At 71.8% G+C, this 55,671-nt stretch carries 51 protein-coding genes (1 of these 51 cut by a window edge); 21 read left to right on the top strand and 30 right to left on the bottom strand.

Features of this window, described 5'->3' with window-relative positions:
* From ACFYZA_RS14675 to ACFYZA_RS14655, 5 genes are all read left to right on the top strand, one after another.
* Nucleotides 1-2,905, top strand: partial view of an FAD-binding and (Fe-S)-binding domain-containing protein gene (locus tag ACFYZA_RS14675; RefSeq protein WP_388490473.1) — the 3' portion only. It extends 68 nt beyond the left edge of the window; 2,905 of the gene's 2,973 nt are visible here — the last part of the coding sequence; its start codon lies off the left edge, out of view; it ends in the stop codon at nucleotides 2,903-2,905.
* Nucleotides 2,906-2,995: 90 nt separating this feature from the next.
* The gene (locus ACFYZA_RS14670) at nucleotides 2,996-3,616 is read left to right on the top strand and encodes a TetR family transcriptional regulator (protein WP_382595318.1); all 621 of its coding nucleotides are present in this window, start codon (nucleotides 2,996-2,998) and stop codon (nucleotides 3,614-3,616) included.
* Between the two features lie 14 nt (nucleotides 3,617-3,630).
* On the top strand, nucleotides 3,631-4,398 hold the full coding sequence (locus ACFYZA_RS14665; protein ID WP_388490472.1) for an SDR family NAD(P)-dependent oxidoreductase: 768 nt from the start codon (nucleotides 3,631-3,633) through the stop codon (nucleotides 4,396-4,398).
* A 93-nt stretch (nucleotides 4,399-4,491) separates the two neighbouring features.
* Nucleotides 4,492-5,532, top strand: coding sequence for an NAD(P)-dependent alcohol dehydrogenase (locus tag ACFYZA_RS14660; RefSeq protein ID WP_388491007.1), 1,041 nt, complete (start codon nucleotides 4,492-4,494; stop codon nucleotides 5,530-5,532).
* Between the two features lie 200 nt (nucleotides 5,533-5,732).
* Nucleotides 5,733-6,713 carry an esterase/lipase family protein gene (locus ACFYZA_RS14655; RefSeq protein WP_388490470.1) on the top strand — a complete coding sequence of 327 codons (981 nt, stop codon included), beginning with the start codon at nucleotides 5,733-5,735 and terminating at the stop codon, nucleotides 6,711-6,713.
* Between the two features lie 26 nt (nucleotides 6,714-6,739).
* On the opposite strand, the gene ACFYZA_RS14650 is transcribed toward ACFYZA_RS14655, so the two are convergent.
* The 6 genes from ACFYZA_RS14650 to ACFYZA_RS14625 all read right to left on the bottom strand — a co-directional run bounded on the left by ACFYZA_RS14650 (nucleotide 6,740) and on the right by ACFYZA_RS14625 (nucleotide 14,148).
* Nucleotides 6,740-8,317 (bottom strand): diacylglycerol/lipid kinase family protein, encoded by a 1,578-nt coding sequence (locus ACFYZA_RS14650; RefSeq protein WP_388490469.1) that lies wholly within the window; start codon nucleotides 8,315-8,317, stop codon nucleotides 6,740-6,742.
* 58 nt (nucleotides 8,318-8,375) lie between these two features.
* The gene (locus tag ACFYZA_RS14645; RefSeq protein WP_388490467.1) at nucleotides 8,376-8,846 is read right to left on the bottom strand and encodes a MarR family winged helix-turn-helix transcriptional regulator; all 471 of its coding nucleotides are present in this window, start codon (nucleotides 8,844-8,846) and stop codon (nucleotides 8,376-8,378) included.
* A 59-nt stretch (nucleotides 8,847-8,905) separates the two neighbouring features.
* Nucleotides 8,906-9,337, bottom strand: coding sequence for an STAS domain-containing protein (locus tag ACFYZA_RS14640; protein ID WP_388490465.1), 432 nt, complete (start codon nucleotides 9,335-9,337; stop codon nucleotides 8,906-8,908).
* On the bottom strand, nucleotides 9,334-10,425 hold the full coding sequence (locus ACFYZA_RS14635) for a B12-binding domain-containing protein (RefSeq protein WP_388490463.1): 1,092 nt from the start codon (nucleotides 10,423-10,425) through the stop codon (nucleotides 9,334-9,336). The genes ACFYZA_RS14640 and ACFYZA_RS14635 overlap by 4 nt, the downstream gene beginning before the upstream one ends.
* Nucleotides 10,422-11,915, bottom strand: coding sequence for a PP2C family protein-serine/threonine phosphatase (locus ACFYZA_RS14630; protein ID WP_382595333.1), 1,494 nt, complete (start codon nucleotides 11,913-11,915; stop codon nucleotides 10,422-10,424). The genes ACFYZA_RS14635 and ACFYZA_RS14630 overlap by 4 nt, the downstream gene beginning before the upstream one ends.
* A gap of 457 nt (nucleotides 11,916-12,372) precedes the next feature.
* Nucleotides 12,373-14,148: a hypothetical protein gene (locus ACFYZA_RS14625; RefSeq protein ID WP_388490461.1), complete on the bottom strand. Its 1,776-nt coding sequence runs from the start codon at nucleotides 14,146-14,148 to the stop codon at nucleotides 12,373-12,375.
* Nucleotides 14,149-14,462: 314 nt separating this feature from the next.
* On the opposite strand from ACFYZA_RS14625, the gene ACFYZA_RS14620 reads away from it, so the two are divergent.
* Nucleotides 14,463-14,798, top strand: a complete 336-nt coding sequence (locus tag ACFYZA_RS14620) for a hypothetical protein (RefSeq protein WP_388490459.1) — start codon at nucleotides 14,463-14,465, stop codon at nucleotides 14,796-14,798.
* Nucleotides 14,799-15,075: 277 nt separating this feature from the next.
* On the opposite strand, the gene ACFYZA_RS14615 is transcribed toward ACFYZA_RS14620, so the two are convergent.
* Both ACFYZA_RS14615 and ACFYZA_RS14610 read right to left on the bottom strand, forming a co-directional pair.
* Nucleotides 15,076-16,131 carry an alpha/beta hydrolase gene (locus tag ACFYZA_RS14615; protein WP_388490458.1) on the bottom strand — a complete coding sequence of 352 codons (1,056 nt, stop codon included), beginning with the start codon at nucleotides 16,129-16,131 and terminating at the stop codon, nucleotides 15,076-15,078.
* 157 nt (nucleotides 16,132-16,288) lie between these two features.
* Nucleotides 16,289-16,999 (bottom strand): TetR/AcrR family transcriptional regulator, encoded by a 711-nt coding sequence (locus ACFYZA_RS14610; RefSeq protein WP_382595288.1) that lies wholly within the window; start codon nucleotides 16,997-16,999, stop codon nucleotides 16,289-16,291.
* A gap of 119 nt (nucleotides 17,000-17,118) precedes the next feature.
* Here ACFYZA_RS14610 and ACFYZA_RS14605 point away from each other — a divergent pair, with 119 nt between their 5' ends.
* On the top strand, nucleotides 17,119-18,249 hold the full coding sequence (locus tag ACFYZA_RS14605) for an FAD-dependent oxidoreductase (RefSeq protein ID WP_388490456.1): 1,131 nt from the start codon (nucleotides 17,119-17,121) through the stop codon (nucleotides 18,247-18,249).
* Between the two features lie 193 nt (nucleotides 18,250-18,442).
* Nucleotides 18,443-20,272, top strand: a complete 1,830-nt coding sequence (locus ACFYZA_RS14600; protein ID WP_388490453.1) for an RICIN domain-containing protein — start codon at nucleotides 18,443-18,445, stop codon at nucleotides 20,270-20,272.
* Nucleotides 20,273-20,356: 84 nt separating this feature from the next.
* On the opposite strand, the gene ACFYZA_RS14595 is transcribed toward ACFYZA_RS14600, so the two are convergent.
* From ACFYZA_RS14595 to ACFYZA_RS14570, 6 genes are all read right to left on the bottom strand, one after another.
* A complete protein-coding gene (locus ACFYZA_RS14595) occupies nucleotides 20,357-21,163 on the bottom strand; it encodes a VOC family protein (protein WP_382595279.1) in 807 nt (268 codons plus the stop codon).
* A 158-nt stretch (nucleotides 21,164-21,321) separates the two neighbouring features.
* Complete coding sequence (locus ACFYZA_RS14590) at nucleotides 21,322-22,584, bottom strand: MFS transporter (RefSeq protein WP_388491006.1); 1,263 nt, start codon at nucleotides 22,582-22,584, stop codon at nucleotides 21,322-21,324.
* A gap of 11 nt (nucleotides 22,585-22,595) precedes the next feature.
* Nucleotides 22,596-23,558, bottom strand: a complete 963-nt coding sequence (locus ACFYZA_RS14585) for a RimK family alpha-L-glutamate ligase (RefSeq protein WP_388490451.1) — start codon at nucleotides 23,556-23,558, stop codon at nucleotides 22,596-22,598.
* Between the two features lie 151 nt (nucleotides 23,559-23,709).
* Nucleotides 23,710-24,132, bottom strand: a complete 423-nt coding sequence (locus ACFYZA_RS14580; protein WP_388490449.1) for an acyl-CoA thioesterase — start codon at nucleotides 24,130-24,132, stop codon at nucleotides 23,710-23,712.
* 121 nt (nucleotides 24,133-24,253) lie between these two features.
* Complete coding sequence (locus ACFYZA_RS14575; protein WP_382595268.1) at nucleotides 24,254-24,733, bottom strand: hemerythrin domain-containing protein; 480 nt, start codon at nucleotides 24,731-24,733, stop codon at nucleotides 24,254-24,256.
* Between the two features lie 184 nt (nucleotides 24,734-24,917).
* On the bottom strand, nucleotides 24,918-25,349 hold the full coding sequence (locus ACFYZA_RS14570; RefSeq protein ID WP_388490447.1) for a cupin domain-containing protein: 432 nt from the start codon (nucleotides 25,347-25,349) through the stop codon (nucleotides 24,918-24,920).
* A 52-nt stretch (nucleotides 25,350-25,401) separates the two neighbouring features.
* Between ACFYZA_RS14570 and ACFYZA_RS14565 the strand changes: the two genes are divergently transcribed.
* Complete coding sequence (locus ACFYZA_RS14565) at nucleotides 25,402-26,400, top strand: GlxA family transcriptional regulator (RefSeq protein WP_388490445.1); 999 nt, start codon at nucleotides 25,402-25,404, stop codon at nucleotides 26,398-26,400.
* 182 nt (nucleotides 26,401-26,582) lie between these two features.
* Here ACFYZA_RS14565 and ACFYZA_RS14560 read toward each other — a convergent pair whose 3' ends face one another.
* Nucleotides 26,583-27,095, bottom strand: coding sequence for a DUF4232 domain-containing protein (locus ACFYZA_RS14560; protein WP_388490443.1), 513 nt, complete (start codon nucleotides 27,093-27,095; stop codon nucleotides 26,583-26,585).
* 388 nt (nucleotides 27,096-27,483) lie between these two features.
* Between ACFYZA_RS14560 and ACFYZA_RS14555 the strand changes: the two genes are divergently transcribed.
* Together ACFYZA_RS14555 and def are read left to right on the top strand one after the other, a co-directional pair.
* Entirely contained in the window at nucleotides 27,484-28,980 is a 1,497-nt protein-coding gene (locus ACFYZA_RS14555) for an IMP dehydrogenase (protein WP_388490441.1), read from the top strand.
* A gap of 132 nt (nucleotides 28,981-29,112) precedes the next feature.
* Nucleotides 29,113-29,784, top strand: a complete 672-nt coding sequence (gene def / locus ACFYZA_RS14550; RefSeq protein WP_382595253.1) for a peptide deformylase — start codon at nucleotides 29,113-29,115, stop codon at nucleotides 29,782-29,784.
* Nucleotides 29,785-29,918: 134 nt separating this feature from the next.
* Here def and ACFYZA_RS14545 read toward each other — a convergent pair whose 3' ends face one another.
* Both ACFYZA_RS14545 and ACFYZA_RS14540 read right to left on the bottom strand, forming a co-directional pair.
* Nucleotides 29,919-30,761, bottom strand: coding sequence for a class I SAM-dependent methyltransferase (locus ACFYZA_RS14545; RefSeq protein ID WP_388490439.1), 843 nt, complete (start codon nucleotides 30,759-30,761; stop codon nucleotides 29,919-29,921).
* 88 nt (nucleotides 30,762-30,849) lie between these two features.
* On the bottom strand, nucleotides 30,850-31,680 hold the full coding sequence (locus tag ACFYZA_RS14540; protein WP_388490437.1) for an SDR family oxidoreductase: 831 nt from the start codon (nucleotides 31,678-31,680) through the stop codon (nucleotides 30,850-30,852).
* 800 nt (nucleotides 31,681-32,480) lie between these two features.
* Here ACFYZA_RS14540 and ACFYZA_RS14535 point away from each other — a divergent pair.
* From ACFYZA_RS14535 to ACFYZA_RS14520, 4 genes are all read left to right on the top strand, one after another.
* Nucleotides 32,481-33,563, top strand: a complete 1,083-nt coding sequence (locus ACFYZA_RS14535; protein ID WP_388490434.1) for a hypothetical protein — start codon at nucleotides 32,481-32,483, stop codon at nucleotides 33,561-33,563.
* A gap of 147 nt (nucleotides 33,564-33,710) precedes the next feature.
* Nucleotides 33,711-34,649: a DUF4232 domain-containing protein gene (locus tag ACFYZA_RS14530; protein WP_388490432.1), complete on the top strand. Its 939-nt coding sequence runs from the start codon at nucleotides 33,711-33,713 to the stop codon at nucleotides 34,647-34,649.
* Nucleotides 34,650-34,701: 52 nt separating this feature from the next.
* Nucleotides 34,702-35,415, top strand: a complete 714-nt coding sequence (locus tag ACFYZA_RS14525) for a nucleotidyltransferase domain-containing protein (RefSeq protein ID WP_388490429.1) — start codon at nucleotides 34,702-34,704, stop codon at nucleotides 35,413-35,415.
* Between the two features lie 147 nt (nucleotides 35,416-35,562).
* Nucleotides 35,563-35,784 carry a hypothetical protein gene (locus tag ACFYZA_RS14520; RefSeq protein WP_382595236.1) on the top strand — a complete coding sequence of 74 codons (222 nt, stop codon included), beginning with the start codon at nucleotides 35,563-35,565 and terminating at the stop codon, nucleotides 35,782-35,784.
* Between the two features lie 33 nt (nucleotides 35,785-35,817).
* On the opposite strand, the gene ACFYZA_RS14515 is transcribed toward ACFYZA_RS14520, so the two are convergent.
* Both ACFYZA_RS14515 and ACFYZA_RS14510 read right to left on the bottom strand, forming a co-directional pair.
* Nucleotides 35,818-37,764, bottom strand: a complete 1,947-nt coding sequence (locus tag ACFYZA_RS14515) for a glycosyl hydrolase family 32 (RefSeq protein WP_388490426.1) — start codon at nucleotides 37,762-37,764, stop codon at nucleotides 35,818-35,820.
* Nucleotides 37,765-37,860: 96 nt separating this feature from the next.
* Nucleotides 37,861-39,405: a M23 family peptidase gene (locus tag ACFYZA_RS14510; RefSeq protein ID WP_388490424.1), complete on the bottom strand. Its 1,545-nt coding sequence runs from the start codon at nucleotides 39,403-39,405 to the stop codon at nucleotides 37,861-37,863.
* A gap of 182 nt (nucleotides 39,406-39,587) precedes the next feature.
* On the opposite strand from ACFYZA_RS14510, the gene ACFYZA_RS14505 reads away from it, so the two are divergent.
* Complete coding sequence (locus ACFYZA_RS14505) at nucleotides 39,588-40,040, top strand: RDD family protein (protein ID WP_388490422.1); 453 nt, start codon at nucleotides 39,588-39,590, stop codon at nucleotides 40,038-40,040.
* A gap of 71 nt (nucleotides 40,041-40,111) precedes the next feature.
* On the opposite strand, the gene ACFYZA_RS14500 is transcribed toward ACFYZA_RS14505, so the two are convergent.
* Genes ACFYZA_RS14500 through ACFYZA_RS14490 form a run of 3 tightly spaced genes read right to left on the bottom strand, consistent with a single transcriptional unit; the run spans nucleotide 40,112 to nucleotide 41,168 of the window.
* The gene (locus ACFYZA_RS14500; protein WP_382595225.1) at nucleotides 40,112-40,378 is read right to left on the bottom strand and encodes a DUF4235 domain-containing protein; all 267 of its coding nucleotides are present in this window, start codon (nucleotides 40,376-40,378) and stop codon (nucleotides 40,112-40,114) included.
* Nucleotides 40,375-40,752, bottom strand: coding sequence for a DUF3618 domain-containing protein (locus ACFYZA_RS14495; protein WP_382595217.1), 378 nt, complete (start codon nucleotides 40,750-40,752; stop codon nucleotides 40,375-40,377). The genes ACFYZA_RS14500 and ACFYZA_RS14495 overlap by 4 nt, the downstream gene beginning before the upstream one ends.
* On the bottom strand, nucleotides 40,749-41,168 hold the full coding sequence (locus ACFYZA_RS14490; protein ID WP_382595214.1) for a phage holin family protein: 420 nt from the start codon (nucleotides 41,166-41,168) through the stop codon (nucleotides 40,749-40,751). The genes ACFYZA_RS14495 and ACFYZA_RS14490 overlap by 4 nt, the downstream gene beginning before the upstream one ends.
* A gap of 201 nt (nucleotides 41,169-41,369) precedes the next feature.
* Here ACFYZA_RS14490 and ACFYZA_RS14485 point away from each other — a divergent pair, with 201 nt between their 5' ends.
* On the top strand, nucleotides 41,370-41,828 hold the full coding sequence (locus tag ACFYZA_RS14485; protein ID WP_382595211.1) for an SRPBCC family protein: 459 nt from the start codon (nucleotides 41,370-41,372) through the stop codon (nucleotides 41,826-41,828).
* A 104-nt stretch (nucleotides 41,829-41,932) separates the two neighbouring features.
* On the opposite strand, the gene ACFYZA_RS14480 is transcribed toward ACFYZA_RS14485, so the two are convergent.
* Nucleotides 41,933-42,790 carry an ANTAR domain-containing protein gene (locus ACFYZA_RS14480; protein WP_388490417.1) on the bottom strand — a complete coding sequence of 286 codons (858 nt, stop codon included), beginning with the start codon at nucleotides 42,788-42,790 and terminating at the stop codon, nucleotides 41,933-41,935.
* 110 nt (nucleotides 42,791-42,900) lie between these two features.
* A complete protein-coding gene (locus tag ACFYZA_RS14475) occupies nucleotides 42,901-43,137 on the bottom strand; it encodes a DUF5133 domain-containing protein (RefSeq protein ID WP_382595204.1) in 237 nt (78 codons plus the stop codon).
* A 288-nt stretch (nucleotides 43,138-43,425) separates the two neighbouring features.
* On the opposite strand from ACFYZA_RS14475, the gene ACFYZA_RS14470 reads away from it, so the two are divergent.
* From ACFYZA_RS14470 to ACFYZA_RS14455, 4 genes are all read left to right on the top strand, one after another.
* A complete protein-coding gene (locus ACFYZA_RS14470) occupies nucleotides 43,426-45,594 on the top strand; it encodes a M4 family metallopeptidase (RefSeq protein ID WP_388490415.1) in 2,169 nt (722 codons plus the stop codon).
* A gap of 262 nt (nucleotides 45,595-45,856) precedes the next feature.
* The gene (locus tag ACFYZA_RS14465; protein WP_388490413.1) at nucleotides 45,857-48,745 is read left to right on the top strand and encodes an AAA family ATPase; all 2,889 of its coding nucleotides are present in this window, start codon (nucleotides 45,857-45,859) and stop codon (nucleotides 48,743-48,745) included.
* A 135-nt stretch (nucleotides 48,746-48,880) separates the two neighbouring features.
* The gene (locus ACFYZA_RS14460) at nucleotides 48,881-49,969 is read left to right on the top strand and encodes a DUF5954 family protein (RefSeq protein WP_388490410.1); all 1,089 of its coding nucleotides are present in this window, start codon (nucleotides 48,881-48,883) and stop codon (nucleotides 49,967-49,969) included.
* Nucleotides 49,970-50,044: 75 nt separating this feature from the next.
* Nucleotides 50,045-50,560 (top strand): hypothetical protein, encoded by a 516-nt coding sequence (locus tag ACFYZA_RS14455; RefSeq protein WP_388490408.1) that lies wholly within the window; start codon nucleotides 50,045-50,047, stop codon nucleotides 50,558-50,560.
* A gap of 117 nt (nucleotides 50,561-50,677) precedes the next feature.
* Here ACFYZA_RS14455 and ACFYZA_RS14450 read toward each other — a convergent pair whose 3' ends face one another.
* The 6 genes from ACFYZA_RS14450 to ACFYZA_RS14425 form a co-directional block, all read right to left on the bottom strand.
* Complete coding sequence (locus tag ACFYZA_RS14450; RefSeq protein WP_388490405.1) at nucleotides 50,678-51,142, bottom strand: SRPBCC domain-containing protein; 465 nt, start codon at nucleotides 51,140-51,142, stop codon at nucleotides 50,678-50,680.
* Nucleotides 51,143-51,179: 37 nt separating this feature from the next.
* A complete protein-coding gene (locus ACFYZA_RS14445) occupies nucleotides 51,180-51,758 on the bottom strand; it encodes a cysteine hydrolase family protein (RefSeq protein ID WP_388490402.1) in 579 nt (192 codons plus the stop codon).
* Nucleotides 51,759-51,840: 82 nt separating this feature from the next.
* Complete coding sequence (locus tag ACFYZA_RS14440) at nucleotides 51,841-53,505, bottom strand: MFS transporter (RefSeq protein WP_388491004.1); 1,665 nt, start codon at nucleotides 53,503-53,505, stop codon at nucleotides 51,841-51,843.
* Nucleotides 53,506-53,582: 77 nt separating this feature from the next.
* Entirely contained in the window at nucleotides 53,583-54,032 is a 450-nt protein-coding gene (locus tag ACFYZA_RS14435; protein WP_382595180.1) for a MarR family winged helix-turn-helix transcriptional regulator, read from the bottom strand.
* A gap of 150 nt (nucleotides 54,033-54,182) precedes the next feature.
* The gene (locus ACFYZA_RS14430; protein ID WP_388490399.1) at nucleotides 54,183-54,548 is read right to left on the bottom strand and encodes a darcynin family protein; all 366 of its coding nucleotides are present in this window, start codon (nucleotides 54,546-54,548) and stop codon (nucleotides 54,183-54,185) included.
* A gap of 81 nt (nucleotides 54,549-54,629) precedes the next feature.
* Entirely contained in the window at nucleotides 54,630-55,523 is an 894-nt protein-coding gene (locus ACFYZA_RS14425) for an NAD(P)H-binding protein (protein ID WP_388490397.1), read from the bottom strand.
* Between the last annotated feature and the right edge of the window lie 148 nt (nucleotides 55,524-55,671).

The following is a 55,671-nucleotide window of genomic DNA, read 5'->3' as shown; positions in this document are numbered from 1 at the left end:
CGCGCTCGGCCCCGAACTGGAACACCGGCTGCGCAGCGCGCTCGACGGTGAGGTCCGCTTCGACCACTACACCCGGCAGCTCTTCTCGCGCGACGCGAGCATGTACGCCATCACCCCGCTCGGAGTCGCCTTTCCGCGCACCGCCGACGACGTGCAGGCGGCCGTCCACGTAGCCGGCGAGCTCGGCGTACCGCTCGTGGCACGTGGTGCGGGCACCAGCCTCGCCGGGCAGACGGTCGGGGCCGGGCTCGTGCTCGACCTGTCCCGGCACCTCGACTCGATCCTGGAGATCGACCCCGAGGCCCGCACCGCGCTGGTCGAACCCGGCGTCGTGCAGGACCGGTTGAACCGGGCCGCCGCACCGCACGGGCTCATGTTCGGCCCCGACACCTCCACCGGCGACCGCGCCACCATCGGCGGCATGATCGGCAACAACTCGGCGGGCAGCGGCTCCCTGCGGCACGGCATGACCATCGACCACGTACGCGGTCTCGATGTGGTCCTCTCCGACGCCGGCCGCACCCACTTCGCCCCGCTGGAGGAGTCCGAACGCCTGCACCGGGCGTCGTCGTCCACTCTCGATGGTCTGATACACCGTCAATTACCGCTGTTGGTAGCGGAATACGAGCAGGCGATCGGCGAGAACACGCCCAGCTTCTGGCGGCGGGCCTGCGGGTACCGCCTTGAGCGGCTCCTGGATCCGGCCGGGCGATTCGACCTCGCGCGCTTCGTGGTCGGCTCCGAGGGCACCCTCGCCATCGCCACGCGCGCGCTGGTCGACCTCGTGCCGCGCCCGGCCCACACGGTCATCGCCGTGGGCCACTTCACTTCGGTGGCCCATGCCGTGGCGGCCACCGAGGACGCGCTGGCGTGCGACCCGGCCGCGGTGGAACTCCTCGACCGCACGATCCTCGACCTGTCACGCCGCCGGATCGAGTACGCGTCCCTGGGTTCCCTGCTCACCGGCGAGCCCGGGGCGCTCCTGTTCGTCACGTTCAGCGGGGATGACGAGGGCCGGCTGTCCGGCAGCCTCCAGCGCCTCACATCACTGTGGCGCACGCACCACCACGGCTATCACACGCTGACCGCCGAGACGCCACGGGAGCAGCGCGCTCTGCTCACCGTGCGCAAGGCGGGCCTCGGGCTGCTCATGGCCGCGAGCGAGGGCAGCCGGCGCCCCCTCGCCTTCGTCGAGGACACCGCCGTCGACCCCGCCCATCTGGCGGACTACACCCGGCGCTTCCAGGCGGTCCTGGACCGGCACGGCCTCACGGCCGGGTTCTACGGACACTGCTCGGTCGGCTGTCTGCACATCCGCCCCTTCGTGGACCTCGCCGAGCCCGCACAGGTCGCCACCATGCGCGAAGTCGCCGAAGAGATAAGGGACTTGGTGACCGAGTACGGCGGCGTCAACTCCAGCGAACACGGCGACGGCCTCGCTCGCAGCGAGTTCAACCCCCTGGTCTTCGGGGCGGATCTGTACGAGGCGATGCGGCGCACCAAGCACCTCTTCGACCCGCGCGGCCTCCTCAACCCGGGCAAGATCGTGGACGCCCCGCCGATGACCGAGCATCTGCGTGACGCGTCCCTGCCGCCCGCCGTACCGGTGCGCACCCGCCTGGACTTCGAGGTCGTCGGCGGGATGCGCGGCGCGGCGGACCGGTGCATGAACATCGGGCAGTGCCGCAAAAGCGGCACCGGAGCCATGTGTCCCTCCTACATGGCCACGCACGACGAGGAGCACTCCACCCGAGGGCGGGCGAACGCCCTGGTCAGCGCGCTGTCCGAGCCGGACCCCCGGCGGGCGCTCGGGGACGAGCGGCTGCACGGGATCCTCGACCTGTGTCTGATGTGCAAGGCGTGCAAGAGCGAGTGCCCGCTCGGCGTCGACATGGCCGCCCTCAAGGCGGAGACCCTGTCCCACCACCACGACCTCCACGGCACTCCGTTCAGGAGCCGTCTGTTCGGCGCGATCCGGCTGCTCCAGCGCGTCGGTTCGGCGACGGCCCCGCTCTCCAACCTGCCGGGCCGCAGCCGCGCGGTGCGCCGTCTCCTCGAACGCCGGCCGGGCATCACCGCCGCCCGCCCACTGCCGACGTTCACCCGCGAGAACCTGGTCCGCTGGTACCGCCACCGCGCCACCGCTCCGGCCGGCGCATCCGGTGCCCCGATGGGCGAACTCACCTTTCTGGCCGACTCGTTCACCACCTACACGGAACCGGCCATCGGACAGGCCGCCATCGAACTCCTGGAACACAGCGGCTGGCGGGTGCACCTCGTGCACCAGGCCTGTTGTGGCCGCGCCGGCCTGTCCAAGGGGCTCCTCGACCAGGCGAAGCGCACCTCCGCCCGCCTGTCCGAGGCCCTCGCGGCGAGCGGAACACCGGATGCACCGATCACCGGCTGCGAACCGTCCTGCCTGATGACCCTGCGGGACGAACACCTCTCGCTCCATCCCGGTTCCGCGCGGGCACGCGAGGTGGCGGGCCGCGTCCGGCAGCTCGAAGAGCTCCTCACCGACGCCGTCGACAGCGGCCGCCTGCGGCTGCGCGACACCGCCTGGCCGGCCGGCCGGCGCCTGCTCTACCAGGCGCACTGCCACCAGAAGGCCGAAGTCGGCACGGCCGCGACCCTGGCGCTGCTCCGCCGGATCCCCGGCGCGGAGGTCGTCGAGCTCGACGCGGGATGCTGCGGAATGGCGGGCTCCTTCGGTTTCGAGGCGGAGCACTACGAACTGTCCATGAAGGTCGCCGCCGACCGCCTCCTGCCCGCCGTGCGCGCCGAACCCGCCGAGACCCTGATCGTCGCGAGCGGCGTCTCCTGCCGCCAGCAGATCCAGCACGGCACGGGGCGCCGGGCGTGGCACCCCGCGGAGCTGATCAGGGCGGCGGCCGAGGCGGTCTGAGGGGCGGATGCCACCGTGCTCCTGGCCTCCGGATCCTGTCCCGCCAGGACAAGTGTCCCATTGAGACATTTCAGGAGTACAGTCGACGGCATGAGCAGCACGGAGGGCCGACGGGTCCGCAAAGTCCAGGAGAGCCGCGAGGCCATGGCGGACGCCGCCGTGGACCTGGTTCTGGAGCACGGGTTCGACCAGGTCACCGTCGAGGCCATCAGCGAACGGGTGGACGTCTCCCGGCGCACGTTCTCGCGCTACTTCTCCGGCAAGGAGGACGCCGTGGTCGACGCGCTGCGCGCCGACTTCGCGCGGATCAACGCGGCCCTCGCCGCGCGCCCCGCCGAGGAGAACCCGCTCACGGCCTACCACCGCGCCCTGCACGACTGGCTCGACGACGAGCCGGCCGCCTGGCACCGCCGCCCCCGCTCGGGCGAGCTGCTGCGACTGCTCCACCAGGAGCCGTCGCTGCTGGCCGCCTACGGCCACGTACGCGACGAAGCCCAGGACGCGTCCGTGCGGATCGTCGCGCGGCGCCTCGGCGTGGATCCCGAGCACGAGCTGCGTCCCGCGCTCGCCGTCTCGCTCGCGGTCGGCGCGTTCGGTACGGCCGTCCGGTTCTGGATCGCGTCGGGCACGGCCGCGCCCCTCCCCCAGCTGATCGACGCGGCGTTCGCGGCCCTGGCCGCCGAGCCCGCACCCCGCCCCACCCGCAAGTGAAACCAGGTAACACCATGTCCACCAGCACCAGCACCAGCACCGAGTTCGCCGGGAAGACCGCACTGGTCACCGGCGCCGCCTCCGGCATCGGCCTCGAAGTAGCCCGCCGGCTTGCCGAGGGAGGTGCGGCCGTCGTCGTCGCCGACTACAACGAGCGGGGCGCGAAGGAAGCCGCCGAAGCCATCACCGCGGCCGGCGGCCGGGCCGCCGCCGTCCACGTGGACGTGACGGACCCGGAATCGGTGCGCGCCGCGGTCGGCTTCTGCGCCGACACGTTCGGCGGCCTCCACCTGGCCGTCAACAACGCCGGGATCGCCGGTACCTCCGCGCCGACCGGCGAATACCCCGTGCAGGACTGGCAGCGGGTGATCGACACCAACCTCAACGGGGTCTTCTACTCGCTCCGTTACGAACTTCCCCAGCTCCTCGCCTCGGGCGGCGGCGCCGTGGTCAACATGTCCTCGATCCTCGGCAGCAACGGCTTCGCCGGCTCGTCCGCGTACTCCGCCGCCAAGCACGCGGTCGTCGGCCTGACCAAGTCCGCCGCCGTCGAGTACGCCGCCCAGGGCGTCCGGATCAACGCCGTGGCCCCCGGCTTCATCGACACCCCGCTGCTCCAGGGCGCGGACGACGCGCGCGAGCACCTGATCTCGCTGCACCCGCAGGGGCGGCTCGGCACCGCGGAGGAGGTCGCCGAACTCACCCTGTTCCTGCTCTCGGACCGCGCCTCGTTCATCAACGGCAGCTACCACCTCGTCGACGGCGGCTACGCGGCACGCTGACCGGCCGCGACCCCGTGGGCCGCACAGGCTGCGGCCCACCGACCAGAAGTGAGCGCAGGAAGAGAGGCACCCAAGATGTCAACTCAGGCCCGGATGAAGGCCGTTCAGTACCGCAGTGGCGGCGCGGCCCCCGAGGTCGTCACCGTCGTACGCCCCGAGCCGGGCCCCGGCCAGGTGCTCCTGAAGGTGACCGCCGCCGGTGTATGTCATTCCGACATCGCCCTGATGAGCCGGCCGGCCGAGACCCTCGGCTTCCCGTTGCCGCTCACGCTCGGGCACGAGGGTGCGGGGACCGTGGCCGCGCTGGGCGACGGTGTCACCGGTTTCGAGGTGGGCGAATCCGTCGCCGTGTACGGGCCCTGGGGCTGCGGGAACTGCCTGATGTGCGCCCAGGGCAAGGAGAATCACTGCCTGCGCGCCGCCGAGCTGGGCATCCGCCCGCCCGGCCTGGGCGCTCCCGGTGCGATCGCCGAGTACATGCTCGTGGACGACCCCCGCCACCTGGTTCCGCTGGGCGGCCTCGACCCGGTCACCGCCGTTCCGCTGACCGACGCGGGCCTGACGCCGTACCACGCCATCAAGACCTCCCAGCCGAAGCTCACCCCCGGCAGCAGTGCCGTGGTCATCGGCACCGGCGGCCTGGGGCACGTGGCCATCCAGCTCCTGCGCGCGCTGACCCCGGCACGGGTCATCGCCCTGGACGTGAGCGAGGGGAAGCTGGAGCTCGCCCGCGAGGTCGGCGCGCACGAGACCGTCCTTTCGGACCGGCACGCGGCGGCCAAGGTCCGTGAGCTGACCGGTGGCCTGGGCGCCCAGGCCGTGTTCGACTTCGTGGGCGTGCCCCCGACCGTCGCCACCGCGACGGCCTGCGCCGCCGTGGAGTCGGACATCACGATCGTGGGCATCGGCGGCGGCGCGGCCCAGGTCGGCTTCGGCACGACGCCGTACGACGCGGCGGTCCGCGCGCCCTACTGGGGATCACGCTCCGAGCTGATCGAGGTCCTCGACCTGGCGCGTTCCGGCGCGGTCGACGTCCACGTGGAGACGTACTCCCTCGACGAAGCGCCCGAGGCGTACGAGCGGCTGCACCACGGCCTGATCAAGGGCCGGGCCGTCATCCTGCCCAACGGCTGACGGCCCCTGCCCCGCCGGGACGGGTCCCGGCGGGGCAGGCGCATCCGTTTGCCGGAGCGCGGGGTGAGGTGGCGGCGAACATCCGGGTGACCGCGCGTGACCCGGTCCCGCTCACGGCGTTCCTTGTGCGGTGCCCCGGGTGCGGTCCACGCGGACCGGGGCCCCCGTCCCTGGCCCGTCCAGCCCATGAGGTTCCCGTGATGCCCCACCGATTCGGTGCGACGGCCGTCGTCGCCGCCCTCTGTTCTCTCGCTCTCTTCGCCGCCGCCCCGCCCGCCCCGGCGGCGACGGGAGGCGGCCATCGGCCCGATCACGACTCCGTCGTGGGCGCGCTCGCGGCCACCCTGCTGTCGCCGGCCACCGCCAACTCCCGTCCCCCGGGGGCGAATACGGACCCCGCCAAGCCCTGCCTTCCCGGGGCGGACCGGCACGCACACCCCCGGCCCGTCGTCCTGATCCACGGCACCGCGGAGAACGCGTACGACAACTGGAACGTCATGGCTCCCGCCCTGGCCAACGCCGGGTACTGCGTCTACGCCGTCAACTACGGCGCCACCGGCCCCCTCAGCGCGCTCGGGGCGAAGGCGACAGGACCGATCGAGGACTCGGCGAAGGAACTGGCGACCTACGTCGACCGTGTGCTGCGCACCACGGGGGCCCGCAAGGTCGATCTTGTCGGCCACTCCCAGGGCGCGGGCCCCATGCCCCGGCAGTACCTGAAGTTCGAGGGCGGCGCCGCGAAGGTCCACCGGCTGGTCGGGCTTGCCCCGGACAACCACGGCACGACCGTGAGCGGGCTCGGTGCCGTGCTCAGGACGGTCGCCCCGGTGACCGACACGGTCGTCGGGCCCGGCGCGCTGGAGCAGGTGACCGGGTCACGGTTCCTGGCCGCGCTCAACGCGGGCGGCGACACCCGGCCAGGGGTGCGCTACACCGTGCTGGCCACCACCTACGACAAGGTGGTCACCCCGTACACCTCGGGCTTCCTCAGCGCCCCCGCCGACGACCCGGGCGCGGTCACCAACCTCACCCTGCAGGACGTGTGCCCGGGCGACGCGTCCGGGCACCTCGCCATCTCCTACTCCCCCAACGCCGTCAACCTGACCCTCGACGCCCTCGACCCGGCCCGTCGCGGCACCTGGTCCTGCGTGAACGTTCTGGGCATTCCCCCGCTGCCCTGAGCCGGACATCGGGGGACGCCCCGGTGTCAGCGCAGCCACTGCTCCTGGTCGGCGGGGCGGTAGAGCGTGACAGCGCCGGGGAGCTTGTCGAGTACCAGATGCCGGTAGGTCGCCTCGGTCACCTCGCCGTCGTACGCGAAGTGCGGCTCGCCCTCCAGGATTTCGAGGTCGAGCCGGCGCACCTGGGCGGTCGTCAGCACCCGGGAGCTGTGCAGGGTGCCCGTGAGCACGGCGAGCAGCAGCCGGGTCCGGGCCAGCGGGGTGCCGGCCTCCACCGCCCGGACGTCGAGCAGCCCGTCGTCGAGCTGGGTGCGGTAGGTGGGGGCGAAACCGGCCGGATGGTAGATGCCGTTCCCCGCGAAGAGCAGCCAGATGCGGCGGGGCCGGCCGTTGATGACGACCGAGAGCGGGCTGCCGGTGGCGAGGACCTTGGCCAGGCCGACGGCGAGCGCGGGCCATTTGCCGATGCGCTTCTCCAGCCGCTCCCTCGCGTGGACGAGCTCCGAGTACACGCCGATGCTGAACGTGTTGAGGAAGAGCTGCTGGTCTTCGCCGCTGGGGAACTCCTCCGGCGCATCGCCGGGCTCGCCCGTCGCCGGGTGCGTGCCGGGGCGTACGGGCGACGAGGCGCGGCCGACGTCGGCGGTGACCGCGTCGCCCGCCCGGAGTGCGCGGGCGACGTCCTCCAGGGTCTGGTTGCCGAGGTCCGCCGCGAAGTGGTTGAAGGTGCCGCCGGGGAAGACGGCGAGCGGCACCCGGTGCCGGGCGGCCGTCGCGCTGCCCGCGTTCACCGTGCCGTCGCCGCCGCACACCCCCAGCGCCCCGCCGTCAGCGGCGGCCCGCGCCGCGGCCTGGTCGAGCAGGGCCAACAGGTCGTCGCCCGGCTCGAAGACGGTGATCGCGGCCTCGGGAAGCAGCGTGCGCAGACTCTCGGCGGTGTCCTTGGACCAGGCGACCCCGGAGGACGGGTTGACCACCAGCTGGAGGCCCTTGCCCTCCTTGAGCGCGGGGGCCGGCCTGCGCGGCGGGGCCGCGGCAGCCGCGGCCTCCGGCTTCACCGGCCACCAGCGGCACGTGAGCAGGGCGGCGCCCACCCCGACGATCGCCCCGGCCGCCGCGCGGCGCCGGTGGTCGAGCTCGCCGCCCGCGCGTACGTAGGCGAGGCCCGCCGCGAACGGCAGCACGGCCAGGCCGTACCGGGGTGACTCCAGGACGACGCCCGAGGCGAAGGCGGCGGCCGATGCCATCGGGCTGGACGGCAGGGAGGCGGTGCTGGGGCGGGGGAAGATGCCGGGGAGCGCGTCCAGGACGGGCCGGGAACTGCGGGCGGCCGGCTTGGCCAGCGTGTGGTTGACGGCGGCGACGATCGCCACCGAGCCGATGCCGCGCAGCGCGGCGCGACGGGCGCTGCGGCCGCCCGAAAGACCCAGGGCAGCCGCCGCACCCAGCCACACGGCGTCGTGTCCCGCTGCCCTGCGCAGCAGCTGCGTCACGGAACTCCCGCGTACGGAAGGTGACTTGTCGATGGAGGCGGCCATCCGGCCGGCCAGTCCCGCTGCTTTGCGCAGCCCTTGCGTTGTCTGCGGCCGTCCAGGTCGCTTCATGCGCTCGCCACACCCCTGAACCTAGTGAATCCGCTGCGTACGGCCGGGTCCGGCCGTGTCAACGCCCCACCCTACCGGGGGCGGCGATGGCGCTCCGCAGCGCGGCGAGCCCGGTGGCCAATGCGCGACGGTCCTCCCGCGGCATGGTCTCGATGGCCAGGGTCAGGGTCGCTTCGCGTTCGCTGCGGATCCGCTCCAGGTGGCGCCGGCCACCGGCGGTCAGGCGCAGGGTGACTTCGCGCCGGCTGTCGGGGCAGGGCAGCCGTTCGAGGAATCCGGCCGCCTGCAACCGGTCGCAGAGCCGGCTGACGGAGGGCGGGGCGGTCCGGAAGAGTTCACCGAGGGCGCGCATGCGTATGCCGTCGTCGCGGTCCACGAGGTACATCAGGCGCAGCTGGGGGGTGGAGACCGAGGTCGTGGTGACGGTGTCACGGGCCTGCTGCCACAGCAGGTCGAGCAGGTCGACGACATCGCTCGCCGCGGGCGCCTCGGGATCGATCAGCTGGGGGTCGGGGTTTCGGTGAGGCATGGGCTCCCCCGTCGGCGCGCCGGGTCCTGTCCCCGGAGGGTCAGGGCGGTCGGACCAGGTCAGGCGCTGCTGTCCGGTCCGGTGGGGCGGGCCGGTATGGCTTCCTCCGTGTCCGCCCGGGATTCTCCCGGGCCGGAGGTCTGGCGCGCGGCGCTGGTGGGGAGCGCCGTGAGGTACTCCAGGCTACCCGTGATCGTCAGGAGCCGGTCGAGTGCCGGCGTGCGGTCCTCCAGGTGCAGGAGCACCTTCGCCGCGTCGGTGCGACGCCGGATCATCAGCAGTACCGAGAGTCCGGTCGAGTCGATGGACCCGAGCCCCGCGCAGCCCAGGTGCAGGTCGCGCAGCCGTGGATGGGCGGCCAGCTTGGCGGTGGCCGCGTCCAGGAGGAGGTCGGCGTTGTCGTAGTCGAGGTCCCCGCGCAGGTCTATGCGCACGGTGGTCTCGGTGTCAACGGCCGTCAGTCTGAGGTGACTTGAGGGAAACGAGCTCACGGATGGTTCCTGGCGGGTACGGAAGGGACGGAGGGCTCGGCGAGCCGGTCGGCGCCGAGTCGCAGGAGGCGTGTGGCGCGCGGGAAGTCCTTGAGTTCACCCGCCAGGAGGTGCAGGGCGGGCGGCAGGCTGTGTGCGGGGACACCGCGCGCCGTGAGGATCGAGGCGGTCCAGGCGATGAACCCGGTGAACAGGTCCGCGTCGTCGAGGTAGAGGGCGGTGGCGAGGAAGTCCACGATGTGCGCCACGTCCTCGGCGGTGCGCTCGCGCTGCAGGTCGCTGTACTGCCGCATGGCGGGGAAGGCCTGGTCGAGACCGTGCATGACGGCGCGGACCAGGCTGGTTCTGGTGCGCGTGACCATCGTGTATTCCTGGTCGTCCAGGTGCGGCAGATCGTCGATCGGCTGGTGGCCGGGCTCGGGCCGGTCCAGCGGGGCGCTCTGGATCCGGTCGGCGGCGGAGCGCGCGTCCGCGGCCCAGGCGTCCGCGCCGAGCAGTTCGGCGTAGCGGCCGCCGGGTCCGAAGGCCGCCCCGCCGACCACGACGGGAACGCCCACGGCCTGGCAGGCGGTGATCGTGGCGTGGGCGATGGGCAGCCGGGTCGCGATCGAGCTGGAGAGCGCGACGAGGTCGGGCCCGGTGCGGTGCACATGCGCGATGAGATGCGGCACGGGCACCTGGGCACCCAGGTAGTCGACGCGCCAGCCCCGCAGTCTGAGCACCTCGGCGAGGAGCCGCGCGGGCAGTGCGTGCCATTCCCCGTCCACGCAGGCCACCGTGACCCGCCCGCGGCCGACGGCGGTCCGTGCGGCGGGGTGCAGCGAAAGCGCCGCCACGGCACGCTCGTTGATGGCGGTGGCCGCGTGCTCCTGGGCCACGGTCATCCGGTTGGCGGCCCACTCCTCGCCGACCTTGAACTGAACGGGGGCGATCACGTCGAGCAGCACGCTCTCCGGGTCGACCCCGTCGTCCAGAGCCCGCTGCACCAGCTCGGTCGCCGTGTACTCGTCGCCTGCGAACACGGCCTCCCACAGGGCGGTCTCCAGCGCCGCCGGGCCCGTGGGAGCCGTGCGAAGTTCGGTACTCATGCGGTGAACCTGCCCCGTGTGTGGCCGTTCACCGCGCTCAGGTGGTGACTGCGCGGCGCGGAGACCACGACGACGGCCATGTCGTCGTGCCGGCCGTCGCCGACCCACTGCGCGGCGACCATCTGGACCCGCTCGACGATGCTCTCGGCGGGCATGCCCGCGCACTCGGACAGGACGCGCCGCAGCCGCTCCTCGCCGAACATGACATCGCCCAGGGGGCCGCCGCGGGCCTCGGTGAACCCGTCCGTGTACAGGACGCAGGTCTCCCCCGGCGCCAGGAACAGGTCGGCGCTGTCGGCCCGCACCTCGGGAATCGCGCCGATCAGGGTGCCCCGGGTGTTGGCCTCCTCCACCTCTCCGGTGGCGCGCACGACCAGCGGCGGCGGGTGGCCCGCGCTGGTCACGCGCATCCGTACCGAGCGGCCGTCGCGCACCGCGGACGCCAGGATCAGGGTGGCGAAGCGGGTGTGGTGGGAGTTCAGCAGAGCCATGTTGAGCAGGCCGAGCATCCGCTGGTGGTCGTCGGCGAGCGGGAGCAGGGCGTGCAGCGTGTTCCGGATCTTCCCGGTCAGAACGGCGGCTTCCAGCCCCTTGCCGCACACGTCTCCGAGCACCACGAGCGAAGGGGCGCCCTCGGTGACCGCCGGGTGCACGTCGTAGAAGTCGCCGCCGATGCGCTCGTGGTCCTCCGAGGGGCGGTAGCCGCCCGCGAAGTCCACCCCGGACACCTGGCGCAGGGACGGCGGGAGCAGCTCGCGCATCAGGACGTCGGTGATCGCCGACTGGTCCGCGTACAGGCGGGCGGCCGACATGGCCGCGCCCGCCCGGGCCGCGAACAGCCGGGCGAAGACCTCTTCCTCGGGGGTGAACCCGGGGCCGTCCGCGCGCCGCAGCAGGATCAGCGCGCCGGCCGGGACACCGTGGCCGGGCAGCGGGGTGACCACTATCGAGCCGGGCGCCCCGAACCCCTCGGGCACCACCCAGTCGGGGACCGTGCGGGGGTCGACCCAGCGGGTGGGCACCGGGGGGAAGCCCTGCAACGCCTCCGCCAGACCCGGCACGGAATCCGGGTCGGCGCTCGCCGAGGAGGTGACCGGACTGCCGTCGCGCAGGCAGCTCACGACGGGCAGGCGGTTCCCGCGTGCGGGGGCGACCACGAGCGCGGCGTCGGCCAGGTGCTCGGCGGCCATCTGCGCGGTGACGTGCGTACAGCGGTCCAGATTCAGGGAGGAAAGCAACAAATTGGACGCCCTGCCCAGGAACGCCGTCCGCTCGCGCTCCTTGCGCAGCGCTTCCTCGGCCAGCCGGTGGTCGGTGGTGTCCACGAGCCACCACAGCACCGTGCCGCTGTCCTCGACGGTCGGATGCGCCTCGAAGACCCGGTCGCCCACGCGGCCCGACCACATGGGGGGCTCGGCGGCCTCGCCCTGGCGGGGGATGCGCAGCGCCGCGTGCGCCGACGCCAGCCAGCCGGGGACCGCGTCAGCCATCACCGCGCCGGGCCGCGCCCGCGGCAGGAGTGCGCCCGCCGCCTCGTTGACCAGGACGATGGCGCCCTGCAGATCAGCTATCAGGACGGGATACGGGGCCCTGCTCCACAGGGAACCCGCCTGTGCGTCGACGCCAGTTGCCGGATTGGTGGAAGTCACCAAATGTCGAGGATCCGCTGCGCGAACCCCTCACCTCACACCCTCATAGGAAACATTGCCGTTCGGCAACCATCCCCCATCCCCTGCTTCCTGGCAACCACGCCCCCGTCACGCACCCCGGCCCGCCAGGGCGGCGGGCCCGCAACCCCGGTACACCGTCCCGGGCTTGCTCACACCTGGTGGGGAGCGCCCCCGGGAAGCCCGGCGGAAGGCCGACCACCAACGTCATCGTCGTCAACACAAGTAGACGTGACGTCAACCACGAGTTCCGGCGAATAGGCCCGGAGGGGGACGGCCCTCACCCCTGGACCGGCCGAGGCCGGGGCGCCGTCGGTGAGGGACCGCGCCCTCCGCCCCGATGTCCGCGACGGGAACTCGGCGATGGGGCGGGCGAGTTGTCCACCGGCGGTTCGGAGGGGCTGGGGCTCGCGACCGGGGTGGCGGCGGGGCCGGACGCCGACGGGAGACCCGCGCTCGTCGGCGGATGCGGGACCGGGCTCGGCGTCGCCCTGGCGGAGGAGGGGGCCGGCTTGGCGCTGCTCGGGACGACGGTCGGGGCGGCTCGGGGGCAGGGCGGCTTGCGGCCGCCGCAGAGGCCGGGGTGCGAGGGGCCGGGGGTGGGCCGCGTCACACGGCGCGCGGTGCTCCTGGGCGCGGGCGAGGGGCGGGGTGGGGCGGGAACGGCCAGGTGCGTGAAGGGCAGGGCCGAGGACCGGCTCGGCGGCAGGGGCTCGGGGGTGACGCCCGCCGCCCAGGCGCTGGCCGTCGACATGACGGCGGCGAGCGCCACCGAGGCCAGGGCCGCGCGCGTGCGGGGTCGTCCGGCCGTCGCCGTGTGCGCGGTCCGTACGAGCCGCCGTACGAGACGCGCCAGCAGGCAGCCGATGCCGATGAGCGGGAAGGCGAGCAGGACGAGGCCGGTGAAGGCGACGGCGCAGCCGGAGATGTCGCCGTGGACGGCGGCCGCGTAGGCGCCCTGCGCCTGCGCGGCGACGGAACGCGCGGCCGTGGCGGAGATGCGCGGCAGGTTCCACAGGGTGTACCCGAGGTCGGTGATCATGAGCGGCAGCACGACCAGCATCCACACGGCGATCGTGGTGCGGGCCTTGCGCGTCAGGGTGGTGGCGACCGCTGGTCCGGGTTTCCGGCCCGGCAGTACGCCGCGCAGGATGGGACCGATCTGGCCGTACAGATCGGGTACGCCGGCGATGTCGGCCAGGATGTAGTAGCCGTCGAGCCGGGCGGCCGGCACGAGTTGCTCGAAGATCTCGAAGTGGCCCAGGTAGATCGCGGCGAGCAGGAACGACCAGCCGGTGCCCGCGTAGGCGGCGGCCAGCGCGAGCATGAAGACGACGTTGAAGTAGACGCCGCCGAGGTCGGTGCGGAGCCGGCCGGCCCGGCTGATCCGGTACACGTCGGTGACGTCGGTGTAGAGCGAGGGCCACAGCAGGTAGATGCCGCAGCCGATCCTCCCCGGCCTGGCACCGCCGTAGTGACAGGCGGACGCGTGGCCGAACTCGTGGAACACCAGCGAAGCGACGACGAGACCGAAGACGGCGAGGAGCAGAAGCGGTTCGTCCAGGGCCCCCAGCAGGGCCGGGACCGCGCCGTGCACGAGGAACAGCCAGCCGTCCAGGGCGGCGAGGCCCAGCAGGACCAGGCCGACGGCCGGCGGCCGGTGGAGCCAGGCCAGCATCCTGGCGGCGGCCGCCACGGCACGCGGCGGGACCAGGGTGCGGCGGCCGACCAGGCCGAGCAGCAGATCGGAACGCGGTACGTCCTTCGCCAGCGCCGTGCCCGTGCCCGGGGCGGCGGTGATGCCCATCGGCTCCAGCTTGTTCGTGACCAGATACGCGATGTTGTCGGCACTCACCTCCTGCCCGAAGGAAAGGGTGACTTCCCGCGCGATCTGCTCGACATCGCGCTTTCCGTCGATCGCCACGGCGACGAGATGGAGAAGTTCGGAAAGGTGCACGACCTGGCCGTCGCCCCTGCGGGCGATGAAGACCGATTCCGCGTAACCGGACCCCTGATATTTTCCGTGCAGCTCAAGATCATCGGTCCGGAACGGCACCGTGCGCGCCGCGACCGCAGCGGACTGCCCGTCCTGATAAATGACGCAACCTTTCCCAACGCGGTGCGGCACGGCATGAAAAGAAAACACCGAGCAGTCGCACCATAAATGCGCCTGATCGGATGTCCCGGTGTTCTCAGTGCCAGCGCAACCACGCCCCCCTGGATACGGAAAGCGTGTCGCCGGCCGGCCGTCGAGGGCAGCTGACCAAACCCCGCACGACGACCGGCCGACGACTCACTCACTCAGCCTGTGGACCCCCCACGTGCTGTTCAGCAGTGACGCGGCGCAGGGGCGCAGTGCGTCGGAGCGTGGTGCGCGGGCGGAGCCTCGTGGTGCGCCGGGGCGTGGTGGACCGGCACGTGGTGCTCGGGTGCGTGGTGGGCCGGGGCGTGGTGCACCGGGGCGTGGTGCACGGGCACGTGGTGCTCCGGCACGTGGTGGACCGGAGCGTGGTGGACCGGCACGTGGTGCACGGGGACGTGATGGGCCGGCACGTGGTGGACCGGCGGGCACGGCGCGGGCACGTGATGGGCCGGAGCACAGTTGAACTTCAGCACCCCCAGGGCCTCGCGGTTCGGCAGCAGGCCGACGGTCTGACCCTCAAGATCGGATACGCTGAGCATTTCGGCTCTCTTTCAGTCGAGTGACCGGATGGCCTCATGCAGGATTCCCCACCCAGGCCGTCCGGCGCCTTACGGAGAGAACGTTATGGCCGCGCCAATCAATACGACAAGCACTCCAGGAATTCGCACCTTCAAATAAAGGCAAAGGCGTCGAATCCCTGAGCGAATAAAGTGCCGTTAAGATCGCAAGCGCTTACCGTCAAAGGGATATGAGAAAAGCTCAACATCGCGCTTCGGTACCTGGCCGGGGCATAGATAAACGATTCGCCGCTTTCGAACCGGAGTCGCTGTGCCTGGCGTACTAGCGCGGGGCGTCGAGGTGGTCGCTCAGCCAGGGCATGGCCTGCGGGAAGAAGGCGGTCCAGGTGCCCCAGTTGTGGCCTCCGTCCGGCACGATCCTGGTCGTGACCTTCACCCGCGTACCGACGGCCGCCTTCGCGAACTCCTCGATGTACGAGGGCGGGCTGTCGGGATCCTGGCTGGACGTGCCGAGGAAGAGGGAGGTGCCGGGCGGGTTGTGGGACACCAGCCACATCGGGCTGGTGCGTTCGCGCAGCCGCGCGTCGCTCAGCACGCTGACGTCACCGGTGAGCGGGTCCGGGTCGAGTGCGACGCCCGCGCCGAACACCTTCGGGTACTGAAGCGGCAGCTTGGCCGCGCAGAAGCCCCCGGTGGAGATGCCCATCACGCCCATGCCCCTGGGCCCGGGCAGCGTGCGGAAGTGCTGGGCGATCAGCGTCGGCACATCGTCGGCCAGCCAACGGGCCACCTTGCGCCGAGGGGTGTCCGTGCAGTCCGTGTCCTCGCCGCCGGGGTCGATGACGGGCATGACCAGAATCGCCGGGCGGGCCGTGCCCTGCCGCACGTACTGCGCGAACGTGCCGGGCATTCCGCCCTGTTCGATCCAGGACTCCGGGGCACCGGGCACCCCGTGCAGCAGCATCATCACGGGGAAGCGGGTGCCGTGGCGGGCCCGGTCGTCGTATTCCGGCGGGGTCCACACGAGTACGTGTCCCGCCAAGTGGGAGTGCGGGCCGCGGAAGTAGGTGGTGCGCACCCCGTCGGCAGCCGCGGTGAACTTGGCCCGCTTCGGCGGCGGCCCGGTCATGGCGGTCGCGTTCGCGTCGACGGTGCCCATGAGGTCGTCCCACGAGGCGTACAGGCCGTAGCTGTTGTTGATGTCGGTGGCGACGGTGGCGATGGCCGTGACCTGGCACAGCACGATCATGAGGGTACGCGCGGGCCAGCGCAGCCAGCCCGGGCCCGGCACCCGCCCCCACAGGAGCAGCGTCACGGCCATCGCGACGAAGGTGAGGACGATCAGCAGGACGAGGAACGGCGTACTGGTCAACCCCATGTCAGCCGACTCTCCTCGCTGCTCACCCGACGCCTCGACGTGCACTGCCGTGCACTGTGGCACCGTGGCGAGCCACTGCCGCGACGGCAGGGCCGCAGCGTCGCCCGAGTGACGCCGACCGGACCCGGGCCGGCCTCCCGGGAGCCGGCGCGGGCCGCTACGCGCCGCGCGGAGGGGCTGCGGTCATGCCGGCGAGGATGAGGGCGACCCCGGCGAGGAACTGCTCGCGGTCGTCGTGGTCACGCACCTGGGCCGCGACGGCCCGGGTGAACGGGTAGTCGTCGGGGTCGAGTTCCTCCCATGACTTCGCCACGCCGTCCAGGAACCGGGCGCGGCTCGCGTCGGGCCCGAGCGCGCGGCCACTCGCCGCGTTCGCGGCGTTCTGGCCGGCGGCGCCGAGGATGTAGTGCAGCAGTGTGGACGCCGCCGTGAACCAGCCGCGCTCGGGCACACCGAGCTCACCGACCTGCCGGCCGACGCTTTCGAAGATCCGCAGAGTCACCGGCTGCCAGGGGCTGCGGGAGAGCTGGGCGGCGAGCCGCGCGGCCAGCCACGGGTGATCGTCGATGGCGTCGAACAGGCCGAGCGCGACAGCGCTGATCCCGGCCTGCGGTGACTTCGGGGACTTGGCGGGCCGCGCGGCCAAGGCGGTCGCGACCACGGCGTCGGTAGCGGCATCGAGCAGCTCGCCCTTGTTCGCCACGTGCCAGTAGATCGCTCCGGGACCCGTGGCCAGGCGCTCGGCGAGCGCCCGGAACGTCAGCCCGCCCTCCCCCGCCGCGTCGAGAAGCCCGACCGCGACCTCGACGATGCGCTCCCGGGAGAGCGGCTCCTCCCGTCGCTCCGCACGACGCGTCCTGGTTGCCATGCCCACATCGTGGCACAGGGCTGGAACGCCATTCCAGCTTGACATCCCTGGAACGACGTTCCAATCTGAATGGAACGATGTTCCACAGATCGCCAAGGTCCCAGATCCCGGGAGTCCCCATGACCAGCCGCACGACCCCCCACGTCACGATCATCGGCGCCGGACTCGGCGGGCTCACCCTCGCCCGCGTCCTGCACGTCCACGGCATCGCGGCCACCGTCTACGAGGCGGAGGCCTCCCCGGCGGCCCGCGCCCAGGGCGGAATGCTCGACATCCACGACGACAGCGGCCAGCCGGCGCTGGCGGCAGCGGGCCTGACCGACGAGTTCCGCGCCCTCGTCCTGGAGGGCCGCGAGGCCACACGCGTCCTCGGCACGGACGGGGCCGTCCTGTTCGAGGACGACAGCACCCGGGGGCGCCCGGAGGTGCTGCGCGGCGAACTGCGGCGGATCCTGCTCGACTCGCTCCCGGAGGGCACGGTCCGGTGGGGGCACAAGGTGAGCGGCGCACGTTCCCTGGGCCAGGGCCGCCACGAAGTGGGCTTCGCCGACGGCGGCACCGTCGTCACGAGCCTGCTGGTGGGCGCGGACGGGGCATGGTCCCGCGTCCGGCCGCTGCTCTCGGACGCGACACCCGAGTACACCGGCAGGTCGTTCGTCGAGACCTACCTCTTCGACGCCGACACCCGGCACCCGGCCACCGCGAAGGCGGTGGGCGCCGGGTCGATGTTCGCGCTCGCCCCGGGCAGGGGGATCCAGGCGCACCGCGAGAACGGCGGGACCCTGCACACCTACGTCGCGCTCACCGAACCGCAGTCCTGGTTCGCCGCCGTCGACTTCGCCGATCCCGCCTCCGCCGCCGCCCGGATCGCCCGGGAATTCGCCGGCTGGGCGCCCGAACTCACCGCACTGATCACGGATGGTGAGACCGCACCCGTACTCCGGACCCTCAACGCTCTCCCGATCGACCACAGTTGGGACCGGGTGCCCGGGGTGACCCTGCTCGGCGACGCCGCCCACCTCGCCGCTCCGAACGGCGAAGGCGCCAACCTCGCCATGCTGGACGGCGCCCAACTCGCCCGGGCCATCGCCGAGAACCCCGACGACGTCGAGACCGCGCTCACCGTTTACGAGCAGGCCATGTTCCCCCGCAGCGCCGCGGCGGCCACGGACGGCGAGCAGCTCCACGAGCTCCTGTTCGGCGACGAGACTCCCCGCCGGCTGATCGGCCTGTTCACCGGAGAGCACTGACCGCCCAGGCGCCTTCTACGACAGGTGCCTTGACAGGCCTCATATTAGTTCGGATTCTATTCAAATTAATCCGAGGCCGTCGTGAACCTGTGAACACCCCCTCCGTTGCGCACAGTTCAGCCTTTACGTCGATCCGGACGCCCGCCCCACCGGGCCGCCGCCGTGCGGACGGCCCGCTCCGAGAGGAGTACCCGTGTCCGCCCGCATCAGAACGAAGATCGCCGGCGCGCTCGTCGCCACGACCGCACTGCTGACCGGCACCCTGCTGGTCGCGCCGGCATCGGCCCAGGACCCCGCGTACACCGTCACCATTGGCGCGAAGGGCGCCTGGGGCAACCCGGACGACACCCCGGCCGCGCCGTACATCGACAAGGACGGCACGTTCTACTACCAGTCGGCGCATTCGCTGTACGCCGCCGACGACGACCGGTCCTGGACGTTCTACACCGGCAAGGACTTCGACTCCGCGACCCGGTCGAGCGCGCTCAGCGACGCCGTGAACCCGAAGAACTCCCAGGACCGCAACAACGACACCACCTGGCGCTGCAACAACAGCCCCACCGGTCGCGAGGCCACCAAGGCACCCGCCGGCTCCAGCTACGCGCAGCCCAACTACTGTGACCTGATAGGCGTTTGGGTGGACCCGGACACCGGCGACTGGTACGGCCTGGTGCACAACGAGTTCACGCCGACCCCGTTCGGCGACGGTCTGCACTACGACGCCATCGACTACGCCGTCTCCAAGGACCAGGGCCACACCTGGAGCATCCAGAGCCACGTCCTGACCTCGCCCTACAGCACGAAGCGCGGCGACACGGCGGCGTTCCCGCACGAGACGTACGACTACGGCAACGGTGACCCCCGCCTGTTCGTGGACACCGCCTCGGGCTACTTCTACGTCTACTACAACTCGCGCGTGATTCCGAAGGGCGGTGTCTCCGGCGGCTGGACGGACGCCTCCCGGGCACACGTGGCGCGGGCCCCGATGTCGGGCAAGATGGCGCCCGGCTCCTGGCAGAAGTGGTACGACGGCGCCTGGTCACAGCCCGGAATCGGCGGCCTCGAGAGCAACATGGAGCCGGTCGACGCCACCCACACCACGGGCTACACGCCGGTCGCGCACGACTACAAGCCGGCCAACGCGGGGACCGTGGCACAGCAGCAGGCCGCCGGAACGCTGCCCGCCAAGTCCGATCTGCTCACGATGAACATCGCCTACGACGCCCACCTCGGGCTCTACATCGGCGAGCCCGAGACGATCAAGCAGGACGGCACGGAGAAGCAGCGGTTCTACGTCACCGACAACCTCGCCACGCAGAAGTGGCGGCTGATCGGGGACTCCGGGAACTACCGCTCCGGCTCCTGGTACCGCTGGCTGCTCGACCCGGTGAGCCGCACCACCAACACGATCGTCGGCAAGACGTTCCGCTCGTACTGCTCGTTCTTCTGCTCCAACGGCTCCGACGGCGAGTACTACGACACCACGGTGACCAGCAGTGCCGCCGCACCCGCCCCGGTGGACCCCGCCAAGGCGTACACCATCGCGAGCGGGAGCGGTCGCTACCTGGCACAGGTGGCAGGCGGTTCGGCGACGACCTCACGGTCCTCGGCGGGAAGTTCGGCGCTCGCCAAGTGGGTGTTCAGCCCGAACGGTGACGGGTCGTACCGGATCGCGAACGCGTCCACCGGGCAGCTCCTCGGCGTCGACTCGTCCGCCACGGCCGGCCGCGCCTGGGCGGCCAAGCCGACGGCGACGAAGGCTCCCGCCGGCGGGCCGACCGCGGGGCAGCAGTGGTTCGTCGTCGCCAACACCAACGTCTCGGGCACACCCACCGGCACGTTCCGGCTGGTCAACCGATACAGCGGGCTGGTGATCGGGCTGTCCGCCACCAGCAGCCGGGCGGCCGAGACCACCCCGGTCCGGGCCTGGACCGACACCACCGGCAGCGGGGTCGGCGGCGGCCGGTCCGCTTCCGAGCAGACCCTCACGTTCACGGCGGTGCCGAAGTTCCACGCGCGCTGACGCGGTTTCCGCCCCGGGCGGCCGGCGACTCCAAGTCGTCGGCCGCCCGGGCCCGTTCATGGCCCGACGGGCCGGTCCGCCATGTCAGGCGGACTCAGGACCCTTCGCGTTGATGACCGCGAAGATCCCGCCCTGCGGGTCCTGCACGACGGCCATCCGGCCCGCCATCATGTCGAACGGCGGCTTCATGACGTTGCCGCCCGCCCGGACCAGCGCATCGACCGTGCTGTCCGTGTCGTCGACCGCGAAGTAGGTCAGCCAGTGCGAGGGCGTGCCCGGCGGGAGGTCGTCGATGGCGGAGAGGGACTGCATACCGCCGACCGCGCGACCGTCGACGTTGAGCGCGAGGTAGCCGTCGGCGCCCTCCATCGCGGTGGTGGTGATGCCCAGTGCCTCGGAGTAGTAGGCCGAAGCCGCGTCCGTGTCACTGGTGTTGAGCTCGCTCCAGATGAACGCGCCCGGCTCGTTGACGATGCCCGCCCCGGGGAAGTCCCTGGCCTCCCAGAGGCCGAAGACCGCACCCGTGGGGTCGCTCGTGACGGCCATGCGGCCGAGGGTCATGACGTCCATGCCGGGCACCAGCGCCTGACCGCCGTTGTCCGCGCTCTTCTTCTCCGTGGCGGAGAGGTCGGCCGTGGCGAGGTAGGTCGTCCACAGGGCCGGGGGCATCGGGTCGGGCTTGCTTCCGTCCGGATTCATCGCCGCCATGATCCCGGCGACCGGGTGGCCCTTCAGCGAACACACCGCGTACCCGCCGGTCTCCGGAGCCCCCACCTCGCCCTGCCAGCCGAACAGGTCGCAGTAGAAGTCGAGAGCCGCCTGCTGATCGGGAACCATCAGATCGATCCAACAGGGCGTGCCGGGCGCGTACGGACCACTGACTGTAGGCATGAGAGCCTCCATGAACTGGCTGGGCGGCTCCCGGAGCGGCGCACGCAGAGAAAACCAACCCGCGATCTGTGCATTTGTCTGCCGGTTTCACTTCAAATCCAGTCAAGCACTGGTGCGGGTGAGGTGCACGGCCACAGGTGACCGTGCGCAGTCGCGGATCAGCCGGTGGCGTGCACGGGGCGGCCCTCGCCGAAGCCCGCGGCCGGGCGTCGGTAGAGCACCCCCACGGTGACGGCCGCCAGCACGGAGACGGCTCCGCCCAGGGCGAGCGCGGCCCGGGGGCCGGCGGTGTGGGCGACCCATCCGATGCACGGGGCGGCCAACGGCGTCGTGCCGAGCGAGGCGAGCATGTAGAGGCTCATCACCCGGCCGCGCATGTCCTCACTGACCCCGAGCTGAAGCCGGGCCTTGGCCGCGGTGAGGAACACGAGCAGCGCGACTCCGGTCGGCACGAGCAGCACGAGGAAGACGAGATGGCCGGGCATCAGACTGCTCGCGGTCTCCAGGGCCCCGAACACCAGCGCCGCGCCCGCCAGTTGATGGCCCGTCATACGCTGGTGGCGGGCCGCGAGTATCGAGCCGATCACGGAACCGGCGGCCAGCGCGGTGTTACCGAGGCCGAAGGCCGCGGCCGAGGCACCGTAGACCTGGGTGGACATGAGCGCCGTGGTGATCTGGAAGTTCATGCCGAACGCGGCGACGACCGCGACGAGACCCAGTGTGAGCGCGAGGTCGGGGCGGTCGGCGACATAGCGCAGCCCGTCCCGTACCTGCCGCTTCGCCCGGGCCACGGGCGGGGCCGGGTTGAGGGCGTGCGGGTCCATGCGCACCAGGCAGACGATCACGGCAACGAAGGACAAGGCGTTGGCGAGGAAGGCGGGGGCGGGGCCGACGAGGACGATGAGCGGGGCCGCGAGCGCGGGACCGGCCATCCGGGCGAGGTTGAGCACCGCGCTGTTGAACGCCAGGGCGCCGACGAGCTGGCCCGGCTCGACGGATTCCGCGATGAAGGCCTGGAGCGCCGGTTTCTCCACGACCATGGTGAGCCCCAGCGCCAGGGCCAGGACGTAGAGGGCGTTCAGGGACACCGTGCCGGTCAGCACGAGTGCGGCGGGAACGAGGGCGAGGACGGCCATCACCGCCTCGGTCACCAGCAGCGCCGTCCGCCGGGAGTGCCGGTCGACGAGGACACCGCCGTACGGTCCGAGGAGCAGCAGCGGCAGGAACTGCAGGGCCGTGGTGATGCCGAGGACCGTGCCGTTGCCGTGCGACAGCTCAAGGGCCAGCCAGTCCTGGGCGATCTTCTGCATCCACGTGCCGGTGTTGGAGGTCGTCTGCCCCAGGGCGAAGAGCCTGAAGTTCGGGCTTCGAAGCAGCGGCCAGCGTCGGAACAGACGGTGCCCGGCGTCCCGCCCCGGCACCCCGGAGTCGATCACCGAGCGGCCGGCACGGACCGGCCTTTGGCGGCGAGACGGCTGCGGAGAGCGGCCACCACGGCAGGGGTGACCTCCGGCATGTGCGCGCGCCAGCCCACATTCGCGTTGACTTCACAGATGGTGAAACCGCCGTCCGGGGTGAAGAGCAGATCGACTCCGGCGACCCCGAGCCCCAGCACTTCGGCGGCCCGCACCGCGAGCGCCTCGCCCTGCGGATGCGCACCGGTGCACAGGGTCGCCGTCCCGCCCATCGCGAGGTTCGAGCGGAAGTCACCGTGGGCGGCGGTACGCACCTGCGAAGCCACCGCACGCCCGTCGACCACCACCACGCGCAGGTCCCGCCCGTGGGAGTGGGCGACGTACTCCTGGAAGAGGTAGGGCGCGTCCTGGCTGAGGCTGCCGTGGATGCCGTGGAGCATGGCCGCGTCCGGAGCCAGGAACACCTGCTCGCCCCGGTGCCCCCGCACCGCCTTCACCACGCACGGCTGCGGCACCCCCGCACCGATCGCCTCTCCCAGCGGTGCGTCCGCGTAGGAAAGGGTGTCGGGCACGGGCAGCCCCGCGACCGCGAGCTGCTGCAGGTGCCAGAACTTGTTCAGGCAGGCCAGCACCGCGTCGACCGGGTTCAGCAGTGCCGTTCCCATGGCCTCCAGCTGCCGCAGCAACGTGATCTCCCGGTCCGTGCTCACCACGGGGGTCCACACCCTGCCGTACGCGGCCGTCGGCGCGGCCAGCTCACACCCGTCCAGGTCGTGCAGCGTCAGCCGGCCGTCCCGTACGCCCAGCAGGAGTTCATCGGTACCGACGACCGCGAAACGCTGCCCGAACTCCGCCGCGAACGCGTCGATGAGACGGCCACTCAGCTTCCGCCCCCGCAGTCCCGCCCCGAGCACCAACCAGACGTCGGCGGCAAGAGTCCCGAAACACTCGCGGTCTCCCCCGCCCTGTGACACAGACACACGCATTCCCCTCGGTCGCCGGCCCCCGGACTCGCGCCCGGGCACCCACGACCTCTCCCCACCTGGCCATCGGCGGCAGGGCCGACAGCCGCCCCACCACCCGATCGGCCCCCGCCGGCCACCCGACCGCCCCATCCGCCCGGAGGGAGCGCTAAAGGCCGAACAGCGCCTTGTCCGAAGCCAGGGCGTGGAAGACATCGCGCGGGTCGGGGACCAGCTTGCGCTCGGCGAGGTCGAGGATCCCGCAGACGGCGGTGACCTCGGCCGCCAGGGATCCGTCGTCGACGCGCCGGATGGTCTGCTCGATGCGGAAGGACTTGCCCTCGCCCCACTGGAACGCACAGCTCACGTCCACCTCGTCACCGGCACGCAGCTCGCGCCGGTAGCGAATGGTGGTCTCCATGGTGACGGGCCCGACGCCCTTGGCCAGCAGATCGCTCTGCCGGATTCCGCCGTGCTCCAGGACGCACCAGCGCCCGTGCTCCGCGTACTGGAGGTACACGCTCTGGTTCAGATGGCCCTGTGCGTCCGTCTCGTATCCGCGCACCACGATCCGTACGGTGAATGGCTCCATGACGATCTCTCCCCTGCGACTTCCGCTCCGGTCGGCCCGACGGCCCACTCCACCATGAACGGGCGCCGTTGGTGAGCGGTTGACCGCCCCCGTCGATCAGGGAAACGCGGGGCGAAGGGGCCTACGCGGCCACGGCGTCCCAGGCGTCCTGAGCCGTGCGACGCGGCGGGCGCTGCGGGGCCCGCTCGGCGAGCCTGGCCAGCCAGGCTCCGATCTCCCGCAGTTCCTTGCGCCCGACGGTGGCCCGTACGTGCGGGAACCACACCTGCTCCTCGGCGTCCATGTGGCGCTCGACGATGCTCATCAGGAAGCGGGCCTTGGTGGCGTAGGCGAGACCATCGGTCGGCATGTCCTGGAGCTCGCCCGCCAGCACCTCGGCGATGTGGTGCTCCTCCCGGAACTCCATGATCGCCGGCTCGGTCTCCGGAGCCAGGGCCGATACGCGCGGGTACATGCCCTCCCGCTCCATGTACGTGTACACGGTCAGTACGCGCAGGAACTGCTCGACCACGCCGGGGTTCCGGTCAGCGGCATAGGAGCGGATCAAGCGCCTCAGCTCCTTGTGGCCTTCCCTGAGCATCACGATCGCGTCGGTGGACATGGCGGCTCCTTGGGGCACAGGATTCACTTCCGTGACATACCCGGCAGGCCCGGCGATCATGCACCCCGCGACGGGCGGCGCCTTGGGGTCGCCGTACGGACACGAAACGTGATCGCGAGGGGACACGCGCCGGGCAACTCTCGCCGTACCGAGGCCCTCCTCCCCGCCACTCCAACTAGCCTCCTCAGAAGCCCAGTTCGTGCCCGGTCGTGGCGTCCACATGGTCCGGGATCTCGTCGTGCCGATCGCCCACGGTCGGCGTCCCGGCGGGCTCGAACAGCAGGATCGCGGCGCCGGACGGGGCGGACGGCCTGTGTTCGGTGCCCCGGGGGACGGTGAAGACCGATCCCCGGGGGAGCAGGACCGTGCGCTCGCCCTCGGGCTCGCGCAGCGAGATGCGCAGCTCACCTTCTAGCACCAGGAAGAACTCGTCGGTGTCGTCGTGGACGTGCCAGATGTGATCACCCCCGACCTTGGCGATGCGGACGTCGTAGTCGTTGACGCGTGTGACGATGCGGGGGCTCCACAGGGCATCGAAGGAGGCCAGAGCCCGGTCGAGCGGGATGGGGTCGCCGGACGGGGTCTGCACGCGCTTCTCGCGGTTCACGGGTGTCATGGGCTCATCCTGGGCCGCTTCGGGCGACCGGCGTGAGTGCTAGGAATCGCATATGACGCAAGAATCCTCGCAAGCGGTCCCCGCGCCCGGCGCACACCGGGTCGTCGTGATCGTGGACGAGAACTCCAACCCCTTCGAACTCGGCTGCGCCACCGAGGTGTTCGGTCTGCGCAGACCCGAGATCAGCCGAGAACTGTACGACTTCCGGCTCTGCTCGCCCGAGCCCCGGACCGCGATGCGGGACGGGTTCTTCACGCTCACGGGAGTCGCCGGGCTGGAGGCGGCCGAGAGGGCGGACACCTTGATCGTTCCCAACCGCCCCGACGTCGAGGTGCCCCGGCGCACCGACGTGCTGGACGCCGTTCGCCGGGCGCACGCGCGCGGGGCCCGCCTGGTCGGTTTCTGCAGCGGCGCCTTCACGCTGGCGGAGGCCGGCGTCCTCGACGGGCGCCGGGCCACCGCCCACTGGCAGTGGGCGGACTCCTTCCGGGCCCGCTTCCCTTCCGTCCGCCTCGAAGCGGACGTGCTGTTCGTGGACGACGGCGACATCCTCACCGCCGCGGGGAGTGCGGCCGCGCTGGACCTCGGCCTGCATGTGGTCCGGCGCGACTACGGCGCGGAGATCGCCAACTCCGTGAGCCGGCGCCTGGTATTCGCCGCACACCGGGACGGCGGGCAGCGGCAGTTCGTGGAACGCCCCATGCCCGACCTGCCCGACGAGTCCCTGGCGCCCGTCCTCGCCTGGGCCCAGGAGCGGCTGGACTCCCCGCTGACGGTCCTGGACCTCGCGGCGCGCGCGTCGGTCAGCCCGGCGACACTGCACCGCCGCTTCCGGTCACAGCTGGGGACGACGCCACTGGCCTGGCTCACGGGCGAACGACTGGCCCTGGCCTGCCGGTTGATCGAGCGGGGCGAGTTCCGTTTCGAGATGGTCGCGCGGCGCAGCGGGCTCGGCACCGCCGCCAACTTGCGCGCGCTGATGCGGCGCGAGACCGGCATCACGCCGTCGGCGTACAAGCGTCGGTTCGGGCACGAGGGAGCGCGGCCATGAGGGCGGAACGGTCCGAGGGCGCAGGGCCATGGGGGCGGGACGGCGCGAGGCAGGGGGGCGCGGGGCCATAGGGGCGGGACGACGCCGGGGCGCAACCGCCCGCATGAGGTGAAGTGACAGCCCGCGCACCGGCTTTCCGCCGCAGACCCGCCACCTCACCCCAGCTATGATCCGACGGACCGTCAGGCACCGGCCTGTACGGGCCCGATGACGGTTCCGTCGTCGACCCTGAGCGATCCGTTCGCGGTCGACTCACCGGGGATCACACCCCCGGGGGCCCTCAGTGTGAAGCGCGCCTCGTCGGCCGAAGCGCCGCCGCCCCTGTTGGGAACCTGGATGTCGAAGTGGACCGGATGCCCCGGGCCGAACTTCACCGCCTTGTGCTGCGCGCCGTACTGTCCGGCGGTGACTCGGCTCGGCGAACCGTGGTGGTAGAACCGCACCTGAGTCGGCGACCCGGCCAGCTCGCACGCGTCATACCCCCGCGCGGCGGTCAGGGTGACGCGGTAGTGGCGGTGCCCCGAGGAAGCCGGGGCCGCCTTGATCTTCGCGATGTGGTTCGCCGGCCGGCATGCGGAGGGCGCTGTGCCACCGGCCGCCCCGGCCGTCGGCGAGGCCTGCGCCACTCCCCCTCCCACGGCACCCGCCAACACGGTGGCGACGGCGGTGGCGGCGATCTTCCGGACGATACGCATCACGCATACTCCGATCCTGATGGGCGGCCCCGGAGGGGGTCCGCCCGCACGTTGGTCAACTCCACTCCTCCCCTGTGGCGGCCGCCGCCAATGTCATAAATGCGTTACAACTACACCAAACAGCCGTTCCTCATGTCACGACATCGCGCGCCGCGCGGGTCGTGCGGGCCGAGGGACGAGGGCCGGGATTCGTGCGGCGGCGGGGCAGTCGATAAGGTGCCTGGTCACGACCGCACCCGTTCGATCCACGGGCCGGTCAGGGTTCTGCCGCAGTTCGTGGCACCACCGCGGCTGCGCTGCCGGCCCCTGCCTGCCCGGGACTTGGGATACGGGGGCGTCCTCACGGCGGGGCAGTCGGCCCCGGCCGACCGGTCAGGAGGAGCAGCGAGTGGCACAGATCATCGCCGAGGTCTCACGTACGTTCAACGAGTTTCTGCTCTTGCCGAACCGGACGCGCACCGACTGCTCGCCCGCGACGGTCGACCTGCGTACGCCCCTGGTGCGGCACCTCGTGGGCGAGCGGTCGGCGATCGAACTCGGCTCCCCCTTCACGTCGGCGATCATGCAGGCCGTCAGCACCCCGGAGCTCGCGATCGCCCTCGCGCGGGGCGGCGGCCTGAGCTTCCTGCACCACAACCAGTCGGTCCAGGACCAGGCCGCGGCCGTGCGGCAGGTGAAGAACTTCAAGGCGGGGTTCGTCACCAGCGACACCAACGTGCGCCCCGACGACAGCCTGAGCCACCTGAGCGCCGTCATGGAGCGCACCGGTCACAGCACCGCCGCGGTCACCCACGACGGCAGTGCCACCGGCCGCCTCCTCGGCCTGGTGACCTCCCGTGACTTCCACCCCCAGCGCCACGACCTCGACGGGCCGGTGGCCGGGCGGATGACCGCCATCGCCGAACTGCCGCACGCCGGGGCCGACATCACGCTCTCCGAGGCGAACGCCCGGCTGTGGGACCAGCGCCTCGACTGCCTCCCCGTGCTCGACGCCGAGGGCCGTCTGCAACACCTGGTGTTCCGCTCCGACTACACGGACAACAAGCGTTTCCCCAACCAGGCGGTGGACAGCGCCAAGCGCCTCCGCGTGGGCGCCGGCGTCAACACCCACGACTACCGGGAGCGGGTACCCGCCCTCCTGGAGGCGGGTGCGGACGCGCTGTGCTTCGACTCCTCCGACGGCTACAGCGACTGGCAGGCGCAGGCCCTCACCTGGGTGAAGAAGCACTACCCGGAGATCCCGACCGGCGGCGGCAACGTCGTGGACGGCCGGGCGTTCACCTTCCTCGCCGAGGCCGGCGCCGACTTCGTCAAGGTCGGTGTGGGCGGCGGCTCCATCTGCATCACCCGCGACCAGAAGGGCATCGGACGCGGCCAGGCCAGCGCCGTCCTCGACGTCGCCGCGGCCAGGGACGCCTTCCGCGACCGCACCGGCGCGTACGTGCCGATCTGCTCCGACGGCGGTCTGGTGCACGACTACCACGTGGCCCTCGCACTGGCCATGGGCGCCGACTTCGTCATGATGGGGCGCTACTTCGCCCGCTTCGACCAGGCGGCCGGCGCGAAGCTCCCCACCCGGGACGGCTTCGTGAAGGAATACTGGGGCGAGGGGTCCAACAGGGCCCGCAACTGGCAGCGTTACGGCCAGGGCAGTGAAGGACTGATCTTCGAGGAGGGTGTCGACGGTTACGTCCCCTACGCCGGCGACCTCAACGAGGGGCTCGCCCTGACGATCGCCAAACTCAGGACGACGATGGTCTCCTGCGGCTCCGCCACCCTCCCGGAGTTCCGGTCCACGGCCCGGCTGACCCTGGTGTCCGACCAGAGCTTCCAGGAGAGCCACGCCAACGTCACCCTCCGGGACGCACCGGCGACCATCGCCTGACAACTGTCAACGCCGGACGGTCAGTTGGCGCCGCGTTCCCATCGCGGGCGGGACTGCGGCGCCCCGCCTCCCGCCGTCCGTCACCTGTCGTCCGTCACCTCGAACCACCTACTCCGAAGGGCTCACACGATCATGGCAACAAGGCCTGTCACCGACCACCGGGTTCGCGTACAAGGTGTTCCGGTGGACGGTGTCTATCCAGAGCGGGCTCCCGAGGCGGCGCGGGGGCAGGTCCTCCGCATCACCGTGGCCGGCGAGGACATCCTGCACCGCCCCTGCAAGCCGGCCTCGTCCGAGTTCGGCACTCCGTGGCTGTCCCAGCTGATCGACGACATGTTCATCACCATGTACGTCGCCGAGGGCGCGGGCCTTGCCGCCAACCAAGTCGACGTCGATCTGCGCCTGTTCGTCTACGACTGCTACGACGACCATGACGTGCGGCATGTCGGCCACGTGCTCAACCCGGTCATCGACCCGGTGGCGCCGGACCAGCGCCGCCTGCTGGACGCGGGCGAGGGGTGCCTGTCCGTACCGGGCCCGAGCTTCGATGTGCACCGCGAGGAAAGGGCCGTGGTGCGCGGCCTGGACAAGGAGGGGAAGGAGGTCGTGATCGAGGGCACCGGATACTTCGCGCGCTGCCTCCTCCACGAGACCGACCACCTCAACGGGCTGCTCTACGTCGACCGCCTGACGAAGCGTCAGCGACGGTCCGTCCTGCGGGAGATGGACGACGTCAAGGAGGCCGTCTTCGCCCGGCGCGTCGAGCGGACCAGGGCGCTCGGGGCTGTGGCGAAGGAGCAGTAGAGAACACTCCGAGCGGGCGGTCCGGTGCCGTATCAGCGCAGGTGAGCGGGCGTCAGGGGGCGTTGTCAGTGCCTCCGTCCATGCGAGGTCCGCAGGCCCTCCGTGGCCGGAACGCCATGCTGTCGAAATGCGGGTCAGCGCTCCCGGGCAGGGCGCTGTGCGGTGACCGTGTAGTAGTCGAGGCTGCCCTCACGGAAGGCCCGCAGGAAGTTGCGCGGCCAGGTGCCGGGCTCCCACATGGCCGACAGCCAGCGGTCCCAGCCGGGCCATACCGACTCGCCGATGGAAGCGGCGTGCACGGAGGTGAGGCCGGCTCCTTCCAGGCTTCCCACCAGTTCCGGCACGGTGTGGGCGACGTCGAGGCCGGTGGCGAACGTATCGAGCAGCTCGGCCAGCCGGCCCGGCCGGGCGGGATCCCCGTCGGGCACGAAGAAGCTCGCGACGACCGCACGGCCGCCGGGCCGCAGTACCCGTGCCGCCTCCCGGGCGAACGCGCCGAGGTCGCGGAAGTGCTGAGCGGCTTCGATGCTGTAGAGGCAGTCGAACGCGCCGTCGTCGAACGGCATGGACTCGGCGGCCCCGCGCGCGAACCGCAGCCGGTCGGGGCTCCGGCCCAGGAGGCCGGAGTTGCGCCGCTCGGCCCGCGCGAGCTGCTCCGGGTGGATGTCCATGCCGGTGACATGCGCGAAGCCGTACTCCTCGACTGCCACCGCGGCGCCCGCACCCAGCCCGCAGCCCACTTCCAGGGCGCGCAGTCCCCCGGTGGGTGCCAGCGTGGCAAGCACCTGGCGGTACATGTCGTGCTGGCTCCTGACCCGGTCGGCCTCCTCCAGGGGCCGGTCCAGGTCGGTGTCCCGCCAGTAGCCGAAGTTGATGAAGCCCCCGCCGAACAGCGGCATCGACCCGAGATCGGACGGGCCGTACGCCTCCTGCACCGCGGGGAACATGGCGGGCCCCCGCGCGGAACCTTGCGCCATCTACGCCACCTCCGTGAGGGAAAGCCCGCCCGCCTCGACGCAGCGTGACATCCGGGCTCAACTCGCTTACGGACCAAGGCTATCGGCATCACCCTCGCGGGCCCCGCGCGATGATCCGGGCCGCGGCGAACTCCTCACGGGACGCCTGTTCGTCCGCTTCGAGATAGCCGTACGCGTCGTCGCCGATCGGTATGCGCAGCGGCGTGGGGCCCTCGGCGGTGACGATGTCGAGGACTCGCGCCGCGAAATCCCCGGGGCGTCCGGTGTCGGGGTTGTCCACCAGGCCACGGGTCCCTTCGAGCATCTCTCGGTTGGTGCCGTCGTACGCCGGGATCCGTCGGCGGGCCTCGGCCAGGGAGGTTCCGTATCGCGTGGCGAACATGCCCGGTTCCAGGACGGTGACGCGGATGTTGTGCGGGGCGGCCTCGATGGCCAGGGCCTGGCTCATGCCTTCGAGCGCGTGCTTGCCGGCGACGTAGGCGGCCAGACCCGGGAAGGCGATGCGGCCGACCACGGAGGAGATGTTGAGGATGTGGCCGTGCCCCTGGGCCCGCATCAGCGGCAGGACGCGCCGGGTGAGTCTCCAGGGGCCGACGAGCAGGGTCTCCAGCTGGTCGCGCAGCTCGGCGTCCGAGACCTCCTCGACCGCGCCGAAGAGTCCCACGGCGGCGTTGTTCACCAGGACGTCGATGCCGCCGAGACGGTCGACGGCGGTGCGTACGGCCTCGTCGCAGGACGTCGCGTCGCGCAGTTCGAGCGGCACCGGGACGATGCGGCCCGGCCAGGCGGCGGCCAGTTCCGCCAGGTCGGCGGTCTTCCGAGCCGTGACCGCCAAGTCGTCCCCGGCCTCGGCCGCGGCGGCGGCCAGGGCACGCCCCAGGCCCGAGGAGCAGCCCGTGATCAGCCAACGTCGTCCCATTGTTCCCCCGTGAAATGCGAGTTGCTCATGCTGACCGTGGTGCCCGCCCTGGTGTGAGGTGCGTGGCGAGCGGGAGGCCCGTCGCGTCGGCGGCGTGGCACGGGAACGCGTGGCCCGGAAGGGCGAGGCGTGGAGGGGCGGGGCATCGGCAGGGCGCCCTGCCCTGCCGAGCCGCGCCGTGTGATGTCACGTCATGTCACGTCGTCGACGAACGCTTCGCGCGTCGTCGCGCTGGTCCTGTGCTCGCTGCTCGTGCCGTCGCGTGATCGCACGCGTCCGGCGGCGGTGGGCGTACCTGTGCGGGCTCTCGGCCGCCGGGTTCGCGGCCGATCGGGTGGTGGCGGCAATTCATCGTCGCGGCGAAGGCGGCTCGCCGTCATCCCTCCTGCGGGGGCACGCGCGGGCGCGTGGACGCACATCCGGCGCGCGCCCGGGGCGACAACGCCTGGGGCCATTCGCGTACATGCCGGTGCGGTAGTCGTCGCCGACCCCTTCTCCACCCGTTCGGCCGAGCAGCGGCCACGGGTCTCGGGCGACGCCTGGGGCGGGTTGAACAGCACGCCGGTCTCGGGCCGGGCGCAGGGGAACCCCAGGTCCGCTCAGCGCCGGAGGAGGCCGCGGCGGGACCGGACGGTGTTCGCCGAAGCCGTCGGAGGCGGGCCGCGGCATGCCCGGCCCCGCTCGACAGGAATGGCGAGTGCGGCGTTTGTCCGCTGTCCTGAAACCGGATGTGTGCAGCAGACAGCACACAGTGACTGCCGCAGTGATCTTTATAGGAGCCTCGGCAAAGGAAGCGTTCCATGGCATCTGACCAAAGCCCCATACCGGACGAAAAAGATCCGACAAGTCCGGACGAAAAGGCCCGCCGCACCCTGCTCCGCGCAGTGGCCCTGTCCCGGCCTCTGGACGAGGTGGCCTCCCTGGCACATCTCCTCAACCAGACCGGCGAACAACCGCGCCCGGGCGACGAGGCCCTGCACCTGGCTGCCGTGTCTCGCCCCCTGGACGAAGTCCGTCAGCTGATCTCCCTCCTCAAGAAGCCCCCGCACACGGACGACGAGGCGGACACGGCTCTGCGCGCCGTCGCGGCGGAACGGCCCATCGAAGACGTGGCCGCTCTGATCGCCGACTGCCACCCGGACGCGAACGCCCCCCGGGAAGAGCCCCGACCGTCTCAGGAGACGGCTCTGGTCCCCTTCGGACCGGAGGCCCTGGCGCCCCCGGTCCCGGACACGGTCCCGGCGATGCCGGCGGTGCCGGCGGGGCCGACCTCGGCGCCGATGCCGATGGCGGCCGCGGCCGTCATGCCGCAGCCGCCGTCCGCCGCCCCGGTCAATGGCGACCAGGGCAACGACGGGCCGGTCGAGAACGGCCGGTTCCCGGCCGAGAACCAGGCGGCCCCCATCGCACCGGTCGAAAGCGGGCCGGTCGAGAACGGGCCGGCGCCCGAAGCGGGCGCCGCGACGGCGGGAGCCGCGCGAGCACCGGCACTTCGGTCCGTGCTCCGCTGGCCGGCGGCGGCCGCCCTGCTCGTGATCGGCGTGCTCCACCTGCCGCACGACATCATGGCCGTCCACGCCGGAAACAGGACCGCCACCGCGTCCATGGTCATCGCGGCCATCTGCCTGACCCTGGCGTGCCTGCTCCCCCTGTACGACACGGTCTGGGCCTGGGCGCTCGGCGCCGGCGCCGCCGTCGCCACCGCGGCGGTCCATTCCGTGGGCGCGGGGTTCAAGTCGGTGCACCTGCTCAGGGACAGCCTGGGCAGCACGTTCACCGGCGCGACCACGCTCGCCGTGCTCTGCGCCGTGGCCGCCGCCGCACTGGCGGCGACGGTACTGCTGCGCAAGCCCGCACAGCAGCGGGCGGCGGACAAGGTCTGACCGAGCAACCGCTGTCTCAAGGGGCCCGGATCCACAGAGGCATCCGGGCCCCTTTCGGCATGCCCCGGGGCCACTTGTGACACTCCCGTGACCGGAATTATGGCCTCCACCACATCCGCGCGATGCCCGCCCTGATGAGGTGATCGCATGCGAAGACCAGCCTCACTCGTGCCGGTGCTCACCGCGGCCGCCCTGCTGCTCACGGCCTGCGGAACGGAACGCGCGGATTCCGGGCACAGCGGCACGGACGCGGCCGGGCCGTCGTCCCCCACGCCCATGAACGACCCGGGCAAGGACGGCGTACGGATCACGTCGCTGACCCTGCCGCCGGCCTCCCCCTCCCCCTCGCCCAAACGCAGCTTCGCCGTCTCGGCCGAGGGCCTTCCGACGCACGCGGACTCGGGGATCGTCGCCGCCTACGAGGTGACGAACACCGGCACCAAGGCCCTGACCTATTCGGTCGTCATCACCTTCATGAGCACTTCCGGCGGGGCCATGGCCAACCAGACCGCGACCGTACGCGACGTCGGTCCCGGCAAGACGGTGCGCGGCACGGTCCGGGCCGGGGAACTGGCGCCCGGTTCCCAGCGGGTGACGCGGGCCAAGGTCCTCGAAGTGAACAAGGTCCCCGCCGGCGAGGCCCCTGCTCCTGCGGGCACGTGCCCCGCCTCCGGCATCCGCGTCAGCGCCGACGACGGCGACGCGGCCATGGGACTGCGCGTCGTGGGTCTGCACCTCGACAACTGCGGCAAGCGCGACTACGCCATCGAGGGCTACCCCCAGTTGCAACTCCTGGACGACGACCTGAACCCCGTCACCGGCATCAAGATCCTCCACGGCAGCGGCGACATCACCACCGGAGCCGGACCCGACGAACAGCCCCGCCCGATCACGCTCAAGCCCGGCGAGTCGGCCCAGGCCGGCCTGGTCTGGCGCAACACCACGCAAGCCGGCACCGCGGCGAACATTCCGTACGTACGCGTCCACGCGAAGCCCGGCGCGGCCCCGGTGACCGTCACCCCCCACCTCGATCTCGGAACCACCGGTCAACTGGGCGTCAGGCCCTGGAAGAAGACCCAGCGCTAGACAGCACGGGGCGGCGTTCGGCGCGGGCGGCCCGGGCGGCACACTGGGGGTCATGGATCATGTGCAGACCGCCAGTGAACTGGTCAACAGTCGGTTTCCCGAGGCGCGGGCCGCCTTTCTGGCCGGCAGCGTGCTCACGCGGCGCCGCACCGCCACCTCGGACCTCGACATCGTGGTGCTGCTGGACGGGCCGCCCGCGCCGTTCCGGGAGAGTCTCGTCCACAACGACTGGCCGGTGGAGCTGTTCGTCCAGACCGAGGCCGACTGGCGGTCGTTCGCCGAGCGGGAGACGGCCGCCCGGCAGTCGCCCCTGCTGGCCATGTGCGCGGAAGGCCTGCTGCTGACCGACAGGGACGGCCTCGGCGCCACGCTCCAGGCGGAATCCCGGCGACGACTCGCGGCGGGCCCCCCGCCCCTGTCGGCCACCGAGTGCGAGGACCGGCGGTACGCGCTCACGGACACCCTCGACGACTTCCGTGGCTGCACCGACCCGCTGGAGCGCACCTACCTGGTGGCTGCGCTGCTCCGGGGCGCATCCGAACTCGCCCTGCTCACCGGCGGACACTGGCTGGGCGCCGCGAAATGGCTCTCCCGGCGCCTCGCCGCGGCCGACCCCGAGCTGCACCGCCGGCTGACCGGGGCAGCAGCCTCCGCCATCGCCGACCGCCCCGGCGGGTCAGCGGAGTTCGCGGAAGCCGTGCACGGCGTTCTCCAGCAGGCCGGCGGACCGATCTGGGCCGGTTACCGCCGGGGGAAGGTGAGTTGAGGCCGGCCGCCCGGGACCCGACCCGCCGGCCGCCAGTTCCCCGCGACGGTGGAGACGACGCCTCCGGTCCGACGCTCCCCGCCTCGGGACCCCCCGCGTGCTTCGTCCCGGCATGCGGTGGCCGGGTGGGCGAGCCAGGGTGGAGGCATGAGCGAACCGCCCATCATCGTGCACCGGCCACTCGGGCGCGGTGGCCGCCATGTCAGCGCGCTCGGCCAGGACATCGGTGTCGCCTATTCCGACCTGGACGTCATCGAGTTCCTGCGGCAGTCGGGGATCGACGAGACCGACGCGGAGGCGATGGTCGACGGGGACTCCCCCGAGATCGAATGGCAGGGCGCCCCGGCTCACCAGTACGGAGCGGCTTGACGGGTTGGGTTCGGCATCGGCGCGGACGGTCGTTCAGGCCAGGGGCGGGCCTCCGATCGGCGCCCAGGGTGACCAGTTGCCGCTCGGCGCCAGCTGGTAGCGGCCGTTCAGGGGGCCGGTGGGGGTCCCGGCGATGATCTCGGTACGGCCGTCGGCGTTGGTGCCGAACCCGGTGCCGGTGGCGCCCGGCCCGAAGCTCTCCCACGCCGACCAGCCGGAGCCGTTCTCCCAGCGGTGTGCCGTGCCCGCAGGGCCGGTGGCGAAGACCTCCATCCGGCCGTCGGCGTTCCGCCCGAGATGGACCCGCGCGCTCGCCGGCCCGCCGAAGGCGCCCCAAGCGGACCAGGCGCCCGAGGGCTCGGCCTGGACCCTGCGCCACAGGCCCGTCGATCCCCCGGCCACCAGGTCGAGCGCGCCGTCCGGGCGTCGGTTGAGCGCCAGGTGCGTGACGCCCGGCACGGTGCCGAACTGCTCGAACCCGGGGGTCCAGCCGCCGCTGGGCAGTGCCTGCACGCGCCGGTACACCGTGTCGCCTGCCGCTGCGACGACCTCGATCCGGCCGCTCGCGTCGCGGCCGGTGGCGATCACCGGGTCGGCCGGACCGCCGAAGGCCTCCCACCCGGCCCAGGTGCCGTTCGGCGTGGTCTGCCAGCGGTGGTAGACGCCCTGGGGTCCGGCGGCGAAGAGTTCAAGACGGCCGTCCGCGTTCTGTGCCACGGTCAGATCGTGCGCGGCGGTGCCGAAGTTCTCCCAGCCCTGCCACACGTTCGGCGCCGACTGCGCACGGCGGTCCACCCGGCCCTCGCCGGACGCGAAGAGTTCGAGCCGTCCGTCGAGGTCGCGTGCCACGGCCAGGTTCGCCGATTTCGGGCCTCCGAACGGATACCAGTCGGACCAGGGCCCGTCGCGTACGGTCTGGTACCGCCCCCACACCTGGTCCGGGCCGCCGGCGAACGCCTCCTGCCGGCCGTCGGCGCCGGACACGATCACCACCCGCTCCCCGGGGTCCGAGCTCGCCTCGACCGCGTACTGCCCGCTGCCGTTGGTGAAGTCGAGGCCGGCCAGCCACACCCCGCGCTGGCCCCAGCCGGCATGGCTGATCCACCACCGCCCCTCGGCGCTGATCACCTCGGCGGCGTGGCTGAACACATGGCCGCAGAGCTGGTCGGCGGAGAAGCGCAGGGGATCGGACCCGCAGAACACATCGGTGCCGGCGTACCCGCCGCGCGGCCCGAGGAACAGATGCCAGGTGCCCGCCGCGAACACCACGAACGGCGACTCGGTGTTGCCCGCGCCCTGTCCGCTGCTGGGGTCGGTGAAGGCGATCGACCGGTTGCTCCAGTGCACGAGGTCCGTGCTGGAGCGACAGGCCACCACATGATGTCCGCCGCCGGGGTCGGTGGTCGCGGTGTAGTACATGACCCACTGGTCCCCGACCCGGGCCACCATGGGGTCGCGCGCCTCGTACCCGTCATGGAACAGCGGGCCGCCCGGGTGGCGGGTCCAGGTGTACAGATCGGTCGAAGTGGCCATGCTGAGCGCGGAGTTGGCGGGGTCGGCCCCGCCTGCCGCGTAGAACATGTAGTACGTCGAACCGTCCTTGATCACATGAGGTGCCCACAGATGGGTCTCGCCCAGGGCGGGATCGGCGGTCAGGGCCGGCGGTCGCTTCGTCCAGGGGCCGTGCGGGCTCGGCGCGGTGGCGTGCGCGAAGGTGGTCTCGTCCTGGTCGTCGGCCGGCTCGGCGTGCGTGATGCCGAACAGGTGCCAGAGGCCCTGGGCGTCCTGTACGAAGGTGTGGTCGTTGAGGTACCAGGGCGTCGCTTCGCCCGCGCTCGGGTCGTAGACCCGCACGAACGGCGCGGCTCCCACCCGGCCGGGCCCCGCCGCCGCGAGCGCCGGACCGGTCACGGCGGGCAGGGCCGCCGCCACCAGCAGTACGAGGGTGAGCACGGCCCACCACACTCGGGAACTACGCACGACGCATCCGCTTCCGGTCGACAGGGCTGGACGTGGACCTTCCGCGACGCCGGTTCACTCGACGCCGACGAGCGCGGAAGTTCCTTGGGGGAAGGGCTAGTTGACCGCAGGACCCGAGTCGTTCAGATACCCCCACTCCGACCACGTGGAGAAGCCGGTCTGCCAGCGGTGATAGACGCCGGCGTGGCTGGTGCCGAACAGTTCGATGCGGCCGTCGGCATTGTTGGCCGCGCCGATCTCGGTGCCGCCGGTGCCGAAGTTCTCCCAGGCGGAATACGGCTCGTTCGGGCCGGTCTGCCAGGAGTGGCTCGCGGTGTCGGCGTTGATGGCGAACACCTCGACCCGGCCGTCGACCGACCGCGAGGTGGTGAGTTCGGCAGAGGGAATCCCGCCCGTGCCCGTCCACTCCGACCAGGCGGTCGGGCTGGTCTGCCAGCGGTGGAACACACCGGTGGCGTTGGAGGCGAAGACCTCCAGGCGTCCGTCGGTGTTGTGGTTGACGGCCAGGTCGTGGCCGCCGGTGCCGAAGTTCTCCCAGGAGGACCAGCCGGCGTTGACACCGGTCTGCCACAGATGCCCGAACGTGCTGTCCGAGAGCGCGAACACCTCAAGGCGCCCGTCGGGAGCGTTCTCCATCGCGAGCCGCGAGTTGGCCGGGCCGCCGGCCACGCCTTCCCAGGCCGCCCAACCGCCGCTGGGCGCCGACTGCCAACGGTGGAACACCCCGGTCGCGTTGGAGGCGAACACCTCGATACGGCCGTCGGCGTTGCTGCCGGCCGCCAGCCGGTAGCCACCCGTGCCGAAGTTCTCCCAGCCCGACCAGCTCGCGCTCGGGCCCGTCTGCCACATGTGGTCGAGCGTGCTGTCCGACAGCGCGAACAGTTCGAGCCGGCCGTCCGCGTTCGGCGCCAACGCCAGCTGCGCGTTGCGCGGGCCGCCCTCCAGGCGCCAGGTGGACCAGCCGCCGTTCACCGCCGTCTGCCACGCGTGCCACACCCCGTCGGCGCCGGCCGCGAAGCTCTCCAGACGGCCGTCCGAGGAACGGCCCGACACCACCCGGCCCGAGGCGTACGGGTGTGGCCGGGTCGCGGACTCGTCGATGATGTTGAGGTACCTCAGCGCCCTGTAGTCACCGTTGGGGTGGCCGTCGAGGCTGGCGTTGTTGATGTTGGCGTAGAAGTGGCCGGGCGGCGCGACGCCGCTGCTGCCCCCGCCGAAGCTGTAGTAGGAGAACCCGCCGTGGTCGTCCGTCCACTCGTGGAAGATCAGGACGTGGTCGTAGAACGAGTTGAGCACGTCCCCCGCGCGCAGCTCGTCGCGGCCGATCTCGCGGGAGAATCCGGGCAGCCCCTGGGTGCTGGGGTTGGCATCGAGGTGCCACGCCATGGAGACGTAACCCGAGCAGTCCGTACGGTAGTTGTAGTCACCGCCGGGCCCGGGATAGGACCCCTTCTGGTTGTACGAGGGCGCTTGGTCCACCCAGTTCTGGGCCCGCCAGATGACCTCGCTGCGAGTGATCCGGCCGCCCCGGTCGGACGAGTCGGCCGCTTTGGCGGCGGCGGGTGTGGTCACGCTCAGCGCGACCACACCCGCCATGAAGAGCAGAAGCAGTCTGCCGAGCCATGGTCTGAAAGGCGTCATCGAAACCCTCCCCGTTCGTCGGCGACCGACGGTAGGGAGGACCGATGAAATCCGGATGGAACAGGTGGGCGGCGCCGGTCGCCGTCACCCATGAAATGCTGGGGAGCGCTCCGCACGGAGCGCTGATCGCGTGGCCGACGCCGCTTCCTTCGCAACGGCCGCGCTCACCAACGCACTTGAGCATGGGGGAACGGATGAGCGGGGCGGCGGCCGTCGGTACGTCGGCGGGTACGGGGCGTCGATACGTCGCGGCGGTGATCGACGGGCTGCTCGCGCTCGGCTGCGGCCTCGCGATGGCGACCGGCTATGTACTCACCCGCGACAGCATGCCCGGCGGGCCCGGCCCGAACGCTCCGGGCCTGGGCATCAGCTTCGCGGCCGGCCTGTTCGGCTGGTCGTTCCTCAACCACGTGCCCCTCACCGTCGCCACCCGCGCGAGTGCGGGCAAGGCCCTGGCAGGCATCCGTGTCGTACGCGCCGCGGACGGCGGCCGCCCCCGGCCGCACCAGGCGCTGCTGCGCTGGCTGGGCGGCCTGGCGTGGGGGCTGGTCGTGCTTCCCGCCGCATACGTCCTCGGCGGCAGCGATGCCGACCCCCAGGACTTCGCCGGGCTGCGCCTGACCCGCCCCGAGTAGAGCGAATCCGCACGGGGAAGCCGCCTCGGTGCCGCGCGGTCAGGCGCACGCCGTCGTGCGAGGTGATGACTTCAGCCCGGCCACGTGCCTGTCACGCGCCGCGTCGCGGTGGCTCCCGCGCGGTCGACGGCGGCCCTGACACCCGCGAGGATCGCGCCCTGCAGGGCCGCAGCGAGCAGCACCGCCTGCCAGGTGCGGTCCTCGTCGGTGGCGCCGGGGGTTTCCTCCTCGTCGTCGATCAGGCGCCAGGCCCGCCGGAAGAGACGCTCGGCGAGAACGCCGCTGAGGATGCCGAGGGTGAGGCCCACCGGTTTGTAGGCGATCTTCACCGCGTTCATGAGCGCCTCCGATCGCGGCGGCGCAGCAGCAACCAGCCGGCGGCCGTCGCCCCCGCCACCGCGAACAGCACGGTCGAGTGCTGACGGGCGGAGCGGGCGCCCCGCCCGGCCAGGTCACGCACCGGTGCGGGCGCCGCGGGCAGCTTGTCCTGCACCACGTGTGCCGCGGTCCTGACCTCGTCGGTCAGCTCGGCCACCCGGGTGCCCACCTGCTCCTTGAGTTCACTCGCCCGGTCGTGCGCGCGTGCCTTGACGTCGGCCTTGGCGGCCAACGCCTCGACGGTGCGGCCGAGTTCGTGGCGCGCCTGCTCGACCTCGTGGCCGAGCTGCTCGGGGCCCGAACCGCTGGAACCGGGTTGGGGGGTCTGGGTCATCGCCGTGCACTCTCCTTGATCTCCGCCACGTCCGACTTGACGCTCTCGACGGTCTGCCGGGGCGCGGGCGGCCCGCCCCGGGTGACCTCCTTCTTGCCGCTCAGGGCGAGGGCTGCCGTGATCAGCCCCAGCGCGACGGTCACGATCAGCGCGGCGCTCCAGGCGGGCAGCGGGACGGCGAGGGCGCAGATGGCCGTGATGACCAGCGCCTGGAGCGTCAGGAACCCGGTCAGGCCGGCCCCTCCGAACAGGCCGCCGCCTTTGCCGTACCGCTTGCCCTTCTCCTTCAACTCGGCCTGTGCCAGGCGCATTTCGGCCCGCACCAGCTCGGTGAGCTGATGCGAGGCACGCTGGACCAGTTCCTGTACCGGCTCGGACGAGCCGTCCGCACTGTGCCGGGACGGTGGGGTGGTCATGGGGTATCGCCTCCTGATTCCTCGGCCCTGCGACGCGTACCCGGCTGCGGGCATGCCATCCGGGACAGTGCGCGACGAGCCGCGTCCGGGCCGGGACGACCACCGTGGCCGACGTGCACTCATGCGTAAGACGTGTACTCATGCGTCACTCGGGTACGCGGCTCGGCACCGCAGACGAACACGGCGAAAGGAGTCGCATTCATGTCGAAGGTCGCGAAGGTCGAGGAGTCCGTCGAAGTCGCCGTCCCGGTCGGCGTCGCGTACAACCAGTGGACGCAGTTCGAGGAGTTCCCGCTGTTCATGGCGGGCGTGGAGCGCATCGAGCAGCGGACCCCGAAGCTCACCCACTGGGTGACGAAGGTCGATGGTGTGTCACGGGAGTTCGACGCCAAGGTCGTCGAGCAGATCCCCGATGAGCGCGTGGCCTGGACCACGGTCGACGGCGAGGTCCATCAGGCGGGTGTGGTGACCTTCCACCGCCTGGACGACCGGAACACGAAGGTGATGCTGCAACTGGAGCACGAGCCTCACGGCCCGGTCGAGAACGCGGCCGAGAAGCTCGGTCTGGTCAAGCGCCAGATCACGCAGGACCTGAAGCGGTTCAAGACGTTCATCGAGAGCCGTGGCGTGGAGACCGGAGCCTGGCGCGGGCAGGTGTGAGCCGGCGGACGGCGGGGGTGGCGGACGCTCCCGCCTCCCCCGCCTCTCTCAACGCTTCGGGCCCCCGACGCCCACGAAACGAACTGCGCCCCACGAGCAGTGCCTCACGAGCCGCCCGCGCTCAGGCGCCCCAGGACGTGGAGGTGTTCCAGTGCCGCGCGCACCACGCCGCGTTCCTGTCGGCCGAGCCACCGGCCCACCTCGTGCCCGACGGCGTGGAGCGCCCTGGCCTGGGCCGGGTGCAGATCGGCCGTGGGCCGTGCGAGGTGGGCCGACACGACACCGACACAGGTGCCGTCCTCGTCCACGAGCGGAATGCTGTGACAGGCGCGGCTGCCGGCCAGCAGGATGGCCCGGCGGTCCGGGTCACTGAAGAGCGGGTCGGTGGCCACGTCGTGGACGGTGGTGAGTTCGGTGCCCGCGGCCGCTCGGGCGCAGGACGTGGTGCCGGCGCCGACCACGGCGAAGTGCTCGACGAACCGTGCGTCAAGACCGGTGTGCCGCACGATGCGCAGCTCGTCGGCGGCCGGGTCCGCGATCTGGACGTTGCCCATGTCCGCGCCGACGATGGCCAGCGTCTGGGAAAGCACGTCACGCAGCACCGTGCCGCGGTCGACGTCGTCGGTGACGGCGAGCCCGATGGATTCGAGCGACGGGGGCGTCTGGGGCAAGGGGCCGGGAAACCAGGGGCTGCCACGGCCCTCGGGTCTTGGGCTTCGGACGACCGCCTCGGCGAGCACGCGGAGTTTCACGTTGTGGTGCTGCGAGGCGATCCGCAGCAGGGCGAAGGCGGCCTCGGCGTCCGGCAGCCGATAGCGCTCCTGCAGGATTCCCTGGGCGTGCGAGATCAGCGGCCGGGTGCGGGCCTGCGCCCTCAGATGATGTGCTTCCTCGCGCAGCCGCGCGATTTCCTCTCGTAGGACGGCCACATCCCGGATGTCGGGAGCGGGGTTGTCCGTCATGCGGGGTCCTTCCGAATGATGGCCGGCGCGGGCCGGCTGCGCCCCAACTGCTCTGTCGAAGCCCGCGTCTTGCACACCACACGTGTCCTTCTGGCGGGAACGTACGGCCTTCAGGCGCTGACGGCGCTCACCACGGAGTCGTCGAAGGTGCGCGCTCCGGGCAGCCGGTGCCGGGCGGCGATCACGGCGGCGTCGATGTCCCGCGTCCCCGTGGACACGCACAGGGTGTACGTCACGTCGGCCAGACGACGGCGCGTCGCCTCTCTTCCCTCCTTCGCGTCGAGGGCGCTGAGCGCGGTGTATTCGTCGAGGAGCTCTCGCAGCACTGCGGGGTGGGCCATCAGCATGGGGGGACCTCCGGTCGGTACGGTCTGGACACGCTTTCTGCTGCCCCCGGTCACGATTCCTACACCCCCCGCCCGGCCTCGCCGAGCGGCGCGGGGGGATAGGGAAACCCCTCTCCCTCGCCCCAGTGCCTGGCTGCCGCGTGCGCCGTCGCGGACACTCGTGCGTCGGCGCGGTTCCTGCCACGAGCGGCGTCGACAGCACCCCCGTACCTGTCCGCTGCTTCCCCAACTGCCTTGCGCAGCAACGGCGGACACCCCCTGCCCGAGGTGAAAGGAACCCCCACTCCTATGGAGATACCAAGAGCCGCGAGACTCCTGACGGTCGCGCTGGCCTGTGTGTCCGCATCCGCCATCGCGCTGCCCGCCGCCACCGCGGCGCCGACGCCGCACCCCGCGCCGACCGCCGGCCCCGGCGCCTTCGCCGCGGCCCCGTACACGGCCGACCCAACTCCCGCCGTTCGCGGCCGTGTCGTGGACGCCGCCCAGAAGGCGCTCGGCGCGCACGCCGGTGCCGCCCACAAGGCCGACGGCGACTCCTTCTCGGTCCGCAACCTGGTGGTCGACCGGGACGGCTCCGCCGCCGTCCGCTTCGACCGCACGTACAAGGGGCTTCCCACGTACGGCGGCGATGTCATCGTGCACCTGAGGAAGGACGGCACCTACCAGTCGCTCGCGACCGGTTCGGAGACCTCGGGGGCGGTCTCCACCGAGCCCCAACTGGCCGCCGCCGACGCCGTGAAGGCGTCGAGGGGTGCCTTCGAGGGGCACATCGACTCGGTCTCCGCCTCGCACCTCGCGGTGCGGATGGCGGGCACCGACGCCACTCTGGTCTGGGAGACCGTCGTCAACGGCACCCGGCCGGACCTGACCCCCAGCCGCCTGCACGTCCTGGTGGACGCCCGCACCGGCAAGGTCGTGCGGACCAATGACGAGGTGAGCACGTTCGCGGCCGAGGGGGCCGCGAACGCCGGCACCTCGAAGGTCGGTGCGGCGGCACAGGCCGCCGCACCGACGGTCGCCGGCACCGGACAGACGATCTACAGCGGCAGGGTCTCCCTCGACGTCACCCAGAGCGGCAGCGGGTACTCGATGACGGACCCCTCGCACGGCAACGGGTACACCACCAACCTCAACCACGCCACCAGCGGCACCGGTTCGGTCTTCACCAGCTCGACCGGCACCTTCGGAAACGGCTCCACCAGTGACCCCGCGTCCGCCGGGGCGGATGCCCACTACGGTGCGGCGGAGACGTTCGACTACTACAAGAACGTCCAGGGCCGCAACGGCATCTTCGGCGACGGCCGGGGCGTGCCGTCGCGGACGCACTACGGCAACGCGTACGTGAACGCGTTCTGGGACGGCACCCAGATGACCTACGGCGACGGCCAGTCCAACGCGCGCCCGCTGGTCGAACTCGACGTCGCCGGGCACGAGATGAGCCACGGCGTGAGCGGGGCCCTGACCGGCTGGGACGAGACCGGCGAGACCGGCGGCATGAACGAGGGCACCAGCGACATCTTCGGCACGATGGTCGAGTTCTACGCCAACAACCCCGTCGACAAGCCCGACTACACCATGGGCGAGCTCATCAACATCAACGGCGACAACAAGCCGCTGCGTTACATGTACAACCCCTCCCTCGACGGCCAGTCCCCCAACTGCTGGAACAGCGGCAACGGCAGCCTGGACCCGCACTACTCGATGGGCCCGCTGAACCACTGGTTCTTCCTCGCGGCCGTCGGCAGCGGCGACCACGGCTACGGCAACAGCCCCACCTGCAACAGCTCCACGGTCACCGGCATCGGCAACGACAAGGCCGCCAAGATCTGGTACAAGGCGCTGGCCTCCTACGCCAACAGCAGTGAGAACTACCACCAGGCCCGCACCGACTCGCTGAAGGCCGCCGCCGACCTGTACGGCGCGCACTGCACCGAGTACAACACCATCGACGCCGCCTGGGCCGCGGTCAGCGTCACCGGGACCGACCCCGTACCCGGCAGCTGCAACAGCCAGCCGGGCGCCCCCTCGGTGACCAACCCCGGCAACCAGACCGGCACCGTCGGCACCGCCGCCTCCTTGCAGATCCAGGCGAGCGACCCCGGTGGCGAGACGCTCACCTACAGCGCGACCGGTCTGCCGGCCGGCCTGTCGGTCAACTCCTCCACCGGTCTCGTCTCCGGTACGCCGACCACGGCGGGCACCTACAGCGTGACGGTCACGGCGAAGAACACCGACAACGCCACCGGCACGGCCTCCTTCACGTGGACCATCAGCGGCGGCGGCAACCCGCCGCAGGGCTGCGGCAGCATCCCGGCCTGGAGCGCGTCCACCAGCTATGTGCCGGGCGACCAGGTCGCGTACAACGGACACAAGTGGTCCTCGCAGTGGTACTCGACCGGCGCCGAGCCGGGCGCACCCGGCTCCTGGGCCGTCTGGAAGGACGGGGGCGCCTGCTGAGCCACCCCGCCGAGCGATAGCAACTCCCTTGCCCGAACGGGCCGTTGGTCTTTAGACCGGCGGCCCGGTCGGCATGTCGGCGGGCAGCCGGCCCACCCCTCAACAGCGGTCGCCGGCTCCTTGATTGGTCTCGACCTTTGGTCTTGACCTTTCATCCGGGGCGGTCCTACATTCGGCGCGGCACCATCAATGCCTGGTTCGTGACCGATGTCTGAGGCGTGAACGAGGCCGCGCGACGAGGCTGCGCCCGGAGGGGCTTGTGATGACCGAGCCGACCACCCTGCCGACAGGCACCCGCCGCCTCGCCGTCGAGCGCGGCACCCTTCGCGACACCGCACGGGCCCATCTGGCCCGTGGCGGCGGTGTGCTCCTCACCGGACCGGCGGGGATCGGCAGAACCACGGTGATGTCCCAACTGGCCCAGGACCTGGGCGGATTCGGACACCGCGTGCTGCGCTGTTCACCGTCCCCCGCCGAGCGCGAAAGCCCCTTCCTCGGGCTCATCGACCTGCTGACCGGCGTGGCCGACGACACCCTGACCGCACTCGCCGCACACGAGAGGGCCGTACTCGAAAGCACTCTGCTCCGCAGCGCCCACCCCATGGATGCCGAGCCGGACGAAGGGACCGGTGCGGCCGCCGGGCGTGACGCGCTGGTCCTGCGGATCGCGGTTCGCAAGGTGCTCGCCCGGCTCGTCGGCACGGGACCGCTCCTGCTGGTCATCGACGACGCGCAATGGCTCGACCGTCCCACCGCCGAACTGCTCAACTACCTTGCCCGGCGCGCCGATCCGGGCCTCTCCGTACTCGCCGCGGTGCGCACGGGGCCCGAGGCCTCGCCCCTGTGCCGCGATGCGGACGACTCCGGTGGCGCCCTCGAACTGTGCCCGGCGCCGGTCCGCCGGATCGTGGTTCCGCCCCTGGCCGTTCATGAACTCGCCGAGCTCCTGGAGCGGCACGACCACCCCGCCTGGAGCCGCCCGCTGATCGCGCGCCTGCACCAGGCGAGCGGGGGCAACCCCCGTACCGCCCTCGAACTGAGCTCGGCCCTCGACGAACGCGTCCGGCTGGAGGGCGCCGGGTCGCCCGGTTCCGCCGACCCGCTGCCCGTCCCGGACTCCCTGCGCCGGCCCGTCGTCGAGCGGCTCGGCGCCCTGCCCGCCAGTGCCCGGGACACCCTGGTCATGGCCGGTGCCGCGGTGCGTCCCACGGTGGAACTGCTGCGGCGCGCGGGCCGCCGTGACGCCGCGGCCGATCTGGACATCTGCGTACGGCACGGTGTCGTCCGCGTCCTGACGGCCCTGGACCACGGGACCGTCAGGTTCCTCGATCCGCTCACACCGATGGTGCTGCGGGCCGAGACCCCGTACGAGCGTCTGGTGGACGCACACCGGGCGCTCGCCGAAGCGTCCGACGACGCGGTCGAACGTGCCCACCACATAGCCCAGTTGACGGCGGGGCCCGATCAGGCCGTGGCGTCCCGGCTCGCCGCCGCGGCCTCGGCGGCCCGCCGACGGGGTGCTCCGGGCACGGCGGCCAGGCTCGGCCGGCTGGCCGCCGAATACACCCCCGCGGGTCTCGCGTACGTCGACATCGACCGGAGGCTGACCGCCGCCGAGGACGGCATCGAGGCCGGAGACCTGGACTTCGCGAGGCAGCTCGCGCACGAGGTGCTCGGCGAAGCCGATCGGCCGGCCGACCGGGTGCGTGCCTGGAACGTGGTCATCGACTCCTGCGGTCAGGCGATGGCCGAGATCGCGGACGTGTTCCCGGAGGCGGTGCGCGACGCGGCGGGCGACCCCGAACTGCTGGCCCAGCTGCACTACCGGATGAGCTGGCGGGAGTGGATGGTGGGCGGTTCCGCGGCACGCGCCCACGGCCACGCGGTGCGCGCCGCCGGGCTCGCGGCGCGCACCGGCGACCGCAGGACCGAGCTCATGGCCCTGACCCAACAGGCCGCCCTCGAACTCTTCCTGGGACTGCCGGAGGCCGATGCGACCCTGGCCGCGGCCCTCGCCGCCCCGCACGACGTCCACGCCATGACCCACCACAACGGGCCCGTCTACCTCAAGTACCGCTTCCACCTGGTGCGCGACGAGCTGGACGAGGCGCGGGCCGAGCTGCGCACCCTCGTGTACCGGCTGCGTCAGCGGGGTTCGGCCGACAGTCTGAGCCAGTGCCTCATCGGTCTCGCGCAGGTGGAGATCCAGCGCGGACGGTGCCGGCCCGCCCTGACCATCGCCCGCCAGAGCCTGCGCATCGTGGAAGAGGCGGGCCTGAGCCAGGGGCCCGCCTGGTACGCGCTCTCGCTCGCCGAGACGGCCGGGGGCAGTCTCGGGCAGGCGCTCAGTGCGGCGGAGACCGCGCGACGGCACAGCGAGGACGACGACGACCGGCTCTTCCTGCCCCGGGCCCTGCACGCCGAGGGACGAATCAGACTGTTCTGCGGACAGAGCGCCCAGGCCGTCGAACTCCTGCGGCGCGCGGGCGAGTTGGAGACAGCACAGGGCCAGCGGGACCCGGCGACCCGGCGGTGGCACGCCGACCTCGCGGAGGCCCTGGCCGCCGCCGGCGCACCGGACGAGGCGGCGGCGGTCATCGCCGTGGCCCGCCACCAGGCCGAGCGACTCGGCCGCCCCGGCGTCCTGGCCACACTGGACCGCGCCTCGGCGTCGGTCGACGCGAGCCGGGGTGAACTCGGCCTCGCCGTGCGCACGTTGGAGAGCGCGGCCACGCGTCTGCGAGCCACCGGCTACCCCCTGGAGGAGGCCCGCACCAGAGCGGCCCTGGGCCGGGTGCGGCGGCTGCTCCACGACGAGGCCGGCGCCCGGACCGCCTTCGCGGGCGCGCTCCGCATCTTCACCAAGGCCGACGCCCGCCCCTGGATCAGCCTGACCCGCGCCGAACGCGACCGCGCCCAGGACGCCCCCGCCCCGCTGCCCGAAGCCGGCTCCTGGTCGGACCAGCTCACCTCGACCGAGCGCAGCGTCGTCGCCCGCGTCGCCCAGGGCGCCACCAACCGCGAGATCGCGGCCGGCCTCGTGGTGAGCGTGAAGACGGTGGAAGCGGCCCTCACCCGCGCCTACCGCAAACTGGGCGCCAAGTCGCGGGTGGAGATCGCCCGGATGGTGATGACGGGCCCGACGGCCTAGGCGGCACGCCGTGCCGATGAGCCCCCCTCCGCCCGGCCGGCGGGGCGAAGGGCGCAGCGTAACCCCCGCGTGTGGACGAGGGGGCCGATCCGCTGATCCAGGGACGGCCGCGTTCCGGGTCGGCAGGATGGCGGCATGGAGCATGGGGACGCAGGACGGGGCGGGGCGCGGCCGATGGTGGTGCGGGTGCCGGTGGAGCCGGTGGAAGCGGCGGTGGAGGCGGACGCGCTCGACGCCGTGGCCCGCACGGGGAATCTGGTCGTGCGGGGCCCGTTGTTCGGGGTGGCGGCGCAGGGCGACGGCGACGGGCACGTGTGGCGGGTGATCGTCGCCGTGACGCTCGGCTGCCCGCAACAGGCCCGCGACAGCCTGAACTCTCGGCTGTGGTTCCGCGCGAAGGACGACGTCGACGACCCGGCGGAGCGACGCGCCCTGCTGGCGGCGGTGGCCGTCCTGGAGAGCGAGCACATCGACGAACTCGCCGTGGCCGGGACGCGCTATCGGATCGTGCGCGCGGAGGAGTACGCGGCCGTCGGCGCTCTGGGCGAGATGGAAGGGCCGCGCCCCACCGATGCCGAACCCCTGGTTCCGGACTGGTCCCGTGGGGCCAGGGGGCCGGCCGTCGATGACGGTCTGGTCCTGGACCCGGCGGCTCCGGTCACCCCTACCCAGGTCGCGGAACAGCTCGCGCTGCGGGACCAGTGCTACTCCGGTGACCGGTTTCCCAAGGACGTACTCGCAGACTCGCGCCGGGCGGTCACCGCGCATCCGGACATCCTGTTGCTGCCCCCGACGTTCACGGTCGTGGAGCAGTCGACGAACTCCTGGGCCCCGGTCAGCGGGCCGCACGCCACCGCCCACGCGGCCCGGCGGTCCCTCGATTTCGCCCTGACCTGGGCATGGCCACGCATGAACGGCCTCATCCCGGTCGACGGCCCCATGGAGGCGGATGCCCGAACGGAGACCGAGACGGAGGGTGACGGGGGCGCCCGGAAGGCGGGACCGCTGGCCGAATACGCCGAGGCCGCCGCCTCGCTCCGGGTAGGCCGCGTGAACCGGCTGGAGTTCCAGGGCACCGTCTACCAGATCGCCCGCACCCGCCGTCTGCTGCGCTGGGGCGCTGACGGACCCGAGGGCCCGCGCCCGTCCGACGTCAACACTCAGGAACCCACGCGTCTGCATCCCCTGCTCGACGAGGACGGCCACATCGTCTCCAGTGACTGAACTCGGCCGCGCGGCAGTGCTGTTCCGGTCAGTCCAGCGTGGTCCCGCGATCCCCGGCCACGATAAGGTCCGCGCATGTCAGATGCGTTGTCCACCGCCATCACCGCAGCGGCGGGCCTCGGCGGGGCGCTCCTCGGTGCGGTGCTCCCCCAGCGGTTCAACGCCCGCGAGCGTGCCGCCGAGGCCGAACTCGCCGACCGCAGGCGGTCGTTCGAGGAGCGCCGCGAGGCGTACACGGCCATGAACCGCGCTTCGGAGCAGTTCCACACCCTCCTCAAGGACGCGCTGCACCGCATGCGCGACGGCGTCTACGCGGAGGATGACCGCACCCGACTCGAGGAATCGCGCCGGGACTACCGCGACCGCTACGCGGCGGCCCAGATGATCGTGCCCCTGCGCATCATGGAGGCGTCGCGCGAACTCAACAGGGTTCTCGCGGAGGTTGACGCCGCGGCCAAGCGAATAGACCGCGGCCTCGCGCGGGACGGGGAGAGTGCCGAGCGCCTGCTCGTCACGGTGAGGCAGGCCGAGCCCCGGCTCGTAACCATGCGGACCCTGATGCGGGCGGACCTCGGGATCCGGGACCGGTGAGCCGGGACCGGTGAGCTGACGCGCGTCAGCCGGTGCGTGTGAGTCGGGGTGGATGAGTCGGGGTGGATGAGTCGGGGCGCGTGAGGCGTGAGGCGTACTGCCGGCTCGGCGGAGTCGCTATCCGGCTTCCAGGTACGCGGCGAGGTGGGCCAGCGAGGAGGCGATGCCCTCCTCGTGGGCGGCCTGGTCGATGCCCGGCGGGACATCCGTGGCGGTCACCGTCACCGCGGTGGCCCCGCCACTGGCGGTCAGCTCCCAGGTCATCGTCATGGTGCCCGCGTACGCGGGATCGTCCGCCTCGAACACCGCACGCTGGACCGCCCGCACCCCCGGCACCAGCTCGGCGAACTCGACGTCGACGACATCCGTCGCGGCCGACGTCTTGCCGGGGCTTTGGGCGGGATCCAGATAGGTGAGCACCATCCGGAACCCGCCGCCGGAGCGCGGCTCCCACCGCTCGATCCGCCCCCGCATGCCGTCCGGGGGCAGCCACGCCTCCAGGGCAGCGCGGTCCAGGAGGGCTGCGTAAACGGCCATCGCGGGGGCGGCGATCACCCGGCCCGCACGGTCTGTCCTGCTCATGGCGCCGAGTCTAGGCGCGGGTCGGCCGCCGCGCGGCTCAGCCGGCCTGCGGCTCCCCCACCGCCTTGACCCATGCGTCGACGGAGACGACGTCGGCCTGGCGGGGGAAGACCTTCTCGGTGAGGACGCGGTGCACCTCGGCGTCGCCGTCCAGGCAGCCGTCCGACAGCACGGTCAGACCGAAGTCCAGATCGGCGGCCTGACGCAGGGTGGAAAGGACGACACCGCTGGTGGCGATGCCCGTCAGGACGAGGTGGGTGACTCCGGCGCCCCGCAGGACCGTGCCGAGGTCGCTGCCCGCGAAGGCGCTGACCCGCTTCTTGGTGACCACCACGTCCCCGGGCTGCGGCGCGAGGGCGGGGTGGATCGCGGCGCTGGAGTCGCCTTCGACGAATGCCGCCGACCCGGCCAGCGCGCCGAACGCCTTGTTGCGGGGGCTGACTTCGGGGTGGCCGGCCCGGAATCCGATGACCACGTGGATCACCGGGACCCCGGCGGCGCGGGCCGCGTCGACGGCGGTGCCGAGCCGCGTCAGGTAGTCGGCTCCGGCGCTCTCGGGGAATCGGTCCACGATGCCCCGCTGGATGTCCATCACGAGGAGGGCGCTGTTGGTCATGCGTACGGTCCTTTGCGTTGGGGTGTCGCGGATGTGTCCCGCCGACCGGTGCCGTGGAGGGGTGGCTCGGCGGCGGAGTCCGCTACGAGGCGGGGCGTCGGCCGCGCAGCAGCGAGGCGAGCGCGGCGACCAGGGACATGGCCATGGCTACGCCGAACACGGTGACGAGTCCGTCGTGGAAGGGGCCCGAGACCAGTTCGGGGAAGAAGCTGTGCCCGGTGAGGGCCGCGACGTTGTGCGCGGGCAGGGTGTCCAACACCCCACTGGGGGCGAGCAGATGACTGATCGGGTTGTTGCCGAGGAACGTGGCGAACAGGGTGCTGACCGGCGGCAGTCCCGCAACCTGCTCGGCCGTCCCCGCGGGCACGCCCTGCGCCTGGAGACCGCTGCTCAACGCGTGCGGCAGTGAACCGGCGAGGCCGACGATCATCAGGGAGAAGGAGAGGCCCATCGACAGCGCGGTGCCCGAGTTCTGGAACGTCGAGCGCATCCCCGAGGCGACCCCGCGTTGCTCCGGCGCGACGCTGCCCATGATGGCCGAGGTGTTGGGCGCCGAGAACATGCCCTGGCCCACGCCGCTGAGCAGCAGGAGCAACGCGAACGTCGGATACGAGAAGTCGACCGGCAGGGCCAGCAGGCCGAGGAAGGAGCAGGCGACGAGGACGAGCCCGCTGGTGGAGAAGAGCCGAGCCCCGAAACGGTCCGACAGATAGCCCGAGACGGGCCCGGCTATCAGGAACCCCAGCGTCAGCGGCAGCATGAAGATGCCAGCCCACAGCGGAGTGCGCTCGAAGTCGTAGCCGTGCAGGGGCAGCCAGATGCCCTGGAGCCAGATGATCAGCATGAACTGGAGGCCGCCTCGCGCGATCGAGGTGAGCAGCGCGGCGATGTTCCCGGCCGCGAAGGCCCGGTTGCGGAAGAGGCTCAGGCGGAACATCGGCTCGGGGATCCGGGTCTCGACCACGCAGAAGACCACCAGGAGCAGTACGCCGGTGCTGAGGCCGCCGACGACGAGCGGGTTGGTCCAGCCGGTCGAGTGGCCGCCGTAGGGCTGGATTCCGTAGGTGATCGAGGCGAGGAGCGCGCCCGCGCCCGCCGTGAAGGTGAGATTTCCGGCCCAGTCGATCCGCCCCGGCCGGCGACTGCCGGTCTCGCGCAGACTGCGGTAGGACCAGATGGTGCCGACTATGCCGATCGGCACGCTGACCCAGAACACCGCCCGCCAGTCCACGGTGGCGAGGAGTCCGCCGACGATCAGGCCGAGGAACTGGCCTGCCAGGGCGGTGATTTGGTTGACGCCCAGCGCCATGCCCCGCTGGCGCGTCGGAAAGGCGTCGGTGAGGATGGCCGCCGAGTTCGCCGTCAGCATCGAACCGCCGACCGCCTGCACGACGCGGAAGCCGATCAGCCAGAGCGCTCCGCTGCCGCCTTTGAACGGGTCGAGGGACAGCGCGAGCGAGGCGCAGGCGAACACCGCGAAGCCCATGTTGTACATGCGGACCCGGCCGAACATGTCGCCGAGCCGCCCGAGCGAGACGACGAGCACCGCGGACACCAGCAGATAGCCGAGGATCATCCACAGCAGATAGCCGATGTTGCCCGGGGCGAGCGGGTCGAGCCCGATGCCGCGGAAGATCGCGGGCAGGGAGATGATCACGATCGAGCCGTCGATCGTGGCGATCAGTACGCCGAGGGTGGTGTTGGAGAGGGCGACCCACTTGTAGCGGTCGTCCCGCTCCGCGCGGATGCCCGAGCCGGTCCCGCTGCCCTTGCCGGCGGCGGGCTCGCCGGAGACGGTATTGCCGGATCGGGGGCCGTCGGTGGTCACAGCCGCTCCGCGAGTCGTTCGAGCAGCGACAGGGCCGTGACGAGTTCCTGGCGCTCGACGAGCGTGAACTCCGCCTCGATCGCGTGGGCCAGGCCCTGTACGGACTCCGACCGCCGGTCCCGGATCACGGTGCGTCCCGCGTCGGTCACCGTCATCACCACGCGGCGCCGGTCCGAGGGGTCCGGCTCTCTGCTGACCAGGCCGCGCTGTTCGAGGGCGGCCAGCGTGGTGGCCATGGCCTGCGGCCGGACGCGCTCCAGTTCCGCGAGCGCCCCGGGCGAATCCGGCCCGTCCCGTTCCAGCCGGGCCAGCACGGACACCTCGGACAATGTCGTGTCGCCCACGGCATGCGCCTGCCGCAGCTTCCGGGCGATCCGGCCGACGGTCAGCTTGAGCGTTGCCGCGAGTTCGCCGGCGTCCTCCACGGGAGGTATGACGTCTTCCATGAATAGTTACAATAGGCTTATTAATCTGTCGTAACAACAGGGCCCCTGGCTCGGTACCGGCCGGGGGTACCGGGCGCCGGCACGAAGGGACGAGCCCGGTACTGGTCGGGGCTGGGGCCGGGACCAGTACCGCGAGCCGCGCTCGCCGGGTCAGGTGGCGACCGTGGTGACCGCCTCCACGCCGTACGTGCGGGCGTAGCCGTTCTCCGTGCCGACGAGGAGGTCGACGACCTCGAAGTACCGGTCCCAGAACGGGGTTTCGCGCAGAGCGTCGATCAGGAGCTGATAGGCGTGGTGGTCCTCGGCCTCCCACACCCAGACGTCGGTGACACGCGCGGAGTAGAACTCCGTGTCGTAGAAGCGTGATCGGACGCCGGTGGTCTTGGCCTTGATGACGGGGAGGACCTGGGTGGTGAAGGCCGCCACACGCTCCTCGACGGTCAGGGCGAGCCACTCGGGCGTGGTCTTGACGAGCATGAACGCCGTGACCGGCGGGACGGTTTCCTCAGCGGGCATCGGAGTGCCTCCAACGGGGCTTGTCGACCTGGGAGTTGGGGAGCCTCGCGGGGGACCGCTCGGCCATGGGGTGCCGGGCCATCAGGAGAAAACGGCGGGCTTGAGGGTCTCGGCACACCACCGCTCGAAGGTGGTGGGTGACGCGGTGGCCCGGGTGCGGGTGACGCCGGCGTCGAGGCCCTCGTCCTTGGCCCGCTTCATGTCGACGATGCCCTGGACGAAGGTGTCGTTGAGGCCGTAGCCGATGAGGGTGGTGTACAGCTCGTCGAACGGCTGGCGCTCGTAGCGGACCGGGCGACCGAGCTGCTCGGTCATGATGCGGGCCAGGTCGTTGGGGGACAGGTCCTGCGGCCCGAGGACCGGGACACTGTCGACGCCGGTCCAGGAACGGTCGAGGAGCAGCTTCGCGGCGACGGCCGCGATGTCGGCGACAGCCACGAGCGGGGCCTTGCGGTCCGCCTCGACGACGTCGGTGAAGACGCCCTTCTCGCGGATCGACTCCGCGTCCTCCAGGAAGTTCTCGAAGAACGACGCGCTGGCCAGGGCCCGGTAGGCGACGCCGCTGTCGGCGATGAGGTCGTCCATGGCGAGGGACGCGGTGACCAGTCCGGCCCGGCCGGCGAGCGCGGTGCCCCGGCCGAGCGCCGAGACGCCGACGACATGGCCGACGCGGTGGGCGGCGAGTGCCTTGGCGGCGGGGAGGGTGAACCCGCTGAATCCGTCCTGCGGGGTCATGGAGGAGTCCGGGGGGACCAGCCAGAAGACGGCGTCCGCACCCTCGAAGGCGCGGTCGACGACCCCGGCGTCCCCGTGCGATCCGGTGATCACCTCGACACGTCCCCGCACCTCGTCCGGAAGACGGGCGGGATCGCGCACGATCACGCGGAGCTCCTCACCCGCCGTGGGTGCGGACTCCAGGAGTCGGGTGAGCAGGTGGCGGCCGATGTTCCCGGTGGGAGCGGTAATGACGATCATGAAAACCTCGTAGGTCGTGCCGTTTCGGTACGCCCTCATCGTGCGGAAGCCGGCGGTGTTGCCACAATGGGAACTTCGGCACTGAATCATTGTCTGAAGTGGAATAACGCTGGTGAGCAGCCCGGGGATCAGGGGCGACCGGGGCAGC

Source organism: Streptomyces sp. NPDC001828, assembly GCF_042892175.1.
Lineage (GTDB): Bacteria > Actinomycetota > Actinomycetes > Streptomycetales > Streptomycetaceae > Streptomyces.
This window is presented reverse-complemented; position numbering and strand designations above follow the sequence as displayed.

Coding starts and splice junctions, on each gene's coding strand:
- ACFYZA_RS14485 (WP_382595211.1), top strand. CDS start 41,370: ATGTCGAAGGTCGCGAAGGTCGAGGAGTCCGTCGAAGTCGCCGTCCCG.
- ACFYZA_RS14540 (WP_388490437.1), bottom strand. CDS start 31,680: ATGGGACGACGTTGGCTGATCACGGGCTGCTCCTCGGGCCTGGGGCGT.
- ACFYZA_RS14605 (WP_388490456.1), top strand. CDS start 17,119: ATGACCAGCCGCACGACCCCCCACGTCACGATCATCGGCGCCGGACTC.
- ACFYZA_RS14465 (WP_388490413.1), top strand. CDS start 45,857: ATGACCGAGCCGACCACCCTGCCGACAGGCACCCGCCGCCTCGCCGTC.
- ACFYZA_RS14525 (WP_388490429.1), top strand. CDS start 34,702: ATGGATCATGTGCAGACCGCCAGTGAACTGGTCAACAGTCGGTTTCCC.
- def (WP_382595253.1), top strand. CDS start 29,113: ATGGCAACAAGGCCTGTCACCGACCACCGGGTTCGCGTACAAGGTGTT.
- ACFYZA_RS14575 (WP_382595268.1), bottom strand. CDS start 24,733: ATGTCCACCGACGCGATCGTGATGCTCAGGGAAGGCCACAAGGAGCTG.
- ACFYZA_RS14665 (WP_388490472.1), top strand. CDS start 3,631: ATGTCCACCAGCACCAGCACCAGCACCGAGTTCGCCGGGAAGACCGCA.
- ACFYZA_RS14560 (WP_388490443.1), bottom strand. CDS start 27,095: ATGCGTATCGTCCGGAAGATCGCCGCCACCGCCGTCGCCACCGTGTTG.
- ACFYZA_RS14660 (WP_388491007.1), top strand. CDS start 4,492: ATGAAGGCCGTTCAGTACCGCAGTGGCGGCGCGGCCCCCGAGGTCGTC.
- ACFYZA_RS14470 (WP_388490415.1), top strand. CDS start 43,426: ATGGAGATACCAAGAGCCGCGAGACTCCTGACGGTCGCGCTGGCCTGT.
- ACFYZA_RS14545 (WP_388490439.1), bottom strand. CDS start 30,761: ATGGCGCAAGGTTCCGCGCGGGGGCCCGCCATGTTCCCCGCGGTGCAG.
- ACFYZA_RS14435 (WP_382595180.1), bottom strand. CDS start 54,032: ATGGAAGACGTCATACCTCCCGTGGAGGACGCCGGCGAACTCGCGGCA.
- ACFYZA_RS14530 (WP_388490432.1), top strand. CDS start 33,711: ATGCGAAGACCAGCCTCACTCGTGCCGGTGCTCACCGCGGCCGCCCTG.
- ACFYZA_RS14490 (WP_382595214.1), bottom strand. CDS start 41,168: ATGACCACCCCACCGTCCCGGCACAGTGCGGACGGCTCGTCCGAGCCG.
- ACFYZA_RS14610 (WP_382595288.1), bottom strand. CDS start 16,999: ATGGCAACCAGGACGCGTCGTGCGGAGCGACGGGAGGAGCCGCTCTCC.
- ACFYZA_RS14500 (WP_382595225.1), bottom strand. CDS start 40,378: ATGAACGCGGTGAAGATCGCCTACAAACCGGTGGGCCTCACCCTCGGC.
- ACFYZA_RS14480 (WP_388490417.1), bottom strand. CDS start 42,790: ATGACGGACAACCCCGCTCCCGACATCCGGGATGTGGCCGTCCTACGA.
- ACFYZA_RS14595 (WP_382595279.1), bottom strand. CDS start 21,163: ATGCCTACAGTCAGTGGTCCGTACGCGCCCGGCACGCCCTGTTGGATC.
- ACFYZA_RS14615 (WP_388490458.1), bottom strand. CDS start 16,131: ATGGGGTTGACCAGTACGCCGTTCCTCGTCCTGCTGATCGTCCTCACC.
- ACFYZA_RS14650 (WP_388490469.1), bottom strand. CDS start 8,317: ATGAAGCGACCTGGACGGCCGCAGACAACGCAAGGGCTGCGCAAAGCA.
- ACFYZA_RS14580 (WP_388490449.1), bottom strand. CDS start 24,132: ATGGAGCCATTCACCGTACGGATCGTGGTGCGCGGATACGAGACGGAC.
- ACFYZA_RS14445 (WP_388490402.1), bottom strand. CDS start 51,758: ATGACCAACAGCGCCCTCCTCGTGATGGACATCCAGCGGGGCATCGTG.
- ACFYZA_RS14630 (WP_382595333.1), bottom strand. CDS start 11,915: ATGGCTGACGCGGTCCCCGGCTGGCTGGCGTCGGCGCACGCGGCGCTG.
- ACFYZA_RS14635 (WP_388490463.1), bottom strand. CDS start 10,425: ATGAGTACCGAACTTCGCACGGCTCCCACGGGCCCGGCGGCGCTGGAG.
- ACFYZA_RS14510 (WP_388490424.1), bottom strand. CDS start 39,405: ATGACGCCTTTCAGACCATGGCTCGGCAGACTGCTTCTGCTCTTCATG.
- ACFYZA_RS14535 (WP_388490434.1), top strand. CDS start 32,481: ATGGCATCTGACCAAAGCCCCATACCGGACGAAAAAGATCCGACAAGT.
- ACFYZA_RS14425 (WP_388490397.1), bottom strand. CDS start 55,523: ATGATCGTCATTACCGCTCCCACCGGGAACATCGGCCGCCACCTGCTC.
- ACFYZA_RS14495 (WP_382595217.1), bottom strand. CDS start 40,752: ATGACCCAGACCCCCCAACCCGGTTCCAGCGGTTCGGGCCCCGAGCAG.
- ACFYZA_RS14455 (WP_388490408.1), top strand. CDS start 50,045: ATGTCAGATGCGTTGTCCACCGCCATCACCGCAGCGGCGGGCCTCGGC.
- ACFYZA_RS14460 (WP_388490410.1), top strand. CDS start 48,881: ATGGAGCATGGGGACGCAGGACGGGGCGGGGCGCGGCCGATGGTGGTG.
- ACFYZA_RS14565 (WP_388490445.1), top strand. CDS start 25,402: ATGACGCAAGAATCCTCGCAAGCGGTCCCCGCGCCCGGCGCACACCGG.
- ACFYZA_RS14430 (WP_388490399.1), bottom strand. CDS start 54,548: ATGCCCGCTGAGGAAACCGTCCCGCCGGTCACGGCGTTCATGCTCGTC.
- ACFYZA_RS14475 (WP_382595204.1), bottom strand. CDS start 43,137: ATGCTGATGGCCCACCCCGCAGTGCTGCGAGAGCTCCTCGACGAATAC.
- ACFYZA_RS14520 (WP_382595236.1), top strand. CDS start 35,563: ATGAGCGAACCGCCCATCATCGTGCACCGGCCACTCGGGCGCGGTGGC.
- ACFYZA_RS14670 (WP_382595318.1), top strand. CDS start 2,996: ATGAGCAGCACGGAGGGCCGACGGGTCCGCAAAGTCCAGGAGAGCCGC.
- ACFYZA_RS14450 (WP_388490405.1), bottom strand. CDS start 51,142: ATGAGCAGGACAGACCGTGCGGGCCGGGTGATCGCCGCCCCCGCGATG.
- ACFYZA_RS14645 (WP_388490467.1), bottom strand. CDS start 8,846: ATGCCTCACCGAAACCCCGACCCCCAGCTGATCGATCCCGAGGCGCCC.
- ACFYZA_RS14505 (WP_388490422.1), top strand. CDS start 39,588: ATGGGGGAACGGATGAGCGGGGCGGCGGCCGTCGGTACGTCGGCGGGT.
- ACFYZA_RS14570 (WP_388490447.1), bottom strand. CDS start 25,349: ATGACACCCGTGAACCGCGAGAAGCGCGTGCAGACCCCGTCCGGCGAC.
- ACFYZA_RS14655 (WP_388490470.1), top strand. CDS start 5,733: ATGCCCCACCGATTCGGTGCGACGGCCGTCGTCGCCGCCCTCTGTTCT.